General features: G+C 48.7%; 58 protein-coding genes and 1 riboswitch (2 of these 59 only partly in view). Of the genes, 33 read left to right on the top strand and 25 right to left on the bottom strand.

All coding sequences use genetic code 11. The features are described from left to right. From H6G46_RS07970 to H6G46_RS07980, 4 genes are all read left to right on the top strand, one after another. Positions 1 to 112, top strand: the final stretch of a protein-coding gene (locus H6G46_RS07970) for a DUF362 domain-containing protein (protein WP_010872372.1). Its footprint begins 854 nt before the window's first position; the window shows 112 of its 966 coding nt (coding positions 855–966); its start codon lies beyond the left edge, outside the window; the stop codon is at positions 110 to 112. A gap of 115 nt (positions 113 to 227) precedes the next feature. Further along, positions 228 to 359: a hypothetical protein gene (locus tag H6G46_RS18640; protein ID WP_255345314.1), complete on the top strand. Its 132-nt coding sequence runs from the start codon at positions 228 to 230 to the stop codon at positions 357 to 359. Between the two features lie 29 nt (positions 360 to 388). Continuing rightward, positions 389 to 769, top strand: a complete 381-nt coding sequence (locus H6G46_RS07975) for a hypothetical protein (RefSeq protein WP_010872371.1) — start codon at positions 389 to 391, stop codon at positions 767 to 769. Further along, on the top strand, positions 738 to 2633 hold the full coding sequence (locus H6G46_RS07980) for an ABC transporter substrate-binding protein (RefSeq protein ID WP_010872370.1): 1896 nt from the start codon (positions 738 to 740) through the stop codon (positions 2631 to 2633). Before H6G46_RS07975 ends, H6G46_RS07980 begins: the two co-directional genes overlap by 32 nt. Here H6G46_RS07980 and H6G46_RS07985 read toward each other — a convergent pair. The 3 genes from H6G46_RS07985 to H6G46_RS07995 all read right to left on the bottom strand — a co-directional run bounded on the left by H6G46_RS07985 (position 2599) and on the right by H6G46_RS07995 (position 5760). Then, on the bottom strand, positions 2599 to 3396 hold the full coding sequence (locus H6G46_RS07985; RefSeq protein ID WP_010872369.1) for a hypothetical protein: 798 nt from the start codon (positions 3394 to 3396) through the stop codon (positions 2599 to 2601). The two genes, H6G46_RS07980 and H6G46_RS07985, sit on opposite strands and share 35 nt — an antisense overlap. 161 nt (positions 3397 to 3557) lie before the next feature. Next, positions 3558 to 4841: a glutamyl-tRNA reductase gene (gene hemA, locus H6G46_RS07990; RefSeq protein ID WP_010872368.1), complete on the bottom strand. Its 1284-nt coding sequence runs from the start codon at positions 4839 to 4841 to the stop codon at positions 3558 to 3560. Between the two features lie 133 nt (positions 4842 to 4974). Then, positions 4975 to 5760 carry an alpha/beta hydrolase gene (locus H6G46_RS07995; RefSeq protein WP_010872367.1) on the bottom strand — a complete coding sequence of 262 codons (786 nt, stop codon included), beginning with the start codon at positions 5758 to 5760 and terminating at the stop codon, positions 4975 to 4977. Between the two features lie 38 nt (positions 5761 to 5798). On the opposite strand from H6G46_RS07995, the gene H6G46_RS08000 reads away from it, so the two are divergent. Genes H6G46_RS08000 through H6G46_RS08010 form a run of 3 tightly spaced genes read left to right on the top strand, consistent with a single transcriptional unit; the run spans position 5799 to position 8934 of the window. Then, on the top strand, positions 5799 to 6311 hold the full coding sequence (locus tag H6G46_RS08000) for a Ycf51 family protein (protein WP_010872366.1): 513 nt from the start codon (positions 5799 to 5801) through the stop codon (positions 6309 to 6311). After that, positions 6308 to 8140, top strand: a complete 1833-nt coding sequence (gene sppA, locus H6G46_RS08005) for a signal peptide peptidase SppA (protein WP_010872365.1) — start codon at positions 6308 to 6310, stop codon at positions 8138 to 8140. The genes H6G46_RS08000 and sppA overlap by 4 nt, the downstream gene beginning before the upstream one ends. A 23-nt stretch (positions 8141 to 8163) precedes the next feature. Continuing rightward, positions 8164 to 8934 carry an SDR family NAD(P)-dependent oxidoreductase gene (locus tag H6G46_RS08010; protein WP_010872364.1) on the top strand — a complete coding sequence of 257 codons (771 nt, stop codon included), beginning with the start codon at positions 8164 to 8166 and terminating at the stop codon, positions 8932 to 8934. A gap of 24 nt (positions 8935 to 8958) precedes the next feature. Here H6G46_RS08010 and H6G46_RS08015 read toward each other — a convergent pair whose 3' ends face one another. After that, positions 8959 to 11175: an MASE1 domain-containing protein gene (locus H6G46_RS08015; protein WP_199303475.1), complete on the bottom strand. Its 2217-nt coding sequence runs from the start codon at positions 11173 to 11175 to the stop codon at positions 8959 to 8961. A 251-nt stretch (positions 11176 to 11426) separates the two neighbouring features. Between H6G46_RS08015 and H6G46_RS08020 the strand changes: the two genes are divergently transcribed. From H6G46_RS08020 to H6G46_RS08035, 4 genes are all read left to right on the top strand, one after another. Further along, positions 11427 to 12059 (top strand): response regulator transcription factor, encoded by a 633-nt coding sequence (locus H6G46_RS08020; RefSeq protein ID WP_041425800.1) that lies wholly within the window; start codon positions 11427 to 11429, stop codon positions 12057 to 12059. 49 nt (positions 12060 to 12108) lie between these two features. Continuing rightward, positions 12109 to 12393 (top strand): DUF427 domain-containing protein, encoded by a 285-nt coding sequence (locus tag H6G46_RS08025; RefSeq protein ID WP_010872361.1) that lies wholly within the window; start codon positions 12109 to 12111, stop codon positions 12391 to 12393. Positions 12394 to 12518: 125 nt separating this feature from the next. Next, on the top strand, positions 12519 to 13265 hold the full coding sequence (locus H6G46_RS08030) for an SDR family NAD(P)-dependent oxidoreductase (protein WP_010872360.1): 747 nt from the start codon (positions 12519 to 12521) through the stop codon (positions 13263 to 13265). 78 nt (positions 13266 to 13343) lie between these two features. Further along, complete coding sequence (locus tag H6G46_RS08035; RefSeq protein WP_010872359.1) at positions 13344 to 14129, top strand: IS5 family transposase; 786 nt, start codon at positions 13344 to 13346, stop codon at positions 14127 to 14129. A 90-nt stretch (positions 14130 to 14219) separates the two neighbouring features. On the opposite strand, the gene H6G46_RS08040 is transcribed toward H6G46_RS08035, so the two are convergent. Then, entirely contained in the window at positions 14220 to 15149 is a 930-nt protein-coding gene (locus tag H6G46_RS08040; RefSeq protein WP_010872358.1) for a DNA adenine methylase, read from the bottom strand. A 38-nt stretch (positions 15150 to 15187) separates the two neighbouring features. Further along, positions 15188 to 16012: a hypothetical protein gene (locus H6G46_RS08045; RefSeq protein WP_231848054.1), complete on the bottom strand. Its 825-nt coding sequence runs from the start codon at positions 16010 to 16012 to the stop codon at positions 15188 to 15190. A 240-nt stretch (positions 16013 to 16252) separates the two neighbouring features. Here H6G46_RS08045 and H6G46_RS08050 point away from each other — a divergent pair, with 240 nt between their 5' ends. Next, the gene (locus tag H6G46_RS08050) at positions 16253 to 17131 is read left to right on the top strand and encodes a Tab2/Atab2 family RNA-binding protein (protein ID WP_010872356.1); all 879 of its coding nucleotides are present in this window, start codon (positions 16253 to 16255) and stop codon (positions 17129 to 17131) included. Positions 17132 to 17226: 95 nt separating this feature from the next. Here the strand turns inward: H6G46_RS08050 and H6G46_RS08055 are convergent, their stop codons facing one another. Further along, positions 17227 to 18432, bottom strand: coding sequence for an aminotransferase class V-fold PLP-dependent enzyme (locus H6G46_RS08055; protein WP_010872355.1), 1206 nt, complete (start codon positions 18430 to 18432; stop codon positions 17227 to 17229). 108 nt (positions 18433 to 18540) lie between these two features. On the opposite strand from H6G46_RS08055, the gene H6G46_RS08060 reads away from it, so the two are divergent. Then, on the top strand, positions 18541 to 20094 hold the full coding sequence (locus H6G46_RS08060; protein ID WP_020861667.1) for a glycosyltransferase family 39 protein: 1554 nt from the start codon (positions 18541 to 18543) through the stop codon (positions 20092 to 20094). Here the strand turns inward: H6G46_RS08060 and H6G46_RS08065 are convergent. Continuing rightward, complete coding sequence (locus H6G46_RS08065; protein ID WP_010872353.1) at positions 20091 to 21113, bottom strand: methylenetetrahydrofolate reductase; 1023 nt, start codon at positions 21111 to 21113, stop codon at positions 20091 to 20093. The two genes, H6G46_RS08060 and H6G46_RS08065, sit on opposite strands and share 4 nt — an antisense overlap. Positions 21114 to 21192: 79 nt before the next feature. Here H6G46_RS08065 and H6G46_RS08070 point away from each other — a divergent pair, with 79 nt between their 5' ends. Continuing rightward, a complete protein-coding gene (locus H6G46_RS08070; RefSeq protein ID WP_010872352.1) occupies positions 21193 to 21312 on the top strand; it encodes a photosystem II protein Y in 120 nt (39 codons plus the stop codon). Here H6G46_RS08070 and H6G46_RS08075 read toward each other — a convergent pair. Beyond that, positions 21295 to 21471, bottom strand: a complete 177-nt coding sequence (locus H6G46_RS08075; RefSeq protein ID WP_158299074.1) for a hypothetical protein — start codon at positions 21469 to 21471, stop codon at positions 21295 to 21297. The genes H6G46_RS08070 and H6G46_RS08075 overlap by 18 nt on opposite strands. Before the next feature lie 79 nt (positions 21472 to 21550). On the opposite strand from H6G46_RS08075, the gene H6G46_RS08080 reads away from it, so the two are divergent. The 4 genes from H6G46_RS08080 (at position 21551) to H6G46_RS08095 (ending at position 26087) form a co-directional block, all read left to right on the top strand. After that, positions 21551 to 21808: a chlororespiratory reduction protein 7 gene (locus H6G46_RS08080; RefSeq protein WP_010872351.1), complete on the top strand. Its 258-nt coding sequence runs from the start codon at positions 21551 to 21553 to the stop codon at positions 21806 to 21808. A gap of 134 nt (positions 21809 to 21942) precedes the next feature. After that, entirely contained in the window at positions 21943 to 25173 is a 3231-nt protein-coding gene (gene gyrB / locus H6G46_RS08085) for a DNA topoisomerase (ATP-hydrolyzing) subunit B (protein ID WP_020861663.1), read from the top strand. 148 nt (positions 25174 to 25321) lie between these two features. After that, a complete protein-coding gene (locus tag H6G46_RS08090) occupies positions 25322 to 25678 on the top strand; it encodes a hypothetical protein (RefSeq protein WP_010872349.1) in 357 nt (118 codons plus the stop codon). Further along, positions 25671 to 26087: an HNH endonuclease gene (locus H6G46_RS08095; RefSeq protein ID WP_010872348.1), complete on the top strand. Its 417-nt coding sequence runs from the start codon at positions 25671 to 25673 to the stop codon at positions 26085 to 26087. The genes H6G46_RS08090 and H6G46_RS08095 overlap by 8 nt, the downstream gene beginning before the upstream one ends. A 153-nt stretch (positions 26088 to 26240) precedes the next feature. Here the strand turns inward: H6G46_RS08095 and ispG are convergent, their stop codons facing one another. Beyond that, entirely contained in the window at positions 26241 to 27452 is a 1212-nt protein-coding gene (gene ispG, locus H6G46_RS08100) for a (E)-4-hydroxy-3-methylbut-2-enyl-diphosphate synthase (protein ID WP_010872347.1), read from the bottom strand. Positions 27453 to 27507: 55 nt separating this feature from the next. Further along, positions 27508 to 28146 (bottom strand): HupE/UreJ family protein, encoded by a 639-nt coding sequence (locus H6G46_RS08105; protein WP_060492345.1) that lies wholly within the window; start codon positions 28144 to 28146, stop codon positions 27508 to 27510. After that, positions 28133 to 28274, bottom strand: a riboswitch (cobalamin riboswitch). It overlaps the preceding gene by 14 nt. 174 nt (positions 28275 to 28448) lie before the next feature. Here H6G46_RS08105 and H6G46_RS08110 point away from each other — a divergent pair. The 4 genes from H6G46_RS08110 to H6G46_RS08125 all read left to right on the top strand — a co-directional run bounded on the left by H6G46_RS08110 (position 28449) and on the right by H6G46_RS08125 (position 33376). After that, positions 28449 to 29741 carry a pitrilysin family protein gene (locus tag H6G46_RS08110; RefSeq protein WP_010872345.1) on the top strand — a complete coding sequence of 431 codons (1293 nt, stop codon included), beginning with the start codon at positions 28449 to 28451 and terminating at the stop codon, positions 29739 to 29741. A gap of 8 nt (positions 29742 to 29749) precedes the next feature. Further along, complete coding sequence (locus tag H6G46_RS08115; RefSeq protein WP_010872344.1) at positions 29750 to 31057, top strand: pitrilysin family protein; 1308 nt, start codon at positions 29750 to 29752, stop codon at positions 31055 to 31057. 180 nt (positions 31058 to 31237) lie between these two features. After that, complete coding sequence (gene murD, locus H6G46_RS08120) at positions 31238 to 32596, top strand: UDP-N-acetylmuramoyl-L-alanine--D-glutamate ligase (protein ID WP_010872343.1); 1359 nt, start codon at positions 31238 to 31240, stop codon at positions 32594 to 32596. A gap of 153 nt (positions 32597 to 32749) precedes the next feature. Next, entirely contained in the window at positions 32750 to 33376 is a 627-nt protein-coding gene (locus H6G46_RS08125; RefSeq protein WP_010872342.1) for a 7-carboxy-7-deazaguanine synthase QueE, read from the top strand. Between the two features lie 84 nt (positions 33377 to 33460). On the opposite strand, the gene H6G46_RS08130 is transcribed toward H6G46_RS08125, so the two are convergent. After that, positions 33461 to 33664: a hypothetical protein gene (locus H6G46_RS08130; RefSeq protein ID WP_020861660.1), complete on the bottom strand. Its 204-nt coding sequence runs from the start codon at positions 33662 to 33664 to the stop codon at positions 33461 to 33463. A gap of 97 nt (positions 33665 to 33761) precedes the next feature. Here H6G46_RS08130 and H6G46_RS08135 point away from each other — a divergent pair, with 97 nt between their 5' ends. From H6G46_RS08135 to H6G46_RS08150, 4 genes are all read left to right on the top strand, one after another. Continuing rightward, on the top strand, positions 33762 to 34718 hold the full coding sequence (locus H6G46_RS08135) for an RNA polymerase sigma factor, RpoD/SigA family (RefSeq protein WP_010872341.1): 957 nt from the start codon (positions 33762 to 33764) through the stop codon (positions 34716 to 34718). A 159-nt stretch (positions 34719 to 34877) separates the two neighbouring features. After that, entirely contained in the window at positions 34878 to 35465 is a 588-nt protein-coding gene (locus H6G46_RS08140) for a DUF1997 domain-containing protein (RefSeq protein ID WP_010872340.1), read from the top strand. A gap of 53 nt (positions 35466 to 35518) precedes the next feature. Continuing rightward, complete coding sequence (gene sfsA / locus H6G46_RS08145) at positions 35519 to 36232, top strand: DNA/RNA nuclease SfsA (RefSeq protein ID WP_010872339.1); 714 nt, start codon at positions 35519 to 35521, stop codon at positions 36230 to 36232. A 61-nt stretch (positions 36233 to 36293) separates the two neighbouring features. Then, a complete protein-coding gene (locus H6G46_RS08150) occupies positions 36294 to 36908 on the top strand; it encodes a hypothetical protein (RefSeq protein WP_010872338.1) in 615 nt (204 codons plus the stop codon). A 57-nt stretch (positions 36909 to 36965) separates the two neighbouring features. Here H6G46_RS08150 and pta read toward each other — a convergent pair whose 3' ends face one another. The 3 genes from pta to hemC form a co-directional block, all read right to left on the bottom strand. After that, a complete protein-coding gene (gene pta / locus H6G46_RS08155; protein ID WP_010872337.1) occupies positions 36966 to 39059 on the bottom strand; it encodes a phosphate acetyltransferase in 2094 nt (697 codons plus the stop codon). A gap of 265 nt (positions 39060 to 39324) precedes the next feature. Further along, the gene (locus H6G46_RS08160; protein WP_010872336.1) at positions 39325 to 41217 is read right to left on the bottom strand and encodes a GNAT family N-acetyltransferase; all 1893 of its coding nucleotides are present in this window, start codon (positions 41215 to 41217) and stop codon (positions 39325 to 39327) included. Positions 41218 to 41346: 129 nt separating this feature from the next. Beyond that, positions 41347 to 42309 (bottom strand): hydroxymethylbilane synthase, encoded by a 963-nt coding sequence (gene hemC / locus H6G46_RS08165; protein WP_010872335.1) that lies wholly within the window; start codon positions 42307 to 42309, stop codon positions 41347 to 41349. Positions 42310 to 42448: 139 nt separating this feature from the next. On the opposite strand from hemC, the gene H6G46_RS08170 reads away from it, so the two are divergent. After that, entirely contained in the window at positions 42449 to 43609 is a 1161-nt protein-coding gene (locus H6G46_RS08170; protein WP_020861659.1) for a hypothetical protein, read from the top strand. Between the two features lie 32 nt (positions 43610 to 43641). Here H6G46_RS08170 and rsfS read toward each other — a convergent pair whose 3' ends face one another. The 4 genes from rsfS to trpS form a co-directional block, all read right to left on the bottom strand. Then, a complete protein-coding gene (gene rsfS / locus H6G46_RS08175) occupies positions 43642 to 44106 on the bottom strand; it encodes a ribosome silencing factor (RefSeq protein WP_010872333.1) in 465 nt (154 codons plus the stop codon). An 85-nt stretch (positions 44107 to 44191) separates the two neighbouring features. After that, positions 44192 to 44770, bottom strand: a complete 579-nt coding sequence (yqeK, locus tag H6G46_RS08180) for a bis(5'-nucleosyl)-tetraphosphatase (symmetrical) YqeK (protein WP_010872332.1) — start codon at positions 44768 to 44770, stop codon at positions 44192 to 44194. A 125-nt stretch (positions 44771 to 44895) separates the two neighbouring features. Beyond that, positions 44896 to 45063 carry a hypothetical protein gene (locus H6G46_RS08185; protein WP_010872331.1) on the bottom strand — a complete coding sequence of 56 codons (168 nt, stop codon included), beginning with the start codon at positions 45061 to 45063 and terminating at the stop codon, positions 44896 to 44898. Positions 45064 to 45213: 150 nt separating this feature from the next. Next, positions 45214 to 46227, bottom strand: coding sequence for a tryptophan--tRNA ligase (trpS, locus tag H6G46_RS08190; RefSeq protein ID WP_010872330.1), 1014 nt, complete (start codon positions 46225 to 46227; stop codon positions 45214 to 45216). 284 nt (positions 46228 to 46511) lie between these two features. Between trpS and H6G46_RS08195 the strand changes: the two genes are divergently transcribed. Continuing rightward, positions 46512 to 46736: a Calvin cycle protein CP12 gene (locus H6G46_RS08195; RefSeq protein WP_010872329.1), complete on the top strand. Its 225-nt coding sequence runs from the start codon at positions 46512 to 46514 to the stop codon at positions 46734 to 46736. A gap of 159 nt (positions 46737 to 46895) precedes the next feature. Here H6G46_RS08195 and H6G46_RS08200 read toward each other — a convergent pair whose 3' ends face one another. Then, the gene (locus H6G46_RS08200; protein WP_010872328.1) at positions 46896 to 47165 is read right to left on the bottom strand and encodes a DUF3143 domain-containing protein; all 270 of its coding nucleotides are present in this window, start codon (positions 47163 to 47165) and stop codon (positions 46896 to 46898) included. Between the two features lie 204 nt (positions 47166 to 47369). On the opposite strand from H6G46_RS08200, the gene H6G46_RS08205 reads away from it, so the two are divergent. Further along, positions 47370 to 48188: an HpsJ family protein gene (locus H6G46_RS08205; RefSeq protein ID WP_020861658.1), complete on the top strand. Its 819-nt coding sequence runs from the start codon at positions 47370 to 47372 to the stop codon at positions 48186 to 48188. A gap of 10 nt (positions 48189 to 48198) precedes the next feature. On the opposite strand, the gene ribF is transcribed toward H6G46_RS08205, so the two are convergent. The 3 genes from ribF to H6G46_RS08220 form a co-directional block, all read right to left on the bottom strand. Continuing rightward, positions 48199 to 49140 carry a riboflavin biosynthesis protein RibF gene (gene ribF / locus H6G46_RS08210; RefSeq protein WP_010872326.1) on the bottom strand — a complete coding sequence of 314 codons (942 nt, stop codon included), beginning with the start codon at positions 49138 to 49140 and terminating at the stop codon, positions 48199 to 48201. Between the two features lie 148 nt (positions 49141 to 49288). Then, the gene (locus H6G46_RS08215) at positions 49289 to 50011 is read right to left on the bottom strand and encodes an ABC transporter ATP-binding protein (RefSeq protein ID WP_010872325.1); all 723 of its coding nucleotides are present in this window, start codon (positions 50009 to 50011) and stop codon (positions 49289 to 49291) included. A 106-nt stretch (positions 50012 to 50117) separates the two neighbouring features. Beyond that, positions 50118 to 50345 carry a ferredoxin family protein gene (locus tag H6G46_RS08220; RefSeq protein ID WP_010872324.1) on the bottom strand — a complete coding sequence of 76 codons (228 nt, stop codon included), beginning with the start codon at positions 50343 to 50345 and terminating at the stop codon, positions 50118 to 50120. Between the two features lie 167 nt (positions 50346 to 50512). On the opposite strand from H6G46_RS08220, the gene glmM reads away from it, so the two are divergent. Further along, positions 50513 to 51958, top strand: coding sequence for a phosphoglucosamine mutase (glmM, locus tag H6G46_RS08225; protein ID WP_010872323.1), 1446 nt, complete (start codon positions 50513 to 50515; stop codon positions 51956 to 51958). Between the two features lie 93 nt (positions 51959 to 52051). Here the strand turns inward: glmM and H6G46_RS08230 are convergent, their stop codons facing one another. After that, positions 52052 to 53185, bottom strand: a complete 1134-nt coding sequence (locus tag H6G46_RS08230; protein ID WP_010872322.1) for an aminoglycoside phosphotransferase family protein — start codon at positions 53183 to 53185, stop codon at positions 52052 to 52054. 259 nt (positions 53186 to 53444) lie between these two features. Between H6G46_RS08230 and thrB the strand changes: the two genes are divergently transcribed. Further along, complete coding sequence (thrB, locus tag H6G46_RS08235) at positions 53445 to 54365, top strand: homoserine kinase (protein ID WP_010872321.1); 921 nt, start codon at positions 53445 to 53447, stop codon at positions 54363 to 54365. 72 nt (positions 54366 to 54437) lie between these two features. Further along, positions 54438 to 54992 carry a DUF922 domain-containing Zn-dependent protease gene (locus H6G46_RS08240; RefSeq protein ID WP_223211353.1) on the top strand — a complete coding sequence of 185 codons (555 nt, stop codon included), beginning with the start codon at positions 54438 to 54440 and terminating at the stop codon, positions 54990 to 54992. Here the strand turns inward: H6G46_RS08240 and H6G46_RS08245 are convergent. Further along, the gene (locus tag H6G46_RS08245; RefSeq protein ID WP_010872319.1) at positions 54989 to 55717 is read right to left on the bottom strand and encodes a precorrin-2 C(20)-methyltransferase; all 729 of its coding nucleotides are present in this window, start codon (positions 55715 to 55717) and stop codon (positions 54989 to 54991) included. The two genes, H6G46_RS08240 and H6G46_RS08245, sit on opposite strands and share 4 nt — an antisense overlap. On the opposite strand from H6G46_RS08245, the gene H6G46_RS08250 reads away from it, so the two are divergent. After that, positions 55704 to 56103: the 5' end (the start) of an amino acid ABC transporter substrate-binding protein gene (locus tag H6G46_RS08250; RefSeq protein ID WP_102014006.1), read on the top strand. Its footprint extends 614 nt past the window's final position; only the first 400 of its 1014 coding nucleotides appear in the window; the start codon lies at positions 55704 to 55706; its stop codon lies off the right edge, out of view. The two genes, H6G46_RS08245 and H6G46_RS08250, sit on opposite strands and share 14 nt — an antisense overlap.

The following is a 56103-nucleotide window of genomic DNA, read 5'->3' on the forward strand; positions in this document are numbered from 1 at the left end:
AGTGTTGATGCCCATTGATTTTGGCCTGCCTAGGGTGTTGCGTTCCACGTTCAAACACTTTTACATTCGCTTTGTCAAAGAACCCTTACATATCTACACGGGGAAAGCCTAGTTACGGGAACTTTCGTCAAATAGGCTACATAAAGCCTACCGATCCGGCCTTAACCTGAAGATAAGACATAAAGTCAATATCACCCTCCGATTGCTAGAGGTCGCCCATTGCTTCAGTGGCGGCTTTCTTTTTAGAGTTTATTAGTCCTTTAGAAGCTGCCATGCACTGCTCGATTTGGGACGAATTTGAACTTTCTGTAATTGGTTACCAGGGGCGATCGCCGTGGTGGGGGCAGGGGTTTTGTTAAGATTCTAAAAACTTCAAATAGCGCTCCCCATGCTCATGGACTGGATTCCTTTCGAAATTCCCATTAATACGGCGATGATTGCTGGTGCTACCCTTTGGGCATTGGGGCTGTACCTAACCTGGGGCAGTGGGCGCAATTGGCTGATCGAACAGTTGCAACGGTGGTTTAATTTTGCGGAACGTTCCCTCTACACTTCCGTGGAGGAATATGAGCGCACCAAGGAAGCTCGGGAAGCCCAGAATGCTTTCTATGCTTCAGTAATGAGTATTTTGCCGTTTCTTCTCCTGGGGGCCCTCTGTAATTGGGGGGTGAAATGGGGATTGGGAGGAAGTTGGTCCATTAGCTTGGCCATATTGACGGTGTTCACAGGGGCAGTTTATGCGTTGGGGAAACAAAGTAGCAATGAGTAGGGTGGCGGGACAAAGAAAAACGGCGATCGCCAGGGAAAAAAATCCAGGCCAGCAAAATTACCTATCCGGTCGAAGTTGGGGGCAAAAATTAATCAGTGCTTTATTGTGTTGCCTTGCCCTGACGTTTTCATTGGGAGGTTGTTTTTCCCCGGAACTGAAAGACCAGGTGGTTTTTTCCGTGCTCAGTGACCCCAAAACTTTCAATGCGGTTCTGTCCCAAGAGTCCCCCAATGTTTTTGGTTATATCTACGAAGGGCTAATTAGGGAAAATCCTCTCACCGGGGAAAGAACGCCAGCCTTGGCGGAAAGTTGGGAAATATCACCGGACAATTTGACCATTACCTTTACCCTCAAGGAAGGTCTGCGTTGGTCTGACGGCAAACCCCTTACCGTAGATGATGTACTATTTTCCTATAATGATCTTTATTTAAACCCTAAAATTCCTAACAATTATCGGGACAGTTTAAAGGTAGGAGAAAGTCAAGCAGAACCGAAGATTACCAAAGTTGGCGATCGCCAGGTGGCATTTAATATTCCCGAACCCTTTGCTCCCTTTTTAGAAACAGCCCAATTTCCCATTTTGCCAGCCCATATTCTGCGGGAAACAGTGGAAAAAACCGATGAAAATGGTAATCCGTTATTTTTGAGTACCTGGGGCACCAATACCCCCCCGGACCAAATTGTGGTCAATGGTCCCTATAAATTAACCCGCTACGTTACCAGCCAACGGGTAATTTTTAGTAAAAATCCCTATTACTGGGAAAAGGGCCCCAACGGTGAGTCTTTACCCTACATCCCCAGGGTGGTGTGGGCCATTGTGGAAAGCACTGACACATCTTTGTTGCAATTTCGTTCTGGCAGTTTGGATTCCCTCGGAGTGCCACCAGAATCCTTTTCTCTGCTCAAACAGGAAGAAGAAAGGGGTAATTTTGTCATCTATAACGGCGGTCCCACCTACGCCAGTAGCTATTTAACCTTTAATCTCAACCAAGGTAAGCGCCAGGGTAAACCCCTAGTGGATCCGATTAAATCCCGGTGGTTTAATAATCTCAATTTTCGTCAGGCGATCGCCTATGGCATTGACCGGGAAAGAATGGTTAATAACATTTACCGAGGGTTGGGGGAAAAACAAAATTCCTTTATTCCTGTGCAATCTCCCTTTTTTAATCCCGATGTCAAAGTCTATAACTATGACCCAGAAAAAGCGCAAGCATTACTGAAAGCCGGGGGCTTTACCTACAACAATCAACGGCAATTATTGGATGATCGGGGTAACCGTGTCCGCTTTGTGCTTAATACCAATGCTGGCAATAAAGTGCGGGAAGCCATGGGGACCCAAATTCAAGAAGATTTGGGAAAACTTGGCATTCAAGTGGACTTTAGCCCCATTAGTTTTGGCGTGTTGGTGGACAAATTAAGCAACAGTTTGGAATGGGATGCGGTGGTTTTGGGCCTAACCGGCGGCAACGATCCCCATATACCTAATGTTTGGTATGTTAAGGGCAATTTACACATGTTTAATCAGCATCCCCAGGCCGGAGCCCAACCTTTAGAGGGACAAACAGTGGCCCCCTGGGAGCAGAACATTGCCGATTTAGCTCTTAAAGGTTCCCAAATTATTCCCCAGCAGGAACGGAGCCTAGTTTACGACCAAATGCAACTGGAAGTGCAGGAATATTTGCCCTTTATCTACTTGGTAAGTCCCTATTCCCTTTCAGCAGTGCGGAACCGCTTCTGTGGCATTGAATATTCTGCCCTAGGGGGAGCGTTCTGGAATTTGCCTTCCATCAGTTTTTGCGATAATCCACCACCACCGCCATCATCCCAAGCTAATCGTCATTTTCCTGGGACTGGGGGGGAGTAGGAGTTGGCGTTCCCATTGATGGCGTTTGATATTCCTTGATTTTCTCCTCCAGTGCTTTTAAGCGGGCCTGTAAATTTTCCAGGCGATCGCCATTGAGACGGTTTTCCTGGAGTTGTTGACTAATCAATGTATCGAACTCCCGCCGCAGGGCTTCCTGTTCGCCCATTAATTGGGCAATGGTGTCATTTTGGGCTTCAATGGTGCTTTGCAAATTTTCCAAGCGGGCTTTTTCTTCAATCACAAACGGTAAGCCGCCCTGGGATAAAAGATAAATGCCACCACCACAGAGGATCGCCCCCGCAAACATCAAACTGCCCACGATGGTGCGGAAATAGCGCTTTTGCCGCCGCCGAAATTCCGCCAATAAATCCAACGCCCCTTCACAGCCGGGTTCCAACGATAAACACTGACGCACCCGCAAATGCATTTGGTCAGCATCGGGGGCACGGTGGTGCTGTTTCCATTTCCCCAGGTAGGCTTCAGCGGAAGAGAGTAAAAACTTTGATTCCCCAGGATTAAAGGCAATGGCGTCATCTAATTCGGCAATGGCATCGTCCCAGTAGCCCAAACGCATATAACCCTGGGCCCGGGTGAAATGGTCAGCGGCTTGTTTTTGGGCCGCTTGGATTTCCTCCGGTTCAATGCCCAACTCGCTGGCGATCGCCTCCAATTCAGCGGTGGTGGGAATGCGCTGGGTGGATTGGCTTAACTCAGTCACCCGTTGGATGTAGTTTTCGATTACTCCGCTGTGGACCAATGCCATGGCCTAGTTGTCCTCGGCGCTAATGTCTTTCTCGACAATTCTAGCTTAGGAATCTGGCGGGGCTTTTGCCAGGGGCACCAAAGGGAAAAACGACTCCATGGGGAACACAGAGCCAGTTTTGGGACATTTATTGACAGTTAGCTGAAATTCATTAACAAGTTCTAACCGAATTGTTCTTCCACTTCCAAGTCAAACAGCATCTTCAGGGAGCGTAGGCATTGCTTACGGGCTTCGATATCCTGCTGGGCCCGCAGTTGCACCATGGGTTCGTGGAGAATTTTGTTGACAATGCCCCTGGTGAGGGCTTCGATTACTTCTTGATGTTTTTCGGCAAACTCGCTGCCCAGGCGGGAAAGGGCTTTTTCCAATTCCTGTTCCCGGATATCTTCCACCTTACTGCGGAGGGAACTGATGGTGGGTACCGTTTCTAGCGATCGCCACCAGAGGTCAAAGGCGGCAATTTCTTCTTCGAGTAATGCTTCAGCTTGGCGTGCCATTTGTCGGCGGCTGGCTTGGTTTTGGGCGACTACTTCTTTCAGGTCATCCACATTAAAAGCCCGCACCTGTTCCATAGCGTGGACATCAGCGGCCACGTTCCGGGGGACGGAAATATCCACTAACATCAAGCTTTTGCGGTTGATCACACAGCCAGTCAAATTCTCGCAGTTTAAAATTGGTTCCGTGGCCCCAGTGCTGGTAAAGACAATATCCCCAGCGGCGATCGCCGTAAACATATCCGTCAGGGGACAAAGGGTTAACTGGGCTTGGGGGAATTGGTTGGCTAAATCCTGGGAACGACGTTGGGAGCGGTTAACAATGGTGATGTCCGTGGCTCCTTTAGCTAATAGATGTTTCACCAACAGACAGGCCATTTTACCAGCCCCGATGATGACAGTTTTTTGGCTCGATAAATCCACTTGACGATGGACTAACTCCACAGCGGCGGAACTGATGGACACGGCTCCTGTACCAATATCCGTTTCGGTTCTGACCCGACGACCGGCGGTAATGGCCTGTTTAAATAGGCGATCGAGCAGACGACCCACCCCTTTATATTTTTGCCCCAACTTATGGGTAGTACGCACCTGAGCCAGGATTTGTCCTTCTCCGAGCACCAAACTTTCCAGCCCAGCGGCCACCCGCATCAAATGGCGCACCGCATCTTCGTGGAGGAGGGTAAACAAATAACGCCGTAGGGTTGCCAGGGGAATATTGCCAGTTTCAGAAAGGAATTGGGTAATTTCCACCACTCCCTTTTCTGTGTCCGTCACCACCGCGTAAATTTCCAGGCGGTTACAAGTACTAATGACAGTGACTTCTTCGATGTGGGGATAACTCCGCAGATGGGTTAGCGCTTCTTCCAACTTAGCTTCTTGGATGCTGAGTTTTTCGCGAATTTCCACCGGGGCTGTCTTATGGCTCAGTCCCACAACGGCAATATTCATGGGTTCTCCTAAAGGATTCTCTAATAAGGTGGTGGTCGCAGAAATTACGACGTTTTTTGTTAAACAAGTTTCTCTAATCTTTGCAATGTAGTCCGAATGGCAGACCACAATCAAGGGTCCATCCCGCCGGGGCTCATGAATTTTTGTTAAGCAAAACTAGCTCCGGTAACCATTGGGCGGCTTGCAAAATCTTTTGTAGGGATAATTCTTTTTCTAGCAAACAGGCGTGGCCGCTGTGGGGCAATATTTTCACCATGGCTTTGGGAAGATGCCTCTGCAACTTATGGGCTTCTTCCACGGAAGGCAGTAGTAAATCCCGACCACTGGCCAGAATTAAACTGGGGGAGCTGATTTTTCCCAAATCTAATTCCTGTTGGTTGAAATTTTGCAATAGGGCTAACCGTTGGGCCACGATCGCCGGGGGAATGGAGCGCATGGCATTGAGCAACTGACGTCGATCCTGGGGCTGTAACCGTTCTACAGCGGCTAAAAAGGGCAGTCCGGTGAGGGTAGTGACCGTTTGTAGGGCATTGGGTAACCACTGATGGAAGGGAATGCCCCACTGTAACCAAGGGCGACGGTCAAAGGCAGTGGCGGGATTAACCAAAATTAATTTGGCTACCTCCTGGGGGTACAGACAACTATAAGCCAGGGCTAGGCATCCCCCGAAGGATTCCCCACAGAGGTACAGGGGTAATGTTAATCCCTGCTGTTGGTGAATTAATTGGTGCAGGGCCTTGGCGATCGCCGACCAATCATCCGGAAGGGGCCCCGGAGTTAGGCGCAGAGCCAGTAGGTTAAAGTGCTCAACCAACTCCAGTCGTTGCCGATAAAATAATTTGCCCGTACCATCCAACCCCGGCAAATAAAGCAGACTTGCCCTGCGGCGATCGGGGGGATGAAGATTAACTAACTGCATTTTCTGTTAGATTTGTTGACGTAATTCTCTCCCTACCTATGGACGTTACCATTTATCTCCGTTGGTCCGCCTACGCTACCATCGCCAGTTTTATCTTTATGGTACTGGCCTTTGTTTTTCGTTGGGGGTTCCGCTTTCGCCTGGTGGGGGTGACGAGCTTTATGACAGTTTTAACGATAGGCATTTTTGGCCTGGGTTTGGGCATGTTCGACCGCCCCACGGTGGAAGGCTCAGTGAAGTTCAATCGGGTGTACGACAATGGTGCTAACCAAATTGTCATCAGTGTGCCGGTGACAGTGTCCGCTACGGAAGTGGAAGCCACCCTCAAACAGGCCGCCAATAATTACTTTTCCCTGGGCCGCATTTCCACCGACGGCAAAGAACAAATGGTGATCCGGGCCCGAACCCTGATTCATCCCCAGCCTGGCCTAACTAAACCCCTCTATTTAGGCTCTGCTTACCGCACCCTGGGCACCAAAGAAAACGATCAGATTGAGATTAAACTTGACCGCAAAGCCCTCCGGGAATTAGAGCGCAACCAGGCCGCATGAAGAACTTTTTCCAACAAATGGTGGCTAGTTTCTTCGGAACATTGGCCGCCATTGTGGTTTTGCTTAGCCTTGGGGCCACTGGCTTGGTGTTGCTGTTCATACTGGTTTCGGCTGAGGCAGATCCAGTGCTAGAGGAAAAAACAGCCCTCATTCTCGACCTAGCGATCCCCATCCAAGATACCAGCCCTACTCTCAGTCTACAACAGAGTTTACTGGGTAATCAGGAAGAAATATTACCCCTGCGGACGGTGGTTAATGCCATTGAAAAGGCCGCCGAAGATGACCGCATTGTGGCCCTATTAATTGATGGTCGCCGCAGTAACCAAGTGGACGGTTACGCCAATTTAAGTGAAGTGCAACAGGCCCTAATTAAATTCAAACAATCGGGCAAAAAAATTGTTGCCTATGGTCTCAACTACAGCGAACTAGGCTACTATTTAGCTGCCACTGCCGATACCATTTTAATTAACCCCATGGGGGGAGTGGAAATAAATGGACTAGGGGCCCAGCCAATCTTTTTTACCGGGGCGTTGGCCAAGGCTGGCATTGGGGTGCAGACCCTACGGGTAGGCAGTTACAAGGGAGCCGTTGAACCCTATACCAGGGAAAATCTCAGCCCAGAAAATCGCCAACAACAACAGCTTTTGCTAAATCAAATTTGGCAAATTTATTTAACCAGTGTTGCTAATAATCGTTCCTTAACGGTGCCCCAACTCCAGGCGATCGCCAGTGACCAAGGGCTGCTCTTTGCTGACATCGCCCTAAGGGAAAAATTAGTAGACAAGGTGACCTATTGGGATGAAGTTTTGGCCGAGTTGAAACAGGCGGGAGTTTGGATTAATGACCCCGAGAAAATAGAAGAGCAGGAGGAAGATAAAGAGTTTAGAAAAATTAGTTTGGCCGAGTACCATCGCCTACAAAACTGGGAAACCGAAAACCACGACCAAGACCCTAAAATCGCCATTGTTTACCTCGAAGGCTCCATTGTTAATGGTCGGGGCACCTGGGAAAACATTGGTGGCGATCGTTATGGGGAACTATTGCGAACTATTCGCCAGGATGACGACATTAAAGCGGTGGTGCTGAGAATTAATAGTCCCGGTGGCAGTGCTAGTGCGGCGGATATTATCTGGCGGGAAGTGGAACTTTTACAGGCTCAAAAACCAGTGATTATTTCCATGGGCAATGTGGCAGCTTCTGGTGGTTATTGGATTGCCACCGCTGGGGAAAAAATTGTTGCCCAACCCAACACCGTCACCGGTTCCATTGGGGTTTTTAGCATTCTTTTCAACGTGGAAAATTTAGGCGATCGCCTGGGGTTAAACTGGGACGAAGTGGCCACGGGGGAACTAGCCAATGTGGGCTCCAGCATTAAACCTAAAACTGAGTTGGAGTTGGCCATTTTTCAACGGTCGGTGGATCAGGTTTACGAGATCTTTTTAGATAAGGTGGGTAGGGCCCGCAATTTATCTCCTACCGCTTTGGACTCCGTGGCCCAGGGCAGGGTTTGGACAGGATTGGCAGCACAAAAAGTGGGGCTAGTAGATCAACTGGGGGGATTGCAAACGGCTGTGAACCTAGCAGCGGCCCAAGCAGAATTAGGGGAGCAATGGCAGGTAAAGGAATACCCCACTCCCAGGGGATTAAATTCCCTCCTCTGGAACAATCTCATCCATGGTCTCACTGAAACTAACTCCGTGGTTCTACCGCCATTTTTGCGAACTAATTGGCAACAGTTGGAGCGGGAATGGGCAGAGTTGGCCCAATTTAATGATCCCCAAGGCATTTACGCCCGCTTGCCCTTTTCCTGGCATTTTCTTAATCCTTAACCATTTTTTTGTGGGCTAAAACCATGGCAAATCAGAATTTTCCAGCCCAAAATCATCCCCAAACGGTGGTCATAGTGGGGGCATCCGGGGGCATTGGTTTAGGCTTTGTCCGTTACTTTTTAGAACAAGTACCTTTCCCCGTCAAAATTTGGGCCACCTACCGTCAGGCGATCGCCGAGTTAGACCATTTAGCCAAGGAAAATCCTGATCGTTTAACCCTAGTGCCGTTGGATATCACTGAAGAGAGCCAGATTGCACAATTTAGCCAGCAATTAGGCAAAACTGAAGTCAATTGGCTAATTAATTGTGTGGGCATTCTCCATGTAGAAGATAACCCACCGGAAAAAAGTCTGCGCCATTTACAACCATCCCAATTACAGCAATATTTTGCCGTTAACAGCATTGGCCCAGTGTTGTTAGCCAAACATTTTTTACCCCATTTGCGCCATGCTTCCCCCAGTGTTTTTGCCACCATTTCCGCTAAAGTGGGCAGTATTGGGGATAACCAGTTGGGAGGATGGTACGGTTATCGAGCTTCTAAGGCGGCGCTGAATATGTTGCTCAAAAATACGGCGATCGAATATCGCAGAGTTGCGCCCCAATGTGCGGTAATTTTGCTCCACCCCGGCACCACTGATACGTCATTGTCCCAACCATTTCAGAAAAATGTCCCCCCAGAAAAGCTTTTCACAGTGGAACTTACTGTTAAGCAATTAATGGCGATTTTATTGCAAGTAAAACCGGAAAACAGCGGCACTTTCTATAGTTGGGATGGCACAATTTTGCCGTGGTAATTTGTCAGTAAAAGATCCAAATAACTAAACAGCTAACGGGAGGGTAAACCAAAAATGGGATCCTTGCCCCGGACTGCTGGTAACGCCGATGTGGCCACCGTGGGCTTCAACAATTTGCCGGGACTGATAACAACCCAAACCAATGCCGGTTAGCCGTTGATTGTGGCGGTTGCGTAAATAGAGCCGGAAAAGGTGCTCACATTGGTCCTTGGCCATGCCTTTACCGTTGTCGCTGAGGGTAAAACGCACCATATTACCTTCGAGTTGGGCCGCCAGAGTGAGGGTAATACCAGGGGGATTGTGGTTGAGGGCGTTGCCCAAAAGGTTGTCGAATACCTGCTTGATGTAGTGGGGGTCTCCCTGGAGAGGAGACAGGGTCTCATCACATTTCAAGTTCAAAACTACCTGATGTTGTTCACAGGCCGATCGCCATTGGTGACAAATTTGTTGCAAAAAAGGCTGGAGCGGCAAGGCTTGGGGCGCAAGTTGGAGGGGACGACATTCGGCGGTTTGTTCTTCACAGAGGGCATTGAGAAGGGTTAACTGGCGATCGCCACTGCGGATCAGGCTGTCTAGGAGATGGCGGGGCAGGGTCAAGGCTTCCCCCTCTGTGGTTGATAAATTTTTTAGCACCATCAATAAACCCATCACCGAAGTACGCAAATCGTGGGAAATGGCTTGGACAAAGAGAGCTTTCATCTGCTGGAGATCCTGGAGTTCCACCATTTTGTCCTCTAGCTGGGCGGTGCGTTCCCCCACTTGCTTTTCCAAATTGGTATTCAGCGTTTGCACCCGTTGGTAAAGCTGGGCCTGTTGAATGGCGATCGCCACTTGGGTGGCCAATTGTTCCAGTAAGCGCACCTCGGCCTTTTGCCAATGGCGGGGCTGTTGACAATGATGGACCACAATCATACCCAACCTGCCGTCCAACGTAGCGAGGGGAATGGCCAGCAAGCTTTTCACCTGATAACGTAAAAAACTCCGCCGCAGTGGGTCTCCCTTGGGCAATTGGTCAGGATGATGGACCACCATTGCTTCGGTGGGAATGGTTTTAACGATCATTTCCTCGGGGTTTGGGGAAGCCGCAATCTGGGAGTTGAGAGAAGTTTTGTAAGCGGGACCACAGGATTCGGCCACCACTGCCAACGGACTATTCCCCTGCAAAAGAGCGATATAAACCCGGTCGGTCTGGAGCAAATGGCGTACCTCCGTCACCGTAGTTTGAAAAATGGTGCCCAAATGTAGCGATTGCCGCACCCGTAGGGCCACCTCCGCCAAAAGCCGTTCCCGTTCCCAACTGCCCCGCAATTGTTCTTCGGTGCGACGTCTTTCCCTCACCGCCACCGATAGCAATAGACTGGTGGTGCCTAAAACCAAAAAGAACATCTGCAGGAGAATCATTGCTCCGCTTTGGTCGGCACTTTGCACGTTAAAAGAGCCATTGCCCTGCACCGTAGCGGTGATCGCCAGGAGAGCCAAACCTGAAGTGGAGAGGATTCCCCCCCAGATTGGAAAACGAATGCTGGCCCAAACCACAATGGGAAAGGGTAAATATTCCAACCACTGGGTATAGATAGCTCCCCGGTCCGCCAAGGGAATGAGGTCATCCCCAGCAAAAATTAGCCAGGCTAACATCAACAAAAGGCCAGCGCAAACTAAGGCTTCCACCAATTGGAGTCGCTCCATCCGGGCTGACCAGGGCCAACTCCAGCGGCCATATCTAAGCTTGAACAGCAGAGGAGCGGCCAGCAAAATTCCGGTGGCACTGCCCAACCAGGCCAAAGATCCTGTCCACCAAATACGACCATCCCCCTGCCAGAGAGATAGCAAAAGCGCGGCGATCGCCGTCAGAGTGGCCCCCAGCCCCACCCCCGCCAGCAAAAAGACCATGCCATCTTGGAGTCGTTGACCCTGGGGAGAAAACTCCAGCATTTTTAGTCCCCGACCGGCCATCAGCACCACCGCCGTGCTAATCATCCCTAGGGCCAATGCCAGAGGTGGATCTCCCTGCACTACCATGGGGGCAATGGTTAAACCCAGAGCAAGGGCGATAATGTTCGTTCCCTGCCACCACAGCGCCAGCGCCATACCCTGCCCCAACCCCAAACTAAGCCATTGTTGTCCACGGCCCAACATTCCGTAGGCTAAGGCAGTGCATAGGCCCAGGGCGATCGCCAATGCCAAAGAAGGCAAAGCGGTGACCAGCCTCCGGCGTAAGGACTTGGGTAAGTAGATCAGCATCAATGGAAAGTCTGACAATGGGCGACGGGGCACACCGTTTTATTCTTAAAAGTGGTCGATATTCTTTCCCCCCCATGGGGATAATGCAACAGCGGGCGAACCCCCTTTTTGCATCGGCACCCTTACCGTGATAGTAATCACCGATGAAGTACAAAGAATTGCTAAGCACTGTAGATTACTATCTCAACTTTGCCTAAACTGGAATGGATTTTACTTCCCCCCATAGGGTGAAAATCGAGCCTTGCCTGCCTATGAAAATTTTGATCGTTGAAGATGATCCATTGATGCAATTAGGTTTGGAGCAAGCCTTGGGGGCCCATGAGCGCTTTGAAATTATTGGTCGAGTGGATAACGGCTATGGTGCTGTGCAACAGGCAGCGGTCCTCAACCCGGACTTGATCGTGATGGACATTGGCTTGCCTGGACTTGATGGCATTGAAGCCACCAAACAAATCAAGCAAACTTCCCCCCAGATCCACATTGTAGTGTTGACTTCCCACACCCTGCCCAACGAGATTATTGCTGCCCTATCCAGTGGGGCCGATGCTTACTGCGTTAAAGGAGCCACCCTAGAGCGTTTAATTTTGGCGATCGCCGCCGCCCAGGATGGAGCCACCTACCTAGACCCCCAAATTGCCCGGGTGGTGGTGGAAAACCTCAAGCCCCCCGTGCCGGAAGGCCAAGCCGACGTGTCTAGCCTTTCGGAAAGGGAAATTGACGTGCTGAAATTAATTGTGGAAGGAAAAAGTAACCAAGAAATCGCCCAAACTTTATATCTAAGCACCAACACAATTAAAACTCATGTACGGGGCATCATGAATAAGCTGTCCGTTGATGACCGGGTTCAAGCTGCCGTCATTGCCCTCCGTTCCGGTTTGGTTTGATTGCAGAAGGGGCTATAATCCAAGGCGTTTACTTTACCCGTCCTAAACCATGGCCAAAGCAATCTGGAATGGGGTCGTCCTCGCCGAGAGTGACCAGTGTGAAATGGTGGAGGGCAACTACTATTTTCCCCCCGACAGCATCCATCCCCAGTATTTCCAGCCCAGTAACACCCACACCGTTTGCGGTTGGAAAGGCACCGCCAGTTACTACACCGTAGTGGTGGATGGCCAGGAGAACCCGGATGCGGCTTGGTATTACCCCGATCCCAAACCCAGGGCGGAAAATATTAAGGGCTACATCGCTTTTTGGCGGGGTGTAAAGGTTGAAGCCTGAATTTTTTTGTAATTATGGGCAATGATTTCGACTACATCGCCATAAAAAATGGTAATTTTGTTTTATTGTATCTCCACCCGACTAAGTTTGTAATCGCCCAAGGCTCAGGAATTTAACTAACTACGATGGAATTAACTGGAAAAACAGCCCTGGTCACCGGGGGAGGCATAAGGGTTGGTCGGGCCCTAGTTATGGCCCTGGCGGAAGCCGGTTGTAACGTCTTTATTCACTACGGTAATTCCCAGACCGGAGCCCTAGAGGTTCAGCAAGAAGTGGAAGCATTGGGTAGGAAAGCTTTTACCTACTCCGCCGATTTGAGCGATGCCCAGGCCACCCAAGGAATTATTCCCAAAGCCCAGGAAGTCTTTGGCCAGGTGGATATTCTGATCAACAGTGCCTCGGTTTTTCCCCTAGAAGATAAATTCTTTCAAGTGGATCTCGACCTGTGGGAATGGATTTTTGCCGTTAATCTCCGGGCCCCCTTTCAGTTGTCCCAGGCCTTTGCTCAACAAGTAGCCGGCGATCGCCAAGGAAAAATTATTAACATTAACGATGCCCGCATTCCCCGACCAAGGCCAGACCATTTTGTTTACCGTCTTACCAAACGGGGTTTGTGGGATATGACGGAAATTTTAGCCCTGGAATTGGCCCCCAATATCACCGTTAATGGCCTCGCCCTAGGACAGATTTTAGAAGCTCCGGAAGCGCCGGACCCGGAAGAGTTTATGCGGGATTATGCAGAGCGACGTATTCCTTTAAAAATGACCGGCAATCCCAAAGTAGTCACTGATGCGGCCCTATATTTGCTACAACAGGATTTTCTGAGTGGCACCACCATTCGTTTAGATGGAGCAGAATATTTGAAGTTTTAGCTATTACCTAAGAGCGTGTTTGAAAAGTAGGGTGAAGAATGGAAAATGGTGAAAAGAATAAAATTTTCACCATAATTAATGATAATTCGAGAATTTTACAGCACGGACATCACTGATAGCCAGTGGCAATTGGTAGAACCCCATTTACCCAAAGCAAAAACTGGGGGAAGAAAACGGAAAACTAGTCTGCGGGAGATACTCAATGCCATTTTTTACATGCTCAGAACGGGGTGTGCCTGGCGACTTCTACCCCATGATTTCCCTAAATGGCGAACGGTCTATGGTTATTTCCAGCAATGGCACGAAGATGGTACCTGGAGAAAATTAAACCGTATCTTCCGTGAGAAGGTTCGACTCAAAGCTGGAAGAAATACTCACCCTAGTGCTGGTTGTTTAGATTCACAGTCACTTAAAAAGGCTGGAACTGGCCAAGAAACTGGCTATGACGGCGGAAAAAAGGTCAATGGTCGTAAACGTACAATCCTCGTGGATACCATGGGATTACTTCTCGATGTTGTCGTCCATGGTGCCCATCGCTCCGACCATCAGGGTCTGATTCTACTTGCTACCTGGTTTGCTCCCCTTTGGCAGTGCCTGCAAGTTATATGGACTGACAGCACCTTTGGCGGAAAGGATTTTATCTATTGGGTGGAGCATACTTTTGGTTGGAATTTGAATGTCGTCAGCAAAAAGCAGGGACAAAAAGGTTTTGAAGTCTTACCCCGCCGTTGGGTAGTCGAGCGCACCTTTGCTTGGTTTGGACGCTATCGTCGTTTAAGCAAGGATTATGAATATTTACCTACCACCAGTGAGACAATGATTCATGTTGCCATGCTCCATCTCATGCTTCAAAGGCTTGCTTAAAACTTTTCAAACACTTTCTAAGACTTTGTTGGCATAATTTTAGTTTGTTCCCTCAATTAGCCTACTAAAAAAATCCCAACAGCGTACTAATCAGCGATGGTAATTCACAACCAATATTTCTTTAATTGCACCTCTTTTGTCAGCCTGACTGTTAATCATACGGAGGGCATCGATCCGAGCAATTTGAAAACCCCGATATAAATCATCAAAAAAGTTATCGTCGCTATTAATATTTTTCGGATCGGAATTGCTCAACATCAACTTAGCGTTTTTGTTATTGAGTGATTGGTAATATTCAGCTAACCTCAATTGCTCATTATCATTGAAGTTCGCTTTACCATAGGAGTTAAAGCTGGAGGTTTTATTTAAGGGACGATAGGGCGGGTCAAAATAAACAAAGGTGGATGCATCAATGAAGTTATTACTCGAAGTAAAATCACCAAATCTTATTTCTGTTCTGGCAAGTAAGTTGGCTACTAACTTAAGATTCTCAGCATCGCAAATCTTAGGATTTTTATAATCCCCAAAGGGTACATTAAATTCTCCTTTAGAGTTAACTCGAAATAAGCCGTTAAAACAGGTACGATTTAAAAATATAAGCAGACCAGTTTGCTCTATCCACAATTTACTAAATTTTTCTAAATTTATTCCGGTAACATTCTGGTTGAATTTTAGTCTTTGCTGATAAAAAAAATCTTTTCTTTCATCTTGGTTGAAACAATAATACTTCTGCTGTAGCCGTCTTAAAAAATCAATTAAATCATCAACATTTTGTTGAATAGTCTGATAAGCCAAAACTAACTGCTGATTGCAGTCGGAGATAAAGAATTTTTCTATCTGGGGATAATTTTGGGCAACATGAAAGTACAAAGCCCCGCCACCAATAAAAGGCTCAGCATACTTAGTTAACTGACCAGTGGTGATTTCTAAGGGGAAGCAATTAACCAATTGTTCAATTAACTTTCCCTTACCTCCAGCCCATTTCAGAAAGGGTTTGGCAATAGCTTGTTTAATTTTCACATTCTCCGACTGATTTTTTCATCGCTGTTACAGTTTCCCTAGGGAACAACGGCCAAACGCTGGGTAACCAATACCATGCCTTCAGGAGTAACTAGTAGGGCAGACAACCACTGGGGATCATTACCGGCGATCGCCCGTTTGAATAGCCCACCAGCCTGTAACAATTCCAATTTCACCTGGGAAGGATCAACGTAGTTATTAGGATCTATTTTTTGACTAAAAGCTGTGCCCGCCAGGAGGTCATCACCAATGGGTTGACGCAGGACAACATCGAAATCAAATTCTTGGCCCGCCTGCACTTGCTGAGGCAAATTAACGTCCACTTCCGGTGGATTGTCCCCGGCGGTGAGGGTCATTTTTTCCGTTAACACTTCCTGGCGTACCAATTTATTTTGCACAAAGGTTTGGCGGGAGGTAATTTGTCCATTCAATTGGGCGGTGCGACCCAGCCAAGGCCGTTCCCCCTGAATGGTGGTCAAAGTTTCCACCACCACTGCTTGCCCATCCTGTTTCCAGTTTTTCAGTTCGGTGCTGTAGGTCAAATTGCCATATGTTTCCCAAAGCTGTTGCAGAGTCGTTTCCATTTGGGCAAAGGTCAGACCGTCACTGTTGCTAAATTCAGGGCTGTAAATTTCCCCCAGGCGATCAGTATTGTGTTGGTTGGCCACCGCATCAAATTGTTCAATTAAAGCCCGCACTTGACGTTCAGTTACATTCCCCTGGGCAATGGTGGCGGCATTGAGGGGCAATGATCCCAACGCCATTAGACCGACACCCCAACCAAAAGCCATTAACCAACGGGCTGGGAAGAAGCGATGAGAAGAACGGCTAAGGCGGGTAAATCCTTGGGGCTGGGAAATCATATTTTGGTCAAATTTTAGGGCGGTGGAAGATGGATGGCGGTGTGACCGGATTAGCCATGGAGAGGTTAGCGGAGATGGCACCGTGTTTCCAGGATATCTTAAGCCCAGGGGCTTTTGGCTGACAATGGCGATGGCCAGTTCTTTCTCTTGGCCGGGGCAGGATGATAACCCAAGGACAATTGCTTGATAGGATAGCGATTAGCCCTTTTGGGCTGGCTTTGACAAATATTTAATTAATATATGGGCGTTACCTGGGAATTGGATTTTTATTCACGGCCGTTGTTGGACGACGAGGAAAAAAAGGTGTGGGAAGTACTAATTTGTGAGTCTCCCCAATCCGTGCAGCAGTTACCAGGAGATTTGTTCCGCTACAGCCAATATTGTCCCAGTTCTACCGTTAATTCCGTTTGGCTCCGGCAGGCCATCGAAGCGGCGATCGCCGAGGCGGGTCAGATGCCTCAAAAGATCCGCTTTTTCCGGCGGCAGATGAATAACATGATCAGCAAAGCCTGTGAAGAAGCTGGTATTCCCCCGGCCCCCAGTCGTCGCACCTATGTACTGGAACAATGGTTAGGCGATCGCCTGGAGAATTTTTATCCCCAACAACCGGGCTATGACCCGAAGTTAGCTTCGTCCACATCCGTACAATATCCAGAACTTAATGCCATTGCCTTGCCCGATGCAGTGAGAGGCGATCGAGGGGACCAGTGGGCCTTGGTGAGTTTGGCCGCGGCTGATTTTAATGATTTACCGGATTGGGAGATTAGCTTTGGGGAAAGTTTTCCCCTCTCCTCGTACAATCTTTCCCCCGACAGTCGCATTCCTGGTTTGATTCTCTTTTCCCCCAGGGCTTTACCCTTTGCCGCTTGGTTATCGGGGTTGGAATTGGGCTATTTGCAATACAACACTGACCCCCGCCCTATTATGCGGTTGGAAACCGGAGCCAGTGATAGTTGGATTGTGGCCAACGTCACCGATAAAACCAGTGAACAGGAAGCTCAGGGCTTTGAACAGACAAAAAAATTGGCCCAGGGCATTCACTTTTTAGCCATCCAAACCAGCCCTGACAGTGAAACCTTTGCTGGTTTTTGGTTATTGCAGGAAACTGGACAAGTTTAGGGCCTTTCCCAAAAGCGTTCCTAATCTGCAAGTTTCGGTAAAAGTTCCCCATTATTGCTTGAGTGGGCTGATTCGAGCCCGGAATCAACAAGGTCTTAGGGGGTAAATTCAGCTAGTCTGCTTAATAAATGCTCAATTTCCTCTTCATTGGTGATGTAATGGCAACAGGCCCGGACACAGTCTGGGTCAGCGATGGTGCGGAGATAGATGCGTTGTTCCTCCAGTTTCTGCACGATCGCCCGGTGGCCTAGGGGAGAATCTATGGTGAAGGATACCAAACCTGCTTGGGGAGGCGATGTGGCTAAACAATGGACATGGGGTAATTGGTTTAGACCCTGCCACAACAGTTCACTGCGTTGACAAATGGCTTGGTAACGTTCCTCGGCGGTGCCCTGCCGTTGGTGCAACTGGAGAGCGGCCAACAGACCAGCATATTGGGGATAGGCGGAGGTGGCCACTTCAAATCTTTTGCCCCCTTCTGCCCAGCCAGTGGGTTCCCCTTTACTGCCATAGGTGATACTACGCCAGCCCACATAGGTCGGGTTAATTTCCCCCAGGCGTGCGGCATTCGCCGTGCCTTTGGCATCGCCATGGATATACAATCCCCCCACCCCAGCGGGGCCAGCAAACCATTTATGCCCTGTAAAAGCGTAATAATCCACTTCTAGCCGGGAAAAATCCAAGGGTAAGGAACCGGCAGACTGCGCCCCATCCACTAGCACCCGCACTGGATAATCCCCTTGATGGCGGCGACAAACGGCCATAATTTCTCCTAGGGGCAATACCTGGCCAGTATTCCAGAGTAAATGGCTGAGGATAACTAAACGGGTTTTCGGCCCCAAATGATTAACTAATACTGCGGCCGCATCCCCCTGGTTTAATGTGTCCGCCACCGGGAAAAAACGGTACGTGACCCCAAACCGAGCGGCGATCGCCTGGACGATGGCAATAATGCCGGGATGTTCGCAGTCGGTGAGCAAAATTTCATCGCCCTTCTGCCAATCTATGCCCCAAAGCACAATGTCACAGCCCGTGGTGACGTTATCGGTAATGGTGATGGTGTTAGGGTCAACGTTAAAGGTTTCCCCCAGGGCTTGGCGCAGTTGGGCAATTAATTGCTGAATGTATTGGTTGGCGGCAATGGAAAAAGGGCCATTTTCCTGCAAATAGCCATACATGGCCGTAATGGCTTCCAAGGCTACGGTGGGTAAAATCCCCTGGCCGCCAAAATTAAAATAGGTCTTATTCGCTAGGCCGGGAAATTGCTGGCGATCGGGTATCAGGTTCACAGGGTCAGCCATTAGTGGGGAAACATCAACAAAATACCTTAACAAAAACCTCAACTTCCCCCAAGAACATGGGAAAATGCCCCCCAAGTCCAACAGTTACCATGCCCCAAGATTCCGCCCTTGAACTTTCCTGCCCTCAATGATGATCGCAAATATTTACTGCTGCTTACCGGAGCGGCCCTGATTCTGGCGATCGCCGGTTTGGGCAATGTACCCCTGCGGGATTTTGACGAAGGTTATTACGCTACTACAGCTCAGGATACTTTCCTCAGAGGAGATTGGCGTTTTCCCACCTATTTAGGGCAACCTTTTTTATCCAAACCTCCCCTCATTGCCTGGTTGGTGATGGGCAGTTACCATCTGCTGGGCATCAGTGAATTTAGCTCCCGTTTACCGTTGGCCCTGGGGTCAGCCCTGGCGGTGCCGTTGTTATATCTGCTAGGTAAGGAAATTTTTTCTTCCCCTAGAGCGGCCCTGTGGAGTAGTTCGATATTGTTAACCCTGCTTCCCACTGCCCGTTTGGGTCGTTTAACCATGTTGGACGGGGTAATCAACGCCTGTTTGCTTTGGTCATTACTTTGCTTACTGCGGGGGCGGAAAAATCCCCATTGGTTGGGGGGCATAGGTATAGGTTTGGGGTTAATTGCCTTGGCTAAGGGTTTACTGGTGCTGGCCCTGGCACTGTTGTTGGGCATTGTAATTTTCTGGCTGGGGGAAGGGCGAATTTTTCAACGCTGGCAATTCTGGTTGGGGCTATTGATCGGTTTTGCCCCAGTGCTGTGGTGGTACCAACTCCAATTTGCCGAGTACGGGGAAACCTTTTGGCAAATTCATTTTGAGTTTCATAGTTTTGAGCGGGTTACCCAGGAATTAGAGGGCAATACGGGGCCCCCTTGGTATTACCTGTTGGAGATTGTTAAATACACTGCCCCCTGGCTATTTTTCCTCATTCCCGCTGCGGTAATGACTGTTCAACAATGGCGACAGGACTGGGCTAAGGTTGCCATTACCTTTGGCTTCGGCTTCTTGCTGATTATTTCCGCCATGGGCACTAAGTTACCCTGGTATGTACTCCCCTGTTATCCCTTTTTCGCTCTGATGGGGGGATATTATTTAGCAGATTTGGAAGGTCGCCCACGTTATCCCCGGCTAATTGGTTACCTCCTTGCTCTCACCGCTGTGGTGGGCCTGGTGGGGGGATTGTACGCTGGTTTCATCGAGCAAAAACCGGTGATTATCATCATGGGGCTAGTGCTATTTGTTGGTGTAGGTTGGAGTGCCAAACAATATTTGCACTCTTCCCCTAAATTTGCCAAAACCCTGGTGATGGGGCTGTATGTAACCTTGCTATTTCTTTTTTCCAGTCCCCTCTGGAATTGGGAAGTGAATGAAGCCTTTGCCGTTAAGCCCGTGGGGCGGTTAATTAAACAAAGCACCCCAGTTAATACCCTAATTTACACTTCCTTTGCCTACAGTCGTCCCAGTTTGGATTTCTATGGTGATCGCCAGGTGATTGCGGTGGATGATGACCAGTTACGAACTAAGGCGAAGGAAGGAAATTATTTATTGCTCGACCAAAATGCCCAAGGCAGACTAGCTTTAGCCAATTTACAAAAGCGGGGACAGACGAGAGAATTCACCCTATTTTTTAGCCCTACCGTTGGTAAACCTTAATTTTCCAGAGGGGCAATGCCGGCCTGGTCGAGGATTTCGGGAATTAATTCTTCTTTTTTAATCGCCATCAAGTGCACTCCCTGGCATAGCTCTTTGGCCAGTTTTACCTGTTCGGCGGCGATCGCCACCCCTTCTTTTAAAGGATCTTCGGCCCGGGCCAGGCGATCAATCAGCGCATCGGGAATATTTACCCCCGGTACCACCCGCTTGATAAAAGTCGCATTTTTAGCCGATTTGAACAGAAATATACCCGCCAAAATTGGTTTGCCACAGCCCACAGCCACCTGGGTCATAAATTTATCCAGGCGATCGAAATCCGTAATTAACTGACTTTGGAAAAATTGTGCTCCCGCTGTTAGTTTCCTTTCAAAACGACTTTGTAGGCCAGACCAACTTTTGAGCTGGGGGTCCACCGCCGCCCCAGGAAATAAATCTAGCCTGCCATCCACCAAAGGAGCTTGGTTAAAATCTAACCCCTGGTTGAGGGAGCGGATTAAACTTAAAAGTCTGACAGACTCTAAATCGTAGACAGGTCTGGCCTTGGCATGGTCCCCTGCTTTGAGCGGATCGCCGGTTAAAGCTAAAACATTGCGTAAACCGAGGGCATAGGCCCCCATCAGATCAGCTTGCAAACCAATCAAATTACGGTCCCGGCAGGTCATCTGACAAATGGCTTCAATACCCCGTTGCTGCAACAACACACAGGCCGCAATGGAAGACATACGCAACACCGCCCGACTACCATCGGTGACGTTAACCCCATGGACCCGGCCCCGTAACTTTGCCGCCACCGCCAACATCCGCTCGGGATTACCGCCTTTGGGGGGGGTAACTTCTGCGGTGATCAAAAATTCCTTCGCTTCGGCTGCCTGACGAAACCGGCTAATGGTCATTACATCCAATGGGGACAACGGTGGTTTGAGTTGGGAGCGGTGACTGCCTCTCTGACAGGAGATCTTAACAGAGTTTTTCCTGTTTGCCGGCTTGGTCATTGCCCAGACCTGTGGCCCGGTTTCCATTCCCAAGGGGTCGGGATTAGGATATAAGATTAAGAGTGTTCGGAAAATTTATATTCTTTTAACAAAACGAGGTACAGCAATGGATTGGCGTGTAATTGTAGTTGTTAGCCCCCTTCTGATCGCCGCAACTTGGGCCGCTATCAATATTGGGGCCGCCGCGATCCGGCAGTTACAGGACGTTTTAGGTCGCGAAGCCTAGGCCACAACGTCTCGGCGATCGCCGATGAATCGAGAAAGTATTGTGCAATGGCCCTTCCTGGCTCTGGGCTGGGGGGGCTACTCTTTTCGGGGTTACTTGGTTACTGCAAAGTTTTTCCACCGCAGAAATTTCTAGAGAAATTTTAGATTGGTGCCCCATCAGGAAACGCAGAAAACTAAATCCCCACTTGACTAGTCAGTGCCAATCTCCACCTCAACAACAGTTTTTAGCAATTGCCATGGTCGATCCACTGATGTACCAAGAAGAAATGTTTGTGTTCTTGGCGGACCAGGAACCAGAAACATTCCTAACTCCGGCGGAAATGACTGCTAAGTTGACGGAGATTTTGGCCGAATACGATCTTCCCCTGCCCCAGGGACTGGATAAATTGCCCACTTTGGCGGCAAAAGCGGAACATTTACGGGACAATTACTGCGACCTCGACCGGGGGGATGGCGGTACTTGGCAATGGTATGTGGTACGTCTGGAAAAATAGCTTGATCGATCCCATCTCCAAATCAGTTCTCAGTCCCCGATATTAAAGCCTTTAACCCTTTTGTGCTAAGATTTTGAGGGCTTTTGCCATCCCACAGCAAAGATGCCTAAGCTCAGCCTGATTTTGGAGTGACCATGACGACCACGAACTACGGTGCCGATCAAATTCAAGTCTTGGAAGGGTTGGAACCAGTCCGTAAGCGCCCAGGGATGTATATTGGCTCCACGGGGCCCAAGGGTCTGCATCACCTAGTGTATGAAGTGGTTGACAATGCCATTGATGAGGCTTTGGCCGGCTATTGTACCCATATTGAAATTGACATTAATGCCGACGGTTCCGTCACCGTAGTGGACAATGGCCGGGGGATTCCCACCGATATTCACCCCACCACCGGGCGATCGGCCTTGGAAACAGTGTTGACGGTACTCCATGCCGGGGGCAAGTTTGGGGGCGGTGGCTATAAGGTATCCGGTGGTTTGCACGGGGTAGGGGTTTCCGTTGTTAACGCCCTGTCCGAATGGGTGGAAGTGAAGGTTTGGCGCCAGGGGAAGGAACACTTCCAGCGGTTTGAGCGGGGCAATCCCATTGGCACGCTAGAAGCTACCCCAAACGAAGGGCACTCCACAGGAACCCAGGTTTCTTTTTTGCCAGACACCCAGATTTTTAAGGATGGCATCGAGTTTGATTACCATACCCTGGCCAGTCGTCTCAAGGAGTTGGCCTACCTCAACGCTGGGGTTCGCATTACCTTTGGCGATCGCCGGGCGGATTCCCTCAAAGAAGAGCAGTTTTATTATGAAGGGGGCATTAGGGAATATGTCACCTATATGACCACGGACAAAACCCCGCTCCACGAGGAAATTATTTACACTTCCGGGGAAAAAAATGACGTCCAGGTGGAGGTGGCCCTCCAGTGGTGTGTGGATGCGTATAGTGATACTCTCTTGGGATTTGCCAACAATATCCGCACTATTGATGGTGGCACCCATTTAGAAGGTCTAAAAGCGGTTTTAACCCGTACTCTCAACTCCGTTGCCCGTAAGCGCAATAAGTTAAAGGATGGCGATAGTAATTTAGGGGGAGAAAATATTCGTGAGGGCCTAACCGGCGTTATTTCCGTTAAAGTACCGGACCCAGAATTTGAAGGACAAACCAAAACTAAATTGGGCAACACGGAAGTCCGGGGCATTGTGGATACCTTGGTGGGGGAAGCTCTAACGGAATTTTTAGAATTTAATCCTGGGGTTGCCGATGCCATCATTGAAAAAGCAGTGCAGGCTTTTAAAGCAGCGGAAGCAGCCCGTCGAGCCAGGGAATTAGTACGCCGTAAATCAGTTTTAGAGTCTTCAACTTTACCGGGTAAATTGGCAGACTGTAGCTCCAAAGATCCCTCGGAATCGGAAATTTTCATCGTGGAAGGAGACTCTGCCGGCGGCTGTTTTTCTGGAGATACATTAGTCGCTTTAACTGATGGTCGTAGCGTTAGCTTTGAGCAATTGGTTGAAGAAGAAAAACAAGGAAAACAAAACTTTTGTTATACCATCCGCCATGATGGTTCTATAGGGGTTGAAAAAATCATCAATGCCCGCAAAACAAAAACTAATGCGAAGGTAATCAAGGTTACGTTGGACAATGGTGAGTCTATTATTTGCACCCCGGATCATAAATTCATGTTGCGGGATGGGAGCTACAAATGTGCGATGGATTTAACTCTCGATGATTCGTTAATGCCGTTACACCGAAAAATTTCGACTACGGAAGATTCTGGTATTACAATTGATGGCTATGAAATGGTTTGGAGTCCCCGTTCCGATAGCTGGCTATTTACCCATTTAGTTGCAGACTGGTATAATCGTTGGCAGGGAATTTATATTGCAGAAGAAAAACAACATTGCCATCACAAAGACTTTAATAAGCGGAATAATAATCCCGATAATTTAATTCGCTTATCCCCTGAAAAACATTTAGCGCTTCACCGTAAGCACATTAGTAAAACATTACATCGCCCTGATGTGGTAGAGAAATGTCGTCGAATTCACCAAAGTCCTGAGTTTCGACGGAAAATGAGCGCAAGGATGCAATCACCGGAAACACGGGCAATTTTGTCCAAACAGGCCCAGGCCCAATGGCAAAATGAAACCTATAAATTAACAATGATGGAAAGTTGGCGTAGTTTCTACGACAGTAATGAGGATTATCGTCAGCAAAATGCAGAACAGCTAAATCGTGCTCAACAGGAATATTGGGCGCAGGCGGAGAATCGTACTGCTCAAGCAGAAAGGGTACGTCAACATTTCGCACAAAATCCTGGATTACGACAACAATATTCAGAGAATGCGGTTAAACAATGGAATAATCCCGAATTGTTGAAATGGCGACAGAAAAAAACAAAGGAACAATGGACTCCTGAATTTCGAGAAAAACGTCGAGAAGCTCTGGCCCAAACCTATTACCGCAAAACTCTAGCGGCACTAAAACAAGTTGAGATCGAAAATGGTTATTTAGACATATCTGCTTACGATAGCTATCGAATTTCGACTAAAGATAAATCCTTGTTACGTTTTGATCGATTCTGTGAACGGTATTTCGAGAATGATGAGAACCTCGCAAGGGAAGCAGTATTAAATTACAATCACAGAATTGTAAATATTGAAGCTGTGTCAGAAACAATCGATGTTTATGATATTGAGGTTCCCCACACCCACAATTTTGCTTTGGCAAGCGGAGTGTTTGTCCATAACAGCGCAAAACAAGGTCGAGACCGTCGTTTCCAAGCAATTTTGCCTTTACGGGGCAAGATTTTAAATATTGAAAAAACTGACGATGCCAAGATTTATAAAAATACTGAAATTCAAGCCTTAATTACAGCATTAGGTCTGGGCATTAAAGGTGATGATTTTGACATATCTTCCCTCCGCTATCACAGAGTAGTAATTATGACCGATGCTGATGTAGATGGAGCGCACATACGCACTCTTTTGTTGACTTTCTTCTACCGTTATCAGCGGGATTTGGTGGACCAAGGCTACATTTACATTGCCTGTCCGCCGTTGTACAAACTGGAGCGGGGTAAAAACCATTTCTATTGTTATTCCGACCGGGAATTGCAGGAGCAAATCAGTCAGTTTCCCCCCAATGCTAATTACACCATCCAGCGTTTTAAAGGTTTAGGGGAAATGATGCCCCAACAACTCTGGGATACCACGATGAATCCTGAAAGCCGCACCATGAAACGTGTCCACATTGAAGATGCCGCTGAAGCCGATCGCATTTTTACGGTGTTGATGGGCGATCGGGTAGCTCCCCGCCGGGAATTCATCGAAACCTATGGCACCAAGTTGGATCTAACTGACTTGGATATCTAGCCTTTTTTCTCCGGCAATGTAGGCATGGTGTTGACACTGTGCCTAGGGATCGGAGTATTTGGTTAATGGAGGCAAAAAAGCAAGGTTCACATTGGCGATCGCCAAAAGTGTCTATGCTCGATTTACCATTATTTAGTAAAGGTTAAGCATGCAAATTACTCTAGACATCCCCGACGACATTGCCCAACAGCTTCAACCTCTCCAGGAAGACTTGCCGCAAATATTAGCCCTCGGTATACAGCAACTAAACGCCAATCCCAGCACTGGTTTGTCTGGACTTACTGAAATCCTCGAATTTTTGGCTCAACTCCCCAGCCCGCAACAAATCCTTGATCTCCATCTTTCTCCCACCCTGCAGGCTGAGATCGAAACTCTCCTGGAGAAAAATCGAACCCAAGGTCTAAACCAGAAAGAGCAACGCCTTTGGCAACAATATGAATTTATAGAACATCTCGTGCGACTGGCAAAGGCCCAAGCCCGGCTTAAACTCCAGCCCCATGAGTAAGAGCTATATTTCCCCATCCCTACGACGTCTCGTTAGTGATCGGGCTAACCATTCCTGTGAATATTGCCTCATCCCTGAAGCGCTATCTCTGTCTTCCCACCATGTTGATCATATCATTGCCGAAAAACATGGAGGCCACAGTACCCCTGAAAACCTAGCTTTTTCCTTTTCCCTCTGTAACCAAGCCAAAGGCAGTGATATCGCTTCTATCGACCCCCATACAGGGGAAACTGTTAGACTCTACAATCCAAGAAAAGACATCTGGACAAACCACTTCACCCTTGAATCCATAAGCGGACTCGTTCAACCCAAAACGGCGATCGGGCGAGTAACAGCTAACCTACTCCGCATCAATCGGGTAGAAAGCCTTACTGTCCGCCAAATCTTGGCAAAAATAGGGGAACTCTGACTCAAAACAAGTGGACAGTCCAGACTGGAACCTTTCATTGGCTATTTCCTTTGCTCCTGAAAACCACCAATTGATATGTGCTAAACAAAATCAAGTATGGGCCCGCTGGCGAGCCTTGCTTAGTTTTTTGTGTGGGAAGTTTTGAGGAATAGATTAAGGGTCAACCCAACGGCCATCGGCCTTGATCAGGTTAATTAATTCCTGTACGCCGTCGGTTTCGGGTACTCGTTTAATTTCTTCCCGACCACGGTAGAGGGCAATGTAACCGGCTTGTTTACCCACATAGCCATAGTCGGCATCGGCCATTTCCCCGGGGCCATTGACAATACAGCCCATGACGGCGATGTCTAAACCCGTTAGATGTTTAGTGGCTTCTCGGACTTCATGTAACACGTCTTCCAAGTTGAACAACGTGCGGCCACAGGAAGGACAGGCCACATATTCCACCATGGTTTTCCGCAAACCCAGCGCCTGGAGAATGCTGTAGCAAACGGGAATTTCTTTTTCGGGGGCTTCGGTGAGGGATACCCGGATAGTATCGCCAATGCCATCAGCTAAAAGGGTGGCAATGCCAGCGGTGGATTTAATGCGGCCATATTCCCCATCCCCGGCTTCGGTAACCCCTAGATGGAGGGGATAATCCATGCCCAACTCGTCCATACGTTTCACCATGAGGCGATAGGCGGCCAACATTACCGGTACCCGGGACGCTTTCATGGAAACGACTAGGTTGCGGAAATCTAAGGACTCACAAATTTTGATGAATTCCAGGGCCGATTGCACCATGCCCTCGGGGGTATCCCCGTAGGTAAAAAGCATTCTTTCGGAGAGAGAACCATGGTTAACGCCGATCCGCATCGATTTCCCTTGATCTCGTAGGGAAATTACCAATGGTTCCAGGGTTTCACGAATTTTTTCGCCAATTTCAGCAAATTCCTGGTCGCTGTAGCCTTCCCGTTGGGCATCGGGCTTTTCAAAAACGTATAGCCCTGGGTTAATCCTGACTTTATCGACGTGTTTGGCTACTTCCAGAGCAATTTTCATGCCGTTGTGATGTACGTCTGCCACCAGGGGCACGGCTTGGTAAGTAGCTTGTAATTTCTGCTTGATATCCGCTAGGGCTTTGGCGTGGGCCATGCTGGGCACCGTTACCCGGACAATTTCACAACCAATTTCGTGGAGGCGACGAATGCCAGCGACGGAACCATCCACATCGAGGGTGTCTTCATTAATCATGGATTGCACCACCACAGGATGGCCACCGCCAACGGTGACAGCGCCTACTGGTACAGGGCGGGTTTTGCGGCGATGGATAGTAGTGTCGAACTCGGGCTGGACAGGGGTCGGCAGGGAAGCGGTTACCATGGGAAGGTTTAGTTTTTAATCAAAAACTGTAGGCAACCTATTATCCCATAAGCAATTACCCCAACAAGGCGCCGGAGGTGAAGGCTAGTCCTACTCCTGTTAGCAGAAAGCCAATAAATCTTAGATTGAGCAAGGTTTCTTTGGTTTCGTACCAGCCCTTGGCTAAGGCATAGACTCCCATGGCGATCGCTAGTTGAATGAAGGAAAAACCGAGCAAATAGGCGGCAACGGGATTCATTTGCGCCCCGACAATGGCTTCTCCATAGGCGTAGCCATGGAACATACCGGCCACAGCGGCTAATCCCATTACTAGGGGAGATGGCAGAGGACGACCCAAAGCAAGGAAGATGCCGAATAAAAGTACGGAACCGGCGATGACCAATTCTGGCTGGGGCAGATTAGCCCCAATTAAATGCAACCCTGTGCCGGTGATCGCCGTGGCGACAAAAATGAGGGGCATTAGCCAACCGTAGCGTAACCCAGCGGCAATCAGGCCAATGGCAATGACAAAAGCAAGGTGGTCTAGGCCAATGACGGGGTGCCCCAGGCCGGAGAGGAAACCTTCCAGGAAATTACTGGGGGTATGGCCCCCAAAGGGATGGTGGGCTAGGAGCCGGGGGAAAGTCAGTAAATTAGATAAACCTGTAACATTCACAACCTGTACCTCGCAGATTTGATTAACGGAATCGGCCATCGTTGGCGGGCATCCTGACTTAGGGCCTGGGCCCATCACAGTTGCGGGACAGTATTGGCTTTGCACCAGCTTTTCCCCGTTACCTCCACTGGCTGTTACCCAATGGAACCAACTAAACTTAGTCCCCAACCCTAGCATGGATTTTCCTCCCTTTTTCCACAGGGGCCTGTGCAGGTAGCCTTAGCTGTAGGGGGACAAAAAATTTTACTCCCGGCAACCTTGTCACGAAAGGCAGACAAAATGATGGGGGGTTAACCGACGGTTAAGACGGCGATCGCCTAGGATAGAAGGCATAGACCCCAATGGATATACGCCTTGTGTCTGTGCAACTGTGCCCGACCAAACCGGATTTTCCGGCCAAAATTTTTACCTTTGACCAGGGGTTAACCCTGATCCACCAGGATGTGCCCACGGTTCCTGTGGCGGTGGTAGATGTGTGGGTGCGGGCCGGAGCGATCGCCGAACCGGATGCTTGGCCGGGGGTGGCCCATCTGCTGGAACACATGATTTTTAAGGGCACAAAGCGGGTGCCCCCGGGGGCGTTTGACCAGGTAATTGAATACAACGGAGGCATGGCCAACGCCGCCACCAGCCATGATTACGCCCATTTTTACCTCACCACAGCGGCGGACTATTTACCCCGCACATTACCCTACCTAGCGGAAATTCTTTTACAAGCAGAAGTCCCCGAAGAATGTCTTTTCTACGAGCGAGAGGTGGTGCTGGAGGAAATCCGGGGCAGTGAAGATGACCCCGATTGGTTGGGATTTCAAGCTCTTTGTCAGTTACTCCATCCCCAGCACGCCTATGGCCGCTCCGTATTGGGGGATGCACCATCGGTGCAAAACTACACTGCCAACCAGTTACGTTGCTTCCACCGTACCCATTACCAGCCAGAAAATATGACCGTGGTGATGGTGGGGGATATCCGGGAAAAGGCAGCGATCGCCTATATGGAAGAAATTTTTGACCATTTTGGTGTGCGGTCCGAATGCCCTCCTACCACCAGACTGCCCAATCATCCTATCCAAACCATTAAACGGGAAACCCTGCGGATACCGGAACTGGGTCCCAGTCGTTTAACCATGGGTTGGAATGGCCCCGGCATTGACCGCCTCCAAGATAATATTGGTTTAGATTTACTGGCTGTGGTGCTGGCAGGGAGCCATTGTGCCCGGTTAGTGCAACGCCTGCGGGAAGAATTGGGGCTAGTGTTTGACATCCAGAGTTGTTTTTCCCTGCAAAAAGAAGCCAGTCTGTTCACAATCAATGCCTACCTAACTTCAGCCCAAGCGGAAAGGGTAGAAGCGGAAATTTGCGCCGCCATTCAAACTTTGCAAACTACTCCCATCAGCACAGCAGAGCTGGCCCGGGCCCAACGGCTACTCTGTAATGACTTTATTTTTTCCACCGAAACCCCGGCCCAACTGGCGGGTCTGTACGGTTACTATCAAACCTTGGCCACCGCTGAGTTGGCGATCGCTTATCCCCAGATTGTCAGACAATATTGGCCCGAGGCCCTACAAACCCTAGCCCAGCGATACCTGTCCACCGGTGCCTATGCCCTGGTACTTCTAGAAGCAGCCGAATCCTAGCCCTATCTATGCGTAATCATCAGTCCATCCATCGTCTTGTTCTCGATAACGGCATTACCCTCATCTGTGCAGAAAATCCAGCGGCGGATCTGGTGGCGGGGCGGATTTTTTTAAAGCAAGCAGGGGCTTGTTGGGACTCTCCCCAAAAAGTGGGGCTTTCCAATCTCATGGCCACAGTGATCACCAAGGGCACTAAACGGCGATCGGCCTTGGACATTGCCGAATTTGTCGAATCCTTAGGGGCTAATTTAGGGGCAGATGCGGCCAGTGATTACTGGGCTTTGAGTTTAAAGACCGTCACCGCCGATTTTCCTGTCATCCTCGATTTAGCGGCAGAAATTCTGCGTTACCCCAGGTTTGACGTGGGGGAAATTGAACTGGAAAAACGCTTAATTGTCCAGGCAATTCAGTCCCAGCGGGAACAGCCCTTTAACGTGGCCTTCCACCAACTGCGCCAATCCATGTATCCCAACCATCCCTACGGTTACTCCATTTTGGGTAGCGAAGAGGTGGTGCCCCACTTTACTGCCCAGGATCTGTGGGAATATCACCAGGCCTATTTTCGCCCCGATAATTTGGTAATCAGCTTGGCGGGACGGTTGACCCTAGCCCAGGCCCAGGATTGGGTCGAAACTAGTTTTGGGGATTGGGTTATTCCGGAACAATCGATTGTTTGTCCGATCCTAACGCCGTTAAATGCCTGCCCCCAAGAACAGCTCACTCCCCAGGCGACCCAGCAGTCGGTGGTGCTTTTGGGTTATTTAGGAGTCGGAGTTAAACACGAAGATTATGCGCCTTTGAAATTGCTCAGTACCTACCTTGGTAACGGCCTCTCTAGTCGTTTATTTGTGGAATTAAGGGAAAAACGGGGTTTAGCCTACGACGTGTCGGCTTTTTATCCCACCCGCTTAGGTTCTTCCCAATTTGTCACCTACATGGGCACTGCTCCAGAAAATACGGCGATCGCCATTGCGGGATTAAGGGCAGAAACGGACCGATTATGTGAAGAAAGATTGGAGGAAGGGGAAATTAAAGCGGCGCAGAACAAACTATTGGGGCAATATGCTTTGGGCAAACAAACCAATGGGGAAATCGCCCATTTATTTGGCTGGTACGAAACCTTGGGTTTGGGTATAGCCTTTGACAGCGAATTCCAGGAACAGGTGCAGAAGGTAACGGAGGTCGATGCCCAACGGGTGGCCCAAACCTATTTAGCCGAACCCTATCTCTCCGTGGTGGGGCCAGAGGAAGGTTTGGCGAAATATTTTGACCTAGTGGCGGAAGGACAAAGCCAAGTGTCTTCTGCTTTGGTGTAATGCCCAATCAAGCGGCAAAAAATCTTAAATTGAGCCGAAATATCCCGGCTTTATCCCTGGGGGGGTTTTGGTTAGTTGGCGGTGATCCCCCTCAAAGCTAAAATGGTGCGACATCGATGCCAGGGGCGTTCCCTTTTTGCCCCCAACTTTCAATAGTTTTTAACAGTAAAGTCAAACCATATGCCCCAGGCTTGTGTAATTGGGTTAGGACGTTCCGGTATTGCCGCCGCTCGAGTGTTGCATCGGGATGGCTGGCAGGTGACGGTATTTGATCAGGCGGATAACGACCAACTCCGGCATATGGGACAACCCTTGGTCCAGGAAGGAATCAGCCTCAAACTAGGCGATCGCCTGGACCCAGTTAAGGAAGCTTGGCCCGAACGCATTGTAGTGAGCCCAGGAGTGCCCTGGGATATTCCTCTGTTGGTGGCGGCCCGGGAAAAGGGAGTGGAAGTGACAGGGGAATTGGAATTAGCTTGGCAGTACCTCCATGCGGTGCCTTGGGTGGGCATTACGGGCACCAACGGAAAAACCACCACCACCTCTTTAGTACAAGCAATTTTTCAAAAAGCTGGGCTGAATGCTCCGGCCTGCGGCAACATTGGCTATGCGGCCTGTGAACTGGTCTTGCAAAACCAAAACTACGATTGGATTGTGGCGGAAATTAGCAGTTATCAAATTGAGTCTTCCCCCACCCTTGCACCCCAAATTGGTCTCTGGACAACCTTTACGCCGGATCACCTCAGTCGTCACAAAACCCTAGAGAATTATTTCAACATTAAAGCTAGTTTGCTTTCCCGCTCCGCCATCCAGGTGCTCAACGGCGATGATCCCCATCTCCACAGCCACGGCCCCAACCTTTACCCCCAAGCCCATTGGACTAGTACCCAGGGAGCTAATCATCTGGCTGGTCTTTGTGATCCCAAACAGGGGGTTTACCTCCAGGATAATTGGGTTAATGCCTTTGGGGAATTAATTGCCCCCATTAACCTGTTCAAAATGCCTGGGCAACATAACCAACAAAATTTACTAATGGCGATCGCCGCCGCCCGTTTAGCGGGCATAGACAAAAAAGCGATCACAGAGACCTTGTTAACTTTCACCGGGGTACCCCATCGTTTGGAACCCATTTGCACCATCAATGGAGTGCAATTTATCAATGATAGTAAGGCCACCAACTATGATGCGGCGGAAGTAGGGCTATCTTCCATGAAAGGCCCCACCATTCTGATCGCAGGGGGAGAAGCGAAAGAAGGGGATGATCAAGCTTGGTTAGCCCAAATTAGGCAAAAAGCGGTGGCGGTTTTACTGATTGGTGATGCAGCCCCCAACTTTGCAACCAGGTTAAAGGCAGTGGGTTATGAGAATTACGAAATAGTGGAAACCATGGCCAATGCCGTTCAGCGAGGATTAGAGTTAGCAAGTAAAAACAATGCCAGTGCAGTCTTGCTTTCCCCGGCCTGTGCCAGTTTCGACCAATATAATAGCTTTGAGGAACGGGGAGAAGATTTCCGTGCCTGTTGTTTAGGATTGGTTTAGCTTAGTTGTATTTGGTTAATGATGAGCTTACCCGGCCTTGTTTTTAAATCTCTTTACCCTACCTAGAGGAACGGCCGAACTAATGTTATGGCGATATTCCCGACCATGGGGAATTTGGGGAAGTTTGGTGAACAGCTAGTGTTTGAGTGAAGTATGAGTATGGGCCCCATTTCTGAATTGTTAACTGTGTCCTATCCCATTGCGGAAACTTTCCATTCCCTACAGGGGGAGGGAGCTTGGGCTGGCGGCAATGCCTTTTTTATTCGCCTTGGGGGTTGTGATGTTCATTGCCCTTGGTGTGACCAAAAGGAAACCTGGCCTACCCAACACCATCCCCGACAAACAGTGACAGAACTTGTGCAACAGGCAGTTACGGCTAAACCGAGCTTTGTGGTGATTACGGGGGGAGAACCCCTCATGCACGACCTACAACCCCTCTGTAAAACCCTGAAAAACCAGGGTTTACGTCTGCATTTGGAAACGTCCGGCGCTTACCCACTGACAGGTCAATTTGACTGGATTACCCTGTCCCCCAAACCCTATAAGCTTCCCCAGGCAGCAATTTATCCCCTGGCCAACGAATTGAAAGTGATTATCAGTCAGGATGAGGATTTTGACTGGGCGGAAATGGAAGCTAGGAAAATTAGCCCCGGTACTCCGCTCTATTTACAAGCTGAATGGGAAACGGAAGCAATGAATGAAAAAATCTTTGCCTATATCCTCACCCATTCCCAATGGCGCTTGAGCCTGCAAACTCATAAATATTTGGGCGTGCGCTAGTCTCCGGTCAGTGCTGGGGAGCTATTTTCAGGAATTGTAAAGTTTTCTCATAATCAAACTTAAAAACTCCTAACCCTAGAGAAATCAAGCTTTATGGGGGATTTTTGCGTTTTTTATTGCCTTCTTAACCCAGACGATAGCCTCTGGAGGAGTATGTGCTTCACAAAAAACTTTACAAAACTTAAAGAATTGTTTAGTATTATTAGTGGATTGATCCCAGTCATTCCCCATCAATCGTCCGTTTCCAGTTGTCCCAAACGCCCCCATCGGACAGGCATTATCCGTCATTTACCTAGCCCAGTCCGTCTCGAATATTACTAACATGGCGTTCCCTGGGTTTATTGGTCTACCACTGTGATTCTTCCACTGAAATCCCTAATCCAAGATGACTGCCAGAACCAGCCCCGATTCCGTCCGTGCCTATCTCAGAGAAATTGGTCGTGTGCCCCTGCTCACCCATGAGGAAGAGATTGTTTATGCTAAGCAAATCCAACAGGTTGTTAGCCTCAACGAAATCAAGAAGTCTTTGGCCGAAGGCAAGGATGGCGAGCCGGTTTCCCCCAGCGAGTGGGCTAAGGCGGCCGATTTGTCCATTCGAGAATTAGAAAAAGCCATCAAGGAAGGGGAACGGGCCAAGCGCAAAATGGTGGAGGCTAACCTCCGGCTGGTGGTATCTGTCGCCAAAAAATATCTCAAGCGTAATCTAGACCTACTTGACCTCATCCAAGAGGGCACCATTGGTATGCAACGGGGGGTAGAGAAGTTTGACCCCACCAAGGGTTATCGGTTTTCCACCTATGCCTATTGGTGGATCCGCCAGGCCATCACCAGGGCGATCGCCGAAAAGAGCCGCACCATCCGTTTACCAATCCACATTACGGAAAAGTTAAACAAAATTAAAAAAGCCCAAAGACAACTTTCCCAGGAAAAGGGTCGGGCCGCTTCCATTGCGGAATTGGCGGAACATCTAGAATTAACTCCCAAGCAAGTGCGGGAATATTTGGAGCGCTCTCGCCATCCCCTTTCCTTGGATTTACGGGTGGGGGACAACCAAGATACTGAGTTAGGGGATTTGTTGGAAGACGACGGTCCTTTACCAGAGGATTTTGCCACCTATGCCTCCCTACAGTTGGATCTCGATAGCCTGATGGCGGAATTAACGCCCCAACAACGGGAAGTTCTCATTCTCCGCTTTGGCCTCAATGATGGCCAACCCCTAACCTTGGCGAGCATTGGCTCCATGCTCAGCATCAGTCGGGAACGGGTGCGGCAGATTGAGCGGGAAGCCCTAAATAAATTACGCAAACGCAAGTCCATGATCCAGGAATATTTAGCTAGCTAAAGAAAAGCTAACTTTCATTACGTTACCCCTGGTTTTGACGGGATCAATGGCCTAAAAACCGTATAATCCCTACCAGCATTTTTAAGAAATGTAAATAAATTTAACAATTCTCCTTTTCAGCAAACCTCACCCCTGGAATAAAAGGAACAACAATAAATTATGCGAGTTACCTTTTCCGCCACCGAACAATTACAACTGCGGCAGTCTGAACCTCTGCCTAGTTTGCAGCACTATTTACGCCAACCCCAGCGCCTAGTCCAGGCGATCGCCGACCCTAAATTGATGGAAGTGCTACCAGGCGATCAGTTTAGATTGAAAATGCGACCGCTCAATTTTTTAGATATTTATCATTTTCAACCCACAGTGGTACTGAAAGTGTGGGCCAACGCCACTGGCACTGTATTTTTAGAATCGGAAAGCTGTGAAATCCGGGGCATCGACTATATTAACCATCGCTTTAGTTTGCAATTAAAAGGTCGTTTGGCTCCCTATTGCCAAGATGGCCATACCCTCCTCCAGGGCAAAGCAGATTTGCAAGTGGGAGTAGATTTGCCCCAGGCCCTTTGGTTAACTCCAAAGCCGTTGTTAGAAATGGCGGCCAATGGTCTATTGCGGGGAGTTTTGGCCCGCATCAAACAACGACTCCAAGGACAACTATTGGCAGATTATCAACAGTGGTTGGCCCAGCAGAATGATAATCTAGTAACCCAGGCTTCTCCCACTGCTGAAGCTTTGGAAGCAATTTAGTTACTCAACTATTTAAAGACGATTTCCTCGGTGGGCCCAGTTAAACAAAATTAATGGACTTTCTCTATCCCTATCCGCCTCTAATTAGTGGCATTTTGGTAAAACGCTACAAACGCTTTTTAGCTGATGTGGAGTTAGATAATGGTGAGATAGTCACAGCTCATTGTCCTAACACTGGCCCCATGACAGGGGTGTGCCAAGTTGGGGCGCAGGTCTACCTGTCTAAGAGTGATAATCCCCAGCGTAAATTAGCCTATACCTGGGAAATGATCCAAATTGATGGTACGTGGGTTGGGGTAAACACTGCCTTGCCCAATCGGGTCATCAAGCAGGCTTTGGCTGATAGGATTTTTCCTAACTTAACGAACAGCTACGATACTTTTAAGCCCGAAGTTCCCTATGGTAAAGATAAAAAAAGTCGTATTGACTTTTTGCTCACTAAGCCAGAAGAAAAGTCAATTTATGTAGAAGTAAAAAATACTACCTTGTCCCAAGAAAAATTGGCTTTATTTCCCGATACGGAAACCACCAGAGGGCAAAAACATCTCCAGGAGTTAATAGATATTCTCCCTACAGCCCGGGCAGTGATGCTTTACTTCATCAATCGGGGTGATTGTACCCATTTTTCCCCCGGAGATGCCTACGATCGCCGTTATGGAGAACTATTCCGTCAGGCGATCGCCGCTGGGGTGGAGGTAATGCCCTGTCGATTTATGGTTAATCCGGAGGGGGTTAAATTCCTTGGCATGGCAGAGTTAGTGGTTTGACAATTTATTCGGAGAGTTAAAATAGACTATCTCCCTAGTTTCAGTCCCTGCTACTACTACCATGGCCACCACCGCCGATGACGTCTGGCAAATATTAGCCGAACTTGCCGCCTCCCAAAAACAGACCCAGCAAAATTTGCGTGAGACCGAGCGCCTCTTTAAGGAACAGGGACAAGAGCTTGATCGCCGTTTTCAAGAAACTGATCGCCGCTTCCAAGAGACAGAGCGTTACATCAAACGAGTTAGTAGGGATGTGGGTAAACTCAGTAATCGGTTGGGGGAATTTGTGGAATGGCAAGTTAGACCCGCTGTGGTGGGACTGTTTCAGGATAGAGGCATTGACGTCCATGAGTTTCATCCTGGCGTATCGGTACAACGGGAAGATGGGGGATTAGAAATTGACCTGTTAGTAGTCAATGAAACCCAAGCTATTTTAATTGAAGTAAAAAGTAAGTTAACGGAAAAGGATGTGGATGAGCATCTGGAACGGTTGGGTAAATTCAAACAGTTTATGCCCCGCTACCGGGATGTTAAAGCTTTAGGTGCAGTGGCAGCCATGGTGTTAAGCCAAGAAGTGGTCAGCTATGCCTATGGTAAGGGTCTGTTTGTGCTAGCTCCGTCCGGGGACACGTTGGTGATTTTAAATGATGCCAATTTTCGGCCCAGCTATTGGTAGTTTGGAGGGCAAAATCAAGGTAATTCAAGGGATCATTTTAACTAATTAAGAGTAAAATTATTTAACTTGCAAAGCTGTAATTACCACCGTATTAATAATATCCTCCACTAAACAACCCCGACTTAGATCATTAACTGGTTTATTTAATCCTTGTAAAATGGGGCCAATGGCGATCGCCTTTGTTTCTCTTTGCACTGCCTTGTAAGTATTGTTACCGGTATTTAAATCGGGAAAAATAAACACCGTTGCTTTACCCGCCACCGCTGACCCAGGCATTTTTTGGGCCGCCACTGTGGAATCCACCGCCGCATCATACTGGATCGGCCCTTCCAATGCTAAATCTGGCTCTCTTTCCTTGGCGATCGCCGTGGCTTGCCGCACTTTTTCCACATCGGCCCCTTGCCCAGAAGAACCGGAAGAATAGGACAATAGAGCTACCCTGGGCTCAATGCCAAAATTCTTGGCCGTAGCCGCAGAAGTAAGGGCAATTTCTGCTAACTGTTCTGCATTGGGATCGGGATTAACAGCACAATCTCCATAGACCAAAACTCGGTCTTCTAAACACATAAAAAAGACTGAAGAAACCAAGGAAAAACCTGGCTGGGTTTTAATAATTTGTAAAGCAGGACGCACGGTATGTTGGGTGGTATTGACGGAGCCAGAAACCATGCCATCGGCCTCTCCCAAATGCACCATCATCGTTCCAAAATAGGAAATATCGGTGAGGATATCCCGAGCCATGGCCAGGGTTACCCCCTTATGTTTACGTAGCTGGTAATAGGTTTCGGCGTAGCGCTCTCGGTCTGGGCTAGTTTTAGGATTAATGAGGCGAACTTTGCTCAAATCTAAGTCAATGTGATTAATTTTTACCGTTTGCTCGATCGCCTCAATGTTACCGAGTAAAGTCAAACGGACAATGCCGTGGTTAATTAAGCTAGCGGCCGCCTTGAGAATACGAATTTCTTCCCCTTCCGGTAGGACAATATGTCGTTGGGCGGCGGTGGCGGCTTGAACTAAATTGTAGAGAAACAGTTTGGGGGTAATACCTTTACTGCGGATGGTTTTAAGGTAATTGAGTAATTTCTCCCCATCAATTTGTTGTTGAAACAGCGCAATACTGTGGCGAATTTTATAATTATCCGTAGGGCTCAGGGCAGGGTGGAGAGTTTCCAAACGGGCGGAAGTTTCATGGGTGTGGGTGCTAGTCAGCAACAGGGGAGGGGCGTCGGGTAGCCCTTCAATTAGTTTCATAATGGCCGGTTCGGGATGGTAATCTGCAGTGAGCAAAATACCGGCAATGCTGGGATAGTTGAGGGAGCGGTGGGCCTGCATCACCCCCAGAATGATGTCGCCCCGATCGCCAGGGGTAATAATTAGGGTATTTTTTTCGTGCAACCAATGGAGGGCGTGGGCAATGTGCATCGCCACCACTAAATGGTGATAGACCAAGTTATCGAGCAAATCCGCACCGCTGAGTACTTGGGCATTGAGCCCGCTGACAATTTCCCTCAGGCGCAGACTTTTGAGCATAATGTCCTGGGGAATAGTGCCCAACACCATCGGGCGATCGCCATAACGCTGTTCCAGTTGGGCTTGAATTTCTGTGGCTAATTCGGGCTGCACTCGGTTAATGATTACCCCCACCACCTGACAAGACTCTTGGTCATAGCTATTCAGGGCCATATCGATGGGTTGCAAACTATCGGCAATGGTGTTGCCCATGGCATTGCCCAACAGCAAAATGGGGCAGTTCAACATCTTGGCGATCGTGGTGTTGAGATCAAATTCAAAAGCCGATTCCTCCCCCAAATAGTCTGAGCCTTCACAGAGAATAAAATCTACTTGATCTGCCAAATGGCGATATTTAGCCAAAATTCGGTCTAATACCTGATCAATAGCTCCATCGGAGGCTAAACTCACCGCTTCATGGAAATACAAACCAAAGGAATCGGTATAGGTTTGTTGGAGACGAAAATTTTCCAGCACCAGAATAATGTTGTTATCATGTTTGCCATTAACTGGGTCTTGAATAATGGGACGAAAATAGGCAATACGGGTGGTTTTTTTGAGAATTAAGTCTAAAATGCCCAATACTACTAGAGATTTACCGCTGCGGGCTTCGGTGGTGCTTAAATAAAGGGAACTCGTCATAATTTAAATAACCTCAACGTATCCAGCAATGATTTTTCTGGGAAAATGATCTCGATTTTTCCCACAGCGATATTCCCTAAAAAGTTAAGTATCAACTACTACAAATCTGCCAATTCCACCTACTTAAGTGATAGCGCTTTTAGCCAGAAAATAAACCGCTAGTCAGTAAAGTTTTATGACGAGATTTTAATAAATCTAAGAAGCGGTAAAATTACTAACGCCAGCATCAAAAATTCCTTCAATAAATTAGCAGAAAGAAGACGGCTCAACTAAAAAACATTTTTAATTCGTAAACCCCTTCGCTCATACGTCGTTCCATGCGAAAGTTCATCTTCTCAAATAGATGCAACATGGCTCGATTTTCCAGTAAAACATCAGCGGTAAAACCCAGTAAACCTTGTTTTTTGGCCAATTGGGTTAAATAATTCAACAGCAGAGCACCAATGCCTTGGTTATGGTAATCATCCCGCACCACAAAAGCGACATCGGCTGTGTGACTATCTTCGTTGAGGGCATACTGACCCACCCCCACAATGGCTTCTTGATGTTGCTGTTTGATGATCGCCAGAATAATTATTTCTTCGTTGTAGTTAATCACAGAAAACTGTTGTAATCTCTGGTGAGACATATCAGTACGCACTGACATAAAACGCCTTACCAAACTTTCATCGGAGAGGGAGTAAAAAAAATTTTTTAGGTTAGGTTCATCGTTAAATTTCACTGGTCTCAATAACAATTCTAGTCCGGTGCGGGTGGTGCGATAGGTTTCCAGCTTTTCCGGATATTCCCCATGTTGCCCGGCAATGAAAGCTTGGTCAGCGTAAATTAAATGATTTTTTTTCGCCTGCTCAATTAACCAGGGACGGAATTTGGGATGGGCGATCGCCGTTAACTGCATGGCCCGTTCCCGAATATTTTTACCGTGGAGATAGGCAATGCCATACTCTGTTACTACATAATGAATATCGCCTCGATTGAGGGTAATGCCTACCCCTTCCCGCAAAAAGGGCACAATGCGAGAAATGGTTTCATTTTCGGCGGTGGACTCCAAAGCCAAAATAGTACGTCCCCCATTGGCCATCACTGCTCCCCGCATAAAATCCGCTTGGCCGCCAATGCCACTGTAAAAATTACTGCCCAGGGATTCGGCGGTGGACTGCCCCGTCAAATCAATTTCCAAGGCACTATTAATGGCCACCATATTGTCGTGATGGGCAATGATAATGGGATTGTTGGTGTAATCAACGGTGCGAAATTCCACAGCGGGATTATCGTTTAAATAATCATAAGTACTCCGACTGCCCATGCAAAAAGTTGCCACTACTTTGCCCCGATTTCTTGTTTTTTGGCTGTTATTCACTGCCCCACTTTTGAGCAATTGCACCAGCCCATCGGAAATTAATTCCGTATGCACTCCCAAATTTTTCTTATTGCCTAAATAACTCAATACTGCATCGGGAATACTACCGTAACCCACTTGAATCGTGTCCCCATCTTGGATCAAGCTAGCAACATATTTTCCAATACGGCTGGCGAGAATATTGTCCCGCTCCATTTGATATTCCAACAGCGGTTCATCGTGGGCAATGATATAGTCCAATTTTTCCAAGGCAATAAAGCCATCCCCGTGGATTCTGGGCACCTGGCTATTCATTTGGGCGATTACCAAACAGGCCTGCTCCACCGCCGCTTTAACAATATCCACACTCACCCCTAGGTTGACGTAACCATGGTCATCGGGATAAGAAGTTTGAATTAAAGCCACATCGATAGGGACAAATCCCTGCTCAAATAGCCCTGGTACCTGGGAAAGAAAAATGGGGGTGTAGTCTGCTAAACCTTCGTTAACGGCGCTACGGGTGTGGTGGCCAATGAAAAAGGAATTATGGCGAAAGTTTTTGGCAAATTTACTGTCGGTGTAGGGTGCTAAACCTAGAGTCCAAACCTGGAGCACTTCCGCATCAAATAGGGATTTAGGATGGGCTTGCACATAGTTGACCAACTCCTGCACTAAGTACTGCGGTTCCCCACAGGCCGTGCTGATAAACAGGCGATCGCCCCGGTGGATATGGCTAAAAATTTCACTGTAGGACGCAAACTTTTCGGGATATTGGCTCCGTAGTTGGGCTAACTGTTCCTGGCGATCAGAGTTGGGCATAGTTCTTGACCGGGGAAGATATGAGTGAAGCTGTTTCCCCCATCAAGGCCAGATTATCTCTTTCAACTCGAAACAGGCAACTTTGCACGTCCGGATGCCAAATCCAGCCTCCGCTTAGAACCGGACAGTTTATCCCCGGCCAGCTTCCGCTAAGATTTCCGCTAGGATTTCCCCTGCTCCCTGTTCCCGGAGTTTGAGGGCAAGATCCTGACCCAATTTTTCCGCTTCTTTCCGGGGAGCGCTGAGGGTATCTTTAATTAACCTTTGGCCATCCAAACTGGCCACCATGCCGGTAAGGGTTAAATTGTCGCCATCTAAATGGGTATTAACACCGATAGGCACTTGGCACCCCCCTTCTAGTTGGCGCAAAAAGGCCCGTTCCGCTAAGCAACGATCCCGGCTATTTTCGTCTTCCAACACTTTCAACAGGCTGAGAATTTCTTGATCGCCTTCACGACACTCGATGCCCAAAGCCCCTTGACCCACAGCATGGAGAGAAATTTCCGGGGGAATTAGTTGGTCAATGCGATTGGCCATGTCTAACCGTTCCAAACCAGCGGCGGCCAGAATGATGGCATCGTACTCATTACTATCCAATTTGGCCAAACGGGTATTAACGTTGCCCCGCACATCCTTAAAGGTTAAATGGGGAAAGTGGTAGCGCAGTTGGGCCAAACGACGGAGGGAAGAGGTGCCAATCACCGCCCCTTCCGGCAAGGAAGCCAAATCTTTGCCTTGGTGTTTAGCATTTAAAACCAAAGCGTCGGCGGGATTAACCCGTTTGGTCACGCAGCCCAGCATCAAGCCCGCTGGCAAATTAGTGGGCAAATCTTTGAGGGAGTGAACAGCTAAGTCGGTTCTTTTTCCCAACATGCCGTCTTCAAGTTCTTGGGTGAATAGTCCCTTATCCCCAATTTTTGCTAGGGCCACATCGAGGATTTTATCCCCCTGGGTTTCCATGGTTTCGACATCGAATTGGCGATCGGGGAAGTGTTTTTGCAATTCTTCCTGCACCCAATAGGTTTGCACGAGGGCTAGTTGGCTTTTCCGTGAGCCTATCCGAACTGTGGGAGCAGAGGTCGAAACAGTCATGAAACTTAAAAAATATTGTTAAAAATAGACTCGATCTAGCATAGCATCAGAGGCTATCGGCCTTGGTTTTCCTTCTGTGAAGCAATGGAGGAAACTCCCTAATCTTGGCTTCTATTGTTATCATCCCAACCCGATCGCCGTGGAAAAGATTGCTCAAAACACTGATTGTCAAGACATTTATAAAGCGATGTTGGTGGCCTTGGGGCTGGCGATCGCAGTGGCGGGGTATTTCTACTGGGCAAAATTTGACGGGCAGATCACGGGATTTTTCCGCATTGGTTCGGTGCTGCCCCTGTCCCCATTGTTGAATCCGGCGGAAACGTTAATTTACCAAGGGGAATTGGGTTACGACGGCCAACAATTTTTAACCATTGCCCTGGATCCGGGGTTACAAAATGACGGCTCCATTGCGGCCCTTGATCATCCCAGCTATCGTTATCGCCGTATTCTTTATCCTCTGCTGGGCTATCTGCTTGGTTTAGGCAATCCGGTGTTAATTCCCTGGGCTTTGGTGTTGATTAATATTTTGGCGATCGCCGTTTGTACAGGCTTAACTGCTGTTTATTTTCAATCTCAAAAACAGAAAACCATTGGAGTCTTAATAGTGCTGGCCATTCCAGGGATTTGGATGGTGCTATTTCTCTCCACAGCGGACTTACTGGCCAGTGCTTTCAGTATGGGGGCAGTGGTCTGTCAGCAAATATTTCCCCCCCATCAAAGTAAAAAATGGTGGCTGGTGCCTATCCTCTTGGCCCTAGCGTTATTAACCAGGGAAACATCGTTAATTATCTGGCTGGCCATTGCTCTAACGTTGGTGCAAAATCAACAATGGCGATCGATGGTCGCGTTATTACTCAGCCTTATTCCCTTGACCCTTTGGTTAGGCTATATCCGTTGGCGACAGTTGCCAGGGGGCAGTGGCACCGGCAATTTCGGTTGGCCATTGGTGGGGATAGGGGAAAAATTTCAGAGTTTGATTCAAGCAGGACTGACGGGTAACAACATCTACGAGGCCTATCTCTGGCTGTTATTCTTGCTAAGTCTGGCATTACTCATTTGGCTTACCCTGCCCCGGCGTCAAAGCAACAGAACCTTAGCCTACGGCGGCTGGCTCTATGGCGGTTTGTTACTGGTGGCCAGCTTTTATATTCTCAATTACTACCTCAATTACAGCCGAGTTTTTCTCGACCTTTTTCTACTCACGATCCTGGCCATGGCCCCAACCTCGAAGTTGATCCGTTGGCCCTACTTGGCGATCTCCGGCCTGGGTACGGTGACTTTCTTATTGCTCAAATCCTGACTAGGCAGGGATCAGTGTGGGATCTAAACACCCTAAGGAGAAGTAGGAGCATTGTAGGCAACACCGATCGCAGTGGCAATATCAGCTAAAGTTTGTTCCTGGGCATGGCCCCAAAAAGCTTCCAGCTTATAAAATTCCCGTTCCTCTGGCATAAAGGTATGGACGAGAACATCACCAAAATCCTGTAACACCCAAATGCTTTCACTGTTCCCTTCCGTATGGGTAGGCAGTTGACCGTGCACCAGTTCCACTTGTTTTTCAATGTTGTCGGCGATCGCCCGGACCTGGGTGCGGGAAAATCCGGTACAGATGACAAAATAATCCGCCAGATAGGACACATCCGTCACCTTGAGAATGACTAAATCCCCTGCTTTACGTTCTTCCGCGGCTTGGGCAATGGTCCACACCAGATGTTCAGTGGCGGGGGCATCGGCGGGAACGATGGGATTAACGGTCAAAGTGGGGGGGTATGCATCGAAGCGGGAAATTTCAGTCATATTAGGATTCGGTCAACTCCAAAAAACGATGGACAGGTTAAGGGTTACTTTTCTAGTGTAGCTAGAACCCCTGGGAATATTGTGCTTACTTTTCCATTTGTAACGCCCAATTGCGGGTCAAAATCACCTGGGGATGGATAACTTTGTGATGCTTGATTAAATAAGTCAGGGTTTGCTCACAGGTAAGGCGCACGGCTTGGTAAAGATTGTGTTGGGCTACCTGGCGTAATTTTTCTATCTCCAAACCATTGCCCCTAGTGGGTTCCAGAGCATCAGCGACAAAAATTAAACAGGATAAAAGGTCCATGGGCACTGCCCCCAGAGTATGGCAACGGATAGCTTTTAAAACGTCCGGATCATCAACTCCAAATTCCTCAGCGGCAATAATCGCACTCACATCGGCATGGATTAAATGGGGAGTGGCTTGCAAAATCGGGTCGAGGGGTAAATTATGTTCCTTGGCGATCACCAATAGTTTAGTCGGCGGGAAAAATTTAGCTAAATCGTGCAGTAGTCCTGCCTGTCCCGCTTTGATTGGGTCAACTTTATGGAGGGGAGCCCATTGCACCGCCGTCTGTTCGACTCCCAAAATATGGTCTAACCGTTGGGGGGAAACATTTTCTTGGAGCCAATGGATTACCCGACTCCGGTCTAACTCAACCATGGCAAGGAAAATTTACTACTAGCCCCAGTCTCCAAAAACCCCAGACAACAAACGGCGGGCCGAAACCCACCGATCGCCGTTTTTTATGCAAAGTTTTAGCCACCCTTAGGAGCGCTAAAAATAGATTAAACGTCGCTGGCGGCACCGTTATTGCTGGAGCCATTGGAGTCACCTTGTTGTCTTTGGCCACCGGAATAGCGGCGGTTTTGGGTGCGACTGGCGGAGCGAAACTGACGGGCATAAGCACGATTACGTTCAGCTTTTTCCTTCTTTAAATTACGACGTTTTGCCATTGTTTGTTCCTCATAAATATAGTTTACAGACCACTGCTGAGTCCGTTTGCGGTCGTCGTGCTAAGGGAAGTTTGCACAGGAAATATTCGGCCGTGGAGGCGCATCCCAAACTTCATCCTAACACGGCTCCTGGTGCCCCGATGACGGGCCCTAATAGGGCGGTGCTAAAAATCCGAGGGCATCTCGCACCCTAGCTAAGGTTTGTTGGGCAGTTTGACTGGCTTTTGCGTTACCCGCTTGGATGATGCGGTCCAACTCCCCCCGATCCGCCAAAATTTCTGCATATTTTGCTTGAATTGGTTCCAAGGCGGCGATCGCCGTTTCCGTTAACAGGGGCTTGAATTGACCCCAACCCATCTCGGCACATTCCTGAGCCACGGCTTCCTTAGTTTGATTGCTCAAGAGAGTGTACAAAGTCAATAAATTGTGACATTCAGGGCGTTCCGGATCATCGAACCATAAACCTCGCTGGGGGTCAGTCTTACATTTTTTAACTTTTTTCTTAATCATCTCCGGTGGGTCCAACAGGTTAATGCGACTCAGTTCCGACTCATCGGATTTGGACATTTTTTTTGTGCCATCCGCCAAGCTCATCACCCTTGCTCCCTCTTTCCGGATTAGGGGTTCTGGCAACTTCAACACCGGCGCATCTTCCCGGCCAAATTTATCGTTAATGCGGATCACAATGTCGCGAGTCAACTCTAAATGTTGCTTTTGGTCTTCCCCCACGGGCACTTTGTCCGCATCGTAGAGCAAAATATCCGCCGCCATGAGCACAGGATAGTCCAATAGCCCCACGCTGACGTTTTCCCCCTGTTTAACGGCCTTTTCTTTAAACTGAATCATCCGTTCTAGCCAATTGAGGGGGGTGACGCAGTTGAGCAACCAGGCCAATTCACTGTGGGCCGCCACATGGGACTGGACAAAAATGGTGGAATATTGCAGGTCAATGCCACAGGCGAGGTACAAGGCCGCAATGGTGAGGGTGTCCTGGGCTAGGGTCTGGGGGTTGTGGGGCACCGTGATGGCATGGAGGTCCACCACGCAAAAAAAGTTATCGTAATGTTGCTGTTGCTCAACCCAGCTCCGGATAGCTCCTAAATAGTTGCCTAGGTGCAGATTTCCGGTGGGCTGAACTCCAGAAAGGATACGTGGCTTGTCCATAGCAGTGGTTGACCTATGAGCGAAATTAAACTTAATTAAACTTGGGAATCGGTGTAGTTGACCCCATGCTTTCCCGGAGGAAACTGTTGTGAACCTGTGATCATTTTCACAATTCTTCATACTATCCCCGGTGGTGGCCCCCAGGGCCGTATGGGGCAAGTTGAGGTCAGCAAAGTGAGGAAAACCGCATATTCCCGTTGTGGTTCCTTCTACCCAAAGCCAACCAAATTCGCTAACATGAATGAGCCTTACTCTCTGTAGACAATCGTAGGCGGTTAAACTTTATGAGCAATATTCAAGAAAAAATCGAACAGGAGCTAGCCAACGCTAGACAAGTTTGCAGTACCGATGAAGCCTCTCCGGCGGAGTGCGCTGCGGCCTGGGATGCGGTGGAAGAGCTAGAAGCGGAAGCCGCCCACCAACGTCAACAACATCCCACCCAAACTACCCTGGAAAAGTTCTGTGACGAAAACCCCGACGCTGCTGAGTGCCGCATTTACGACGACTAGGGGCTGATGGGGCAAACCCAATGGCCGCAACTGGCGATCGCCAGGATTTCCAAAACGATGTTTTTGGTTGAAGCAGTGACAATTACCTGGGGGTTGTTACTGCTCTTTGCTGGTTTTGTTTAAGGGATGGTGGTAAAGGATATCTTCCCTGGGGTTAACCTAGGGACCTTCCAGGACCGCAGCTTCCACGTCTTGGCGACTGAGGGAATATTTAAAGCTCCGCACCACTTTGCGTTGGGGTTGGTGGGGGAAGTAGCAGATCACAAGTTCTTCTGTGTCCAAACTCAGTTCCGCATCCCAGTCCCCTTGATGGAGTAGCCAACAATGGCGATCGCCACGGTCTTGCTGACAACCCAGGGCCATGAGCCAGCGTTCTAATTGGGGCAGGGGATGGTTATAGAGGGGAGTTTCCGGTGCGGGGAGGCTCATGGGCAATGGCAAAATGGAAATAATTTAGATAATTTGACAGACGTTGGCTTAATTCGCCTAATCTAATCTAGACCATCTAACTTTGATCTTGGATCTTGTTTGCACTTTCGATAGGAGGCACCCCCAAAGCTGAAATTGCGCCTCATGGGGGGAAAGTGCTTAGCTAAGATGGCGTATAGTATATTGCGTTGCTCTCTGGAATTTATGAACATCCCTGCCTTTACCGCCCTGACATTAAAGTTGTTTGGCGTTATTTTCGTCCTCATTGCCCTGCTGGATTTTTTTAGCCTCATCTTCCCTCTGCAAATGGCTGATCCCCAGTGGCAGTTGACAACGATCACGGGCATTGTTGACCGGGGTATAGTGCCGATGTTGGGCATGGGGTTGATTTCCCTTGGTTACTTGGTGGATACCATGGCAAAAACCGCCGGAGCTTCCCCTAAAAATGGCTTTGATTTGCGGATGCCGATTTATATTTTGGCGATCGCCTTGGGGTTGGTCTTTTTATTGTTGATCCCCATACATTTGACCAATGTGAACCAAATTAAGACAGCGGAGTTGGCCCGACTGGAAACCCAGATTGGCCAGGGGCAAGAACAGGTGGAAGGGGCCCTGAGACAATTTGATGCCCTGTCCCAAAATCCAGAGGCGTTGGAACAACAAATCCAAGAAGGGGAGCAACTTTTGGCCTCCGGTCAAGCGAATGGTAATCCCCTCAACCAAGAGCAGCTGGCTAATATTGAACGCCAAGTGAACGAACTCAAAGGTTTACGGGAAATGTCTAAAGATCCTGCCGCCCTGAAGTCAAAAATGGAAGAAATTAAAACTAATTTAGAAAACCAGGTGACGGAGCAACGGCAAAAAGTAGAAAGCCAAGCCTCTAACCAAGCTCTTAAACAAGGCTTACGGGTGGGACTGAGCAGTTTGATGCTTTCCATCGGCTTCGCCGCCTTTGGTTCTTTGGGCCTGAGAAATTTGCTTTCTGCTCCCCCGACTCCCCCCAGTGCCGATCCCCTCGCCTAGATTGAAGCCATTAAGGAATCGCCCCATCCAGATTGAGTAACTTTTCTGCCTGCTGGCAGTCCTGGGCGATCTGATTTTTTAATTGGTCCAAGCCGGCAAATTTTGTTTCGGGGCGCAGATAGTGGGTCAAGGCCACCTCTAAACCTTGGCCATACAAATCCCCTGACCACTGCAGTAAATGCACTTCCGCCGAAGGTTCCTGGCCGTTGACTGTGGGGCGATCGCCAAGGTTAATCACCGCTGGTATGGGTACGTCCAAGGCATTTAGATTGACCCAACCCGCATACACTCCATACTTCGGCCAGAGTTTATCCGCTGGCAAACAAAGGTTAGCAGTGGGAAAGCCCAATTTACGCCCCAATTGCTGTCCCTGCACCACCGTCCCCCTGAGGGCATAGGGCCGTCCCAACAAATGATTGGCCATTGCCAACTTGCCTTCTTTTAAGGCTCGGCGAATACGGGAACTACTAATCCGTTCCGTGTCCGTTTGCTCCAATTGGGCGATCGCCACGGTGATGCCAAATTCTTGCCCAAGGTTTTGTAAATCCTGCACATTGCCCCGCCGTTGATGACCAAAGCAAAAATCCTGGCCAACGCTGATAAATTTGGCTTGCAATTGCTCCACTAAAATGGATTGGACAAATTGCTTGGGGCTAAGGTTGGCCAATTTTTCCGTAAAGGGTAATAAGACCAACTGTTCAATGCCGATCGCCGTCAATTGCGCTGCTTTCTCTGGCAAGGGAGTCAATAAAGGTTGGGTGCGGCCACTGAAAAAACTGCGGGGATGGGGATTAAAACTAACCACCGCTGGATGTAAGAGATGTTCCACCGCTTGGGCAAAATCCATCACCTGACGCAACACCACCCCATGGCCCCGATGGACTCCATCAAAGTTTCCCAAGGCGATCGCCGTGGGGGTCTGCAGAACGTTGGTGGTGGAAAGAATACGCAAGGTAATTGGCAATTAATTAATAAAAACTAATCGGTCAGGGCAAAAAAATCGTTATTCCTAGAAGGGGGGGTTGAGAAATTTTGGAGATTTTGTGGATACTGAGCAATCATTCAAAAATCCGGTCTTAAACCCGCCGCCCTCGAAAAATTTAGTTGTGATACGCTGCCCCCAAATAAAGTTCTCCCACCAAAGGATCATTGAGTAGACTTTGCCCCGATCCTTCCAACTTATCCCGGCCATTTTCTAGCACGTAACCCCGATCAGCCATCATCAAGGCCTGTTTGGCATTTTGCTCCACTAGAATAATTGCCTTACCAGTTGCATTAATGGCCTTAATTTGGGCGAACACATCCTTGACCAAAATGGGGGATAGGGCCGCCGACGGTTCATCTAGCAACAACAAATCCGGGTCTAACATCAAAGCCCGACCCATGGCCAACATTTGCCGTTCTCCCCCCGATAAAGTCCCAGCCCTCTGGTTGCGGCGTTGGGCTAATTTGGGAAACATGGTATAGATGCGGTCCTTTAGGGTTTGGGTAGGACCCTGGTGTAGAAAGGCCCCCATATCCAAATTCTCTGCCACTGTTAGGCTGCCAAACACATTACAAACCTGGGGCACATAGCACATTCCCCGACGCACAATTTGGTCAGAACCAAGGCCGGTAATATTTTCCCCTTTAAAAATAATCTCCCCCTGGCTTGGAGTGAGTAGGCCAAAAATAGTTTTGGCTAGGGTGGACTTTCCCGCTCCGTTGGGGCCGATAACTGTGACCAACTCCCCCGGCGCAATGGAGAAATTAATACCCTGCAAAATGGGCACATCAGCCACATAGCCAGCGAATACGTCCTTAACAACGAGGAGGTCAGACATAGATAAAGGGTGGAAAAGTTTGATCGACCCAGGCCACGGAACTTAGTGAATATCAGTCAACCAGCAAAATTTAAGCTAGTCGAGGGCAGTTAGACCCCTCCCAACCCTAGGCAGGGCTTTTCTGTAAATCAGGCCGTTCCTCCGGCAGAATGGCCCCTTCCACCGGGCAAACTTGGAGGCAGATGCCGCAATCGATGCAGGTGGCAAAGTCAATCCAGTACCAATCGGTGCCAATGGTGTTTTTCCCGTCTCCGGGGTGAATGCAGGCTACGGGGCAGGCTTCAACGCAGTCGGCCACGCCTTCGCAGGTTTCCGTAACAATGGTATGGGGCATATTTCGCCGGAATCAGAATTTAAAAATTGGGCGGATTTTTACAAATCGTCACAGTTCTAAGGGTAGCGGACGTTCAACCCCTGAGGCAATCCAGTGGGGCGTGATTTACCTGAAATTTCCCGGAGCAGTTATCCTGAGAGGAAGAATTGTGTGAGGAAAATTTTCAGATGGTTGCTTCCCCCATCCACAGTCGTGGTTTAGATCTGCCTTTGCCGTCAACGATGGGAGAATTCGGCTTGAGCTTGCCCCGATCGCCATTGTTTGGCACGGACGGTATCCGGGGTAAGGCTGGGGAATTGTTGACGGCTCCTTTGGCTTTATCCTTGGGCTTTTGGGCGGGGCAGGTATTACGGGAACAAACTGATACTGCTGGACCAGTGATTATCGGCCAGGATTCCCGACTTTCCAGTGACATGCTAGCCAACGCCATGGCCGCCGGTTTGAACAGTGCCGGGGTAGAGGTGTGGCAACTCGGACTTTGTCCGACTCCCTGTGTGGCCTATCTCACCAGAAAAACAGCGGCAATCGGGGGCATTATGATTTCCGCTAGCCATAATCCGCCGGAAGACAATGGCATCAAGTTTTTTGATCACCAAGGGCTAAAATTACCCAAATCCCTAGCCACGGCGATCGAAGCAGGACTGCGGGGACAAAATCAAACCTCCGGGCTGAATGCCAGTCAATGGGGAAGGAGTTATGGCCAGCCCCATCGTGTCCAATATTACCAAGATTTTTTGCTAGGTAGTTTGCCCCAACCCTTGAATTTTCAAGGGCTAAAAGTGGTGTTGGATCTAGCCTGGGGAGCTTCGGTCAATTTGGCACCCCATATTTTTCGCAGTTTGGGAGCGGAGGTCATAGCTCTGCACGATTTGGCCGATGGCAGTCAAATTAACGTTGATTGCGGCTCCACCCATTTACATCGTTTGCAAAGGGCTGTGCGGGAAACCGGGGCGGATTTAGGTTTTGCCTTTGACGGCGATGCAGACCGGGTGATGGCGGTGGATGCCCAGGGCCGCCCGGTGGACGGAGATTACATTCTCTTTTTATGGGGCAAAACTCTCCAGGAGAGCAACCATCTGCCCGATAACCTAATTGTCGGCACTGTCATGGCCAACTTAGCCTTTGAGCGAGCTTGGGAAAAACTGGGGGGTAAATTAATTCGCACTGCGGTGGGGGACCAAAACGTCCAAGCCCAAATGTGGGAAACCGGAGCCATGCTAGGGGGAGAACAGTCAGGACACATTATTTGCCACCACCACAGTTATTCCGGGGATGGCCTGCAGGCGGCCTTGCATTTAGCCACCCTAGTGCAAAAGTCCGGTTTATCTTTGAGCGAACTGCTGTCGGAAAGTTTCCAACCCTATCCCCAAATTCTCCGCAACGTCAGGGTACTAGACCGGGAGCGCCGCTTACATTGGCAAGAATGCGCCCCTTTGCAACAGGCGATCGCCACGGCGGAAAAGTCCATGGGCACCACCGGAAGAATTTTAGTGCGGGCTTCGGGCACAGAACCATTAATTCGGGTCATGGTGGAGGCGGCCTGTGCGGAGACGGCGGCCCATTGGTCGGACCAACTCACCAGCACTGTGCAATGCCATTTGGGGGATAGTTAACAGTTATCAGTTGGCAAAAAGAGTCTGCAAAACCAATGTTTACTACCCTTGACTATAGTAAGCGGCGAGGATAATTCCTTATCCAAAAAGGCTTTAACCTCTGATATCCTCGATCATCCGACGAATGGCATCTTCTTGGCTTTGGATATGGCTAGCTAACTGGAATTGCACCAAAGCTCTGATTAGATTGTGCTCCGGGTATTTAACTTTGAAATAACGATCGCCGTTAAGGTAATCGGTAAAAAACCGTAGTCCCAATTCAAAGCTAATCAGGACAATGGCGGGGCACAAATAATCATAATCAGCGGCGGTGAGAAAATGCTGACATTGGGGTAAATAGCCCTCAAGAATAGCCCGGCAAAGATCTAGATCAAATTCCACTGCTGACCAGTTTTCCGTTTCTTCTCCCAACAGATTGCAACCGGAACGCAAACAATCCCCCAAATCGTAATGGATTAAACCTGGTTTAGTGGTATCCAAATCAATCACGCTGACTGCTTTTCCCGATTGGCGATCAAACAAAATATTATTCACTTTGGGATCACCATGCATTAACCGGAGGGGTAATTGTCCCTGCGCTTTAGCTGTTTCCAATACTCCACACTGATCAAGCCAAGTTTTAATGACCCTTTGGCAATGGTTAATTTCTGGGCCTAATGATCCTGTTAGCTTCGGATTCTGGGCCAGGGCCCGCTGATACTGCTGGAGATAAATGGGAGTATGGTGAAATCCAGGCAGAGTATCGACTAATTGGCTGGGGGAAAGGTCGCTCAACAGTTGATGGAAAATGCCTAGGGCTGTGCCCACTTCCTTGGCCTGGGCTGGGTCTGTCAGAATATCAAAGGATTCCGAACCGGCAATGAAGCTAATCGCCCGCCAAAATTCTCCAGTGCCCGAATCCCAATGATCTTGATTATTTTTAGTCAAAATTACTTCTGGCATTAACCAAGGGCGTTCCAGGGGTTGCCGTTGTAATTTTTGCTTAATATGGGTAGTTACCCTGACCATATTGCCCATCACTGCCGCTGGATTTTTAAATACTTGATGGTTAATCCTTTGCAAAATAAAACTAGTTTGCGTTTGACCGTCTAGATCCACCAAAAAAGTGTCATTAATATTGCCGTTGCCAAAGGGTTTGATCTGGACAATTTTTCCTTGGTGATCAAATTGATCCGCAATCGCAAAAACTTTTTCTTCTATGTTCAGTGTTTCTCCAGTGGATTTCATTGGCTAGGCTTTAACTCCCAAATAAATATAGGTAAATGTTAATAAACCAGATGAATAGATGGATATTTTACTCCCATTAATTCCATTACTGCCCAATCATTCATTCAGGTAGCCATGGTCTAAGTAAACTATTTTCGCCTTGGCAAAAATCAATCGTATCCGCCAAGCGATCGCCTCTGGGTCAAGCCACTATTGCCTCTGGCCCAGACCAAGCCCGATAATGCCAGAGCATTAATCCCCATTTTCCCTGCTATTTGCCATGGTCAGCTTTACCGTTTCTGTGCCCGCCACCACCGCCAATATTGGCCCAGGCTTTGATTGTTTGGGGGCGGCCCTGGGGTTATATAACCATGTGACGGTGACTGATCCGACGGACCCGGAAGTTGATCTATTGATTGAAGCCAGGGGCAGGGACGGGGAAAAAATCAGCACCACCAAGGACAATTTACTCTACCAAGCCATCGCCTACTTTTATCAACAAACTGGGCAGGCTATACCACCCCTAAAGCTGGAAATTGACTTGGAAATTCCTTTGGCCCGGGGTTTGGGTAGTTCAGCTACGGCCATTGTGGGGGGGTTATTGGCGGCCAATCAAGCGGCGGGTAATCCCTGCACAACCTCGGAAATTTTGCAGATGGCGATCGCCATGGAAGGACATCCCGATAATGTGGCTCCGGCCCTATTGGGGGGCTGTCAACTGGCTGTCAAAAATGGTGACCATTGGCAATTGGTTGCTTTGGATTGGCCGAGCAAATTTGTCCCGGTTTTGGCCATTCCCAATTTCGAGTTATCCACCGAAGCGGCCCGGGCTGTTCTTCCCCATCAATATGACCGTAGTGCCGCCATTTTTAACGCTTCTCACCTAGCGCTGTTGGTACAAGCTTTTAGCCAAGGGCGGGGAGATTGGTTAGCCCTGGCCCTCCAGGATCAAATCCATCAACCCTATCGCCAGAGTTTGATTCCTGCCTATGACCAACTCCACCAGGCCGCCCTCGCCGCCGGGGCCTATAACCTAGTAATTAGCGGTGCTGGCCCTACCCTATTGGCGATCGCCGATGAAGTCCGGGCTCCCCAGATCGCCTCCACCCTAGTGGAAACCTGGCATGATGCAGGCATTGAAGCGGAAAGTCATTGTTTGCCCATTGATACTAAGGGCGCAACCATTACCAAATTGAGGTAATCACTACCAACAGTGAACAGGCTGAGCAAAATGTATGTTAAGTCAGCATTGCTTGCCCCATTAACAATAGTTTTGGGACTGCTTGGGGCGGCTAGGGTAGAGGCAGAACCAATTGTTAAAATCGAGTATAAATACTATTCTATTTATCCCAAAACTAAATGGGATTTAAATAATGAATTAAATCAACGTAGCCCGATTATTTTTCAAGGTAAACGTTACCGTGGCTATACTCAATGGCTAGTGCGCTGGCAGTATCAATGGTGGTCCACAGCCCAACAATGTCAAATCACTAAAGTTACCACCAACCTTGATGTTATCTACACCCTACCCCGCATTCCCCCTAACCACGGCAGTGATCCGGAAGCTCGCAGGGTTTTTAATCACTACTTGGCCGCTTTATTTAAGCATGAGGAAAACCATAAAAATTCCGGTCTGTATGGGGCTAGGGCCATTGAAAAAGCCTTACTAAATCTCGGCCCATTTCCCAACTGTCAGAGTCTACAAACCAAAGCTGAAAGCACTGCTCAACAGATTATCCAGCTTTACCGCCAAAGGGATCTGGACTACGATCGCCAAACTGATCACGGCCGCAAAGAAGGCATTATGCTCGAAAATTTTCTCCGTTAAATTCTGCCAATCTTATTTTGATTTTGCTTGATTAACATTAGGGAAAAATAGGAGAGGGACAGCTGGGGATAATGGCTGAGGGGATGGTAAATTTTTTCCTCGGCGGTAGAAATTTTTTCCAACAGCCAAGCCTGGTCTAATAGTCCTCTTTTAGCTAAAATTTTCCACACTTGTCCATACACTAAACGAACTTTCATCAACACTACTACCTCCGCCCAATCCAACGCTTTTTCCAATTCTTCCGGGCAATATAATGCTGGTAAAATTGCGAGCTTTTCTTCCTGACAAGTTAGGGGTAAACCCAGGGTTGAAGCTCCAGCAAAGGGAGAACTTACCCCAGCAATGTAGTTGATCCCTAACTGGGGATGGTTACTTTTTAAGGTTTGGGCAAGGTAGGTGAAGGTGCTGTAAAAACTAATATCCCCTTCACAGGCAAAGGCCACATCCATTCCTTTTTCTAGGTAGGGCCAAACTTCTGCGGCCGCTTCCTGCCAGGCCTGCTCTAGAATTTCTTCCTTTTGCACATAGGGAAATTTGAGGGACAGACGAATTTGTTCTGGTTTCAGATAGGAATTAATGATTTGTTCTGCTACCCCCGATCGCCCTTGTAAACCAGCGGGAAAAGCTACCACGGGGCAGGATTGCAAAATCTTTAACCCCTTGAGGGTGATCAACTCCGGGTCACCGGGGCCCACACTAACACCGTGGAGAATGCCAAAGGTCATAGAAAGTGATTGCGACAATGTTTGTAATAGTTCTTTACTTTACCGGGGCAAAAGCCGGTCTATATTAGACTGGACGCAAACTTTTTGGTTAATTAATGCCATGTTGAAGCAGTTCTCCGCCACTTTCATTGGGCTGTTACTCGCTACGGTGGGAGCCCAAGCGGCGATCGCCGAAACCGTAATGGAGAAAATTATTCGCACCGGTAATTTAACCATCGGGGCCAACCTGGACAATGTGCCTTTTTCCTATATCAACGATAACAATGAGGTGGTGGGCTACTCCATCGACATTGCCGACCGTATCCGCGAGGAAGTGGGTAAAGAACTGGGCCGGGATGTGGTTTTGCAGATTGTTGAAGTGCAGGATATGAGTGATGCCTTGCCCA

It is taken from the genome of Synechocystis sp. FACHB-908, assembly GCF_014698595.1.
Taxonomy (GTDB): domain Bacteria; phylum Cyanobacteriota; class Cyanobacteriia; order Cyanobacteriales; family Microcystaceae; genus Synechocystis.

Excerpts from the sequence above, each read along its gene's own strand:
- H6G46_RS07975 (WP_010872371.1), top strand. The coding sequence starts at position 389 with ATGCTCATGGACTGGATTCCTTTCGAAATTCCCATTAATACGGCGATG.
- H6G46_RS07980 (WP_010872370.1), top strand. The coding sequence starts at position 738 with ATGCGTTGGGGAAACAAAGTAGCAATGAGTAGGGTGGCGGGACAAAGA.
- H6G46_RS07985 (WP_010872369.1), bottom strand. The coding sequence starts at position 3,396 with ATGGCATTGGTCCACAGCGGAGTAATCGAAAACTACATCCAACGGGTG.
- hemA (WP_010872368.1), bottom strand. The coding sequence starts at position 4,841 with ATGAATATTGCCGTTGTGGGACTGAGCCATAAGACAGCCCCGGTGGAA.
- H6G46_RS07995 (WP_010872367.1), bottom strand. The coding sequence starts at position 5,760 with ATGCAGTTAGTTAATCTTCATCCCCCCGATCGCCGCAGGGCAAGTCTG.
- H6G46_RS08000 (WP_010872366.1), top strand. The coding sequence starts at position 5,799 with ATGGACGTTACCATTTATCTCCGTTGGTCCGCCTACGCTACCATCGCC.
- sppA (WP_010872365.1), top strand. The coding sequence starts at position 6,308 with ATGAAGAACTTTTTCCAACAAATGGTGGCTAGTTTCTTCGGAACATTG.
- H6G46_RS08010 (WP_010872364.1), top strand. The coding sequence starts at position 8,164 with ATGGCAAATCAGAATTTTCCAGCCCAAAATCATCCCCAAACGGTGGTC.
- H6G46_RS08015 (WP_199303475.1), bottom strand. The coding sequence starts at position 11,175 with ATGCTGATCTACTTACCCAAGTCCTTACGCCGGAGGCTGGTCACCGCT.
- H6G46_RS08020 (WP_041425800.1), top strand. The coding sequence starts at position 11,427 with ATGAAAATTTTGATCGTTGAAGATGATCCATTGATGCAATTAGGTTTG.
- H6G46_RS08025 (WP_010872361.1), top strand. The coding sequence starts at position 12,109 with ATGGCCAAAGCAATCTGGAATGGGGTCGTCCTCGCCGAGAGTGACCAG.
- H6G46_RS08030 (WP_010872360.1), top strand. The coding sequence starts at position 12,519 with ATGGAATTAACTGGAAAAACAGCCCTGGTCACCGGGGGAGGCATAAGG.
- H6G46_RS08035 (WP_010872359.1), top strand. The coding sequence starts at position 13,344 with ATGATAATTCGAGAATTTTACAGCACGGACATCACTGATAGCCAGTGG.
- H6G46_RS08045 (WP_231848054.1), bottom strand. The coding sequence starts at position 16,012 with ATGATTTCCCAGCCCCAAGGATTTACCCGCCTTAGCCGTTCTTCTCAT.
- H6G46_RS08050 (WP_010872356.1), top strand. The coding sequence starts at position 16,253 with ATGGGCGTTACCTGGGAATTGGATTTTTATTCACGGCCGTTGTTGGAC.
- H6G46_RS08055 (WP_010872355.1), bottom strand. The coding sequence starts at position 18,432 with ATGGCTGACCCTGTGAACCTGATACCCGATCGCCAGCAATTTCCCGGC.
- H6G46_RS08065 (WP_010872353.1), bottom strand. The coding sequence starts at position 21,113 with ATGGAAACCGGGCCACAGGTCTGGGCAATGACCAAGCCGGCAAACAGG.
- H6G46_RS08070 (WP_010872352.1), top strand. The coding sequence starts at position 21,193 with ATGGATTGGCGTGTAATTGTAGTTGTTAGCCCCCTTCTGATCGCCGCA.
- H6G46_RS08075 (WP_158299074.1), bottom strand. The coding sequence starts at position 21,471 with ATGGGGCACCAATCTAAAATTTCTCTAGAAATTTCTGCGGTGGAAAAA.
- H6G46_RS08080 (WP_010872351.1), top strand. The coding sequence starts at position 21,551 with ATGGTCGATCCACTGATGTACCAAGAAGAAATGTTTGTGTTCTTGGCG.
- gyrB (WP_020861663.1), top strand. The coding sequence starts at position 21,943 with ATGACGACCACGAACTACGGTGCCGATCAAATTCAAGTCTTGGAAGGG.
- H6G46_RS08090 (WP_010872349.1), top strand. The coding sequence starts at position 25,322 with ATGCAAATTACTCTAGACATCCCCGACGACATTGCCCAACAGCTTCAA.
- H6G46_RS08095 (WP_010872348.1), top strand. The coding sequence starts at position 25,671 with ATGAGTAAGAGCTATATTTCCCCATCCCTACGACGTCTCGTTAGTGAT.
- ispG (WP_010872347.1), bottom strand. The coding sequence starts at position 27,452 with ATGGTAACCGCTTCCCTGCCGACCCCTGTCCAGCCCGAGTTCGACACT.
- H6G46_RS08105 (WP_060492345.1), bottom strand. The coding sequence starts at position 28,146 with ATGGCCGATTCCGTTAATCAAATCTGCGAGGTACAGGTTGTGAATGTT.
- H6G46_RS08110 (WP_010872345.1), top strand. The coding sequence starts at position 28,449 with ATGGATATACGCCTTGTGTCTGTGCAACTGTGCCCGACCAAACCGGAT.
- H6G46_RS08115 (WP_010872344.1), top strand. The coding sequence starts at position 29,750 with ATGCGTAATCATCAGTCCATCCATCGTCTTGTTCTCGATAACGGCATT.
- murD (WP_010872343.1), top strand. The coding sequence starts at position 31,238 with ATGCCCCAGGCTTGTGTAATTGGGTTAGGACGTTCCGGTATTGCCGCC.
- H6G46_RS08125 (WP_010872342.1), top strand. The coding sequence starts at position 32,750 with ATGAGTATGGGCCCCATTTCTGAATTGTTAACTGTGTCCTATCCCATT.
- H6G46_RS08130 (WP_020861660.1), bottom strand. The coding sequence starts at position 33,664 with ATGACGGATAATGCCTGTCCGATGGGGGCGTTTGGGACAACTGGAAAC.
- H6G46_RS08135 (WP_010872341.1), top strand. The coding sequence starts at position 33,762 with ATGACTGCCAGAACCAGCCCCGATTCCGTCCGTGCCTATCTCAGAGAA.
- H6G46_RS08140 (WP_010872340.1), top strand. The coding sequence starts at position 34,878 with ATGCGAGTTACCTTTTCCGCCACCGAACAATTACAACTGCGGCAGTCT.
- sfsA (WP_010872339.1), top strand. The coding sequence starts at position 35,519 with ATGGACTTTCTCTATCCCTATCCGCCTCTAATTAGTGGCATTTTGGTA.
- H6G46_RS08150 (WP_010872338.1), top strand. The coding sequence starts at position 36,294 with ATGGCCACCACCGCCGATGACGTCTGGCAAATATTAGCCGAACTTGCC.
- pta (WP_010872337.1), bottom strand. The coding sequence starts at position 39,059 with ATGACGAGTTCCCTTTATTTAAGCACCACCGAAGCCCGCAGCGGTAAA.
- H6G46_RS08160 (WP_010872336.1), bottom strand. The coding sequence starts at position 41,217 with ATGCCCAACTCTGATCGCCAGGAACAGTTAGCCCAACTACGGAGCCAA.
- hemC (WP_010872335.1), bottom strand. The coding sequence starts at position 42,309 with ATGACTGTTTCGACCTCTGCTCCCACAGTTCGGATAGGCTCACGGAAA.
- rsfS (WP_010872333.1), bottom strand. The coding sequence starts at position 44,106 with ATGACTGAAATTTCCCGCTTCGATGCATACCCCCCCACTTTGACCGTT.
- yqeK (WP_010872332.1), bottom strand. The coding sequence starts at position 44,770 with ATGGTTGAGTTAGACCGGAGTCGGGTAATCCATTGGCTCCAAGAAAAT.
- H6G46_RS08185 (WP_010872331.1), bottom strand. The coding sequence starts at position 45,063 with ATGGCAAAACGTCGTAATTTAAAGAAGGAAAAAGCTGAACGTAATCGT.
- trpS (WP_010872330.1), bottom strand. The coding sequence starts at position 46,227 with ATGGACAAGCCACGTATCCTTTCTGGAGTTCAGCCCACCGGAAATCTG.
- H6G46_RS08195 (WP_010872329.1), top strand. The coding sequence starts at position 46,512 with ATGAGCAATATTCAAGAAAAAATCGAACAGGAGCTAGCCAACGCTAGA.
- H6G46_RS08200 (WP_010872328.1), bottom strand. The coding sequence starts at position 47,165 with ATGAGCCTCCCCGCACCGGAAACTCCCCTCTATAACCATCCCCTGCCC.
- H6G46_RS08205 (WP_020861658.1), top strand. The coding sequence starts at position 47,370 with ATGAACATCCCTGCCTTTACCGCCCTGACATTAAAGTTGTTTGGCGTT.
- H6G46_RS08215 (WP_010872325.1), bottom strand. The coding sequence starts at position 50,011 with ATGTCTGACCTCCTCGTTGTTAAGGACGTATTCGCTGGCTATGTGGCT.
- H6G46_RS08220 (WP_010872324.1), bottom strand. The coding sequence starts at position 50,345 with ATGCCCCATACCATTGTTACGGAAACCTGCGAAGGCGTGGCCGACTGC.
- glmM (WP_010872323.1), top strand. The coding sequence starts at position 50,513 with ATGGTTGCTTCCCCCATCCACAGTCGTGGTTTAGATCTGCCTTTGCCG.
- H6G46_RS08230 (WP_010872322.1), bottom strand. The coding sequence starts at position 53,185 with ATGAAATCCACTGGAGAAACACTGAACATAGAAGAAAAAGTTTTTGCG.
- thrB (WP_010872321.1), top strand. The coding sequence starts at position 53,445 with ATGGTCAGCTTTACCGTTTCTGTGCCCGCCACCACCGCCAATATTGGC.
- H6G46_RS08245 (WP_010872319.1), bottom strand. The coding sequence starts at position 55,717 with ATGACCTTTGGCATTCTCCACGGTGTTAGTGTGGGCCCCGGTGACCCG.